General features: G+C 66.5%; 51 protein-coding genes (1 of these 51 cut by a window edge). 34 read left to right on the top strand and 17 right to left on the bottom strand.

Annotation, left to right across the window (positions count from 1 at the left end; genetic code table 11):
- Both HF203_RS12925 and HF203_RS12920 read left to right on the top strand, forming a co-directional pair.
- On the top strand, positions 1-206 hold the 3' portion of the coding sequence (locus HF203_RS12925; RefSeq protein WP_168670353.1) for an HDOD domain-containing protein. Its footprint begins 706 nt before the window's first position; 206 of the gene's 912 nt are visible here — the last part of the coding sequence; its start codon lies beyond the left edge, outside the window; it ends in the stop codon at positions 204-206.
- 92 nt (positions 207-298) lie between these two features.
- The gene (locus HF203_RS12920; protein WP_168670351.1) at positions 299-1,042 is read left to right on the top strand and encodes an MBL fold metallo-hydrolase; all 744 of its coding nucleotides are present in this window, start codon (positions 299-301) and stop codon (positions 1,040-1,042) included.
- Here the strand turns inward: HF203_RS12920 and mutM are convergent.
- From mutM to HF203_RS12895, 5 genes are read right to left on the bottom strand one after another with little or no spacing between them, the layout of a single operon-like run.
- On the bottom strand, positions 1,033-1,860 hold the full coding sequence (mutM, locus tag HF203_RS12915) for a bifunctional DNA-formamidopyrimidine glycosylase/DNA-(apurinic or apyrimidinic site) lyase (protein WP_168670349.1): 828 nt from the start codon (positions 1,858-1,860) through the stop codon (positions 1,033-1,035). The genes HF203_RS12920 and mutM overlap by 10 nt on opposite strands.
- 43 nt (positions 1,861-1,903) lie before the next feature.
- On the bottom strand, positions 1,904-2,893 hold the full coding sequence (locus HF203_RS12910) for a hypothetical protein (protein ID WP_168670347.1): 990 nt from the start codon (positions 2,891-2,893) through the stop codon (positions 1,904-1,906).
- Entirely contained in the window at positions 2,890-4,263 is a 1,374-nt protein-coding gene (locus tag HF203_RS12905; protein WP_168670345.1) for a GldG family protein, read from the bottom strand. The genes HF203_RS12910 and HF203_RS12905 overlap by 4 nt, the downstream gene beginning before the upstream one ends.
- Positions 4,263-5,000 carry an ABC transporter permease gene (locus HF203_RS12900; RefSeq protein ID WP_168670343.1) on the bottom strand — a complete coding sequence of 246 codons (738 nt, stop codon included), beginning with the start codon at positions 4,998-5,000 and terminating at the stop codon, positions 4,263-4,265. Before HF203_RS12900 ends, HF203_RS12905 begins: the two co-directional genes overlap by 1 nt.
- The gene (locus HF203_RS12895; RefSeq protein ID WP_343043923.1) at positions 4,997-5,902 is read right to left on the bottom strand and encodes an ABC transporter ATP-binding protein; all 906 of its coding nucleotides are present in this window, start codon (positions 5,900-5,902) and stop codon (positions 4,997-4,999) included. The genes HF203_RS12900 and HF203_RS12895 overlap by 4 nt, the downstream gene beginning before the upstream one ends.
- Positions 5,903-6,310: 408 nt before the next feature.
- On the opposite strand from HF203_RS12895, the gene HF203_RS12890 reads away from it, so the two are divergent.
- Together HF203_RS12890 and HF203_RS12885 are read left to right on the top strand one after the other, a co-directional pair.
- Positions 6,311-8,056, top strand: a complete 1,746-nt coding sequence (locus HF203_RS12890) for a chloride channel protein (RefSeq protein ID WP_246221775.1) — start codon at positions 6,311-6,313, stop codon at positions 8,054-8,056.
- A gap of 400 nt (positions 8,057-8,456) precedes the next feature.
- Positions 8,457-9,308, top strand: a complete 852-nt coding sequence (locus HF203_RS12885; protein ID WP_168670338.1) for a DUF6544 family protein — start codon at positions 8,457-8,459, stop codon at positions 9,306-9,308.
- Positions 9,309-9,367: 59 nt separating this feature from the next.
- On the opposite strand, the gene gatB is transcribed toward HF203_RS12885, so the two are convergent.
- The 5 genes from gatB to dnaA all read right to left on the bottom strand — a co-directional run bounded on the left by gatB (position 9,368) and on the right by dnaA (position 17,548).
- Positions 9,368-10,810, bottom strand: coding sequence for an Asp-tRNA(Asn)/Glu-tRNA(Gln) amidotransferase subunit GatB (gatB, locus tag HF203_RS12880; protein WP_168670336.1), 1,443 nt, complete (start codon positions 10,808-10,810; stop codon positions 9,368-9,370).
- A 120-nt stretch (positions 10,811-10,930) separates the two neighbouring features.
- The gene (gene gyrB / locus HF203_RS12875; protein ID WP_168670334.1) at positions 10,931-13,336 is read right to left on the bottom strand and encodes a DNA topoisomerase (ATP-hydrolyzing) subunit B; all 2,406 of its coding nucleotides are present in this window, start codon (positions 13,334-13,336) and stop codon (positions 10,931-10,933) included.
- 546 nt (positions 13,337-13,882) lie between these two features.
- Entirely contained in the window at positions 13,883-14,983 is a 1,101-nt protein-coding gene (gene recF, locus HF203_RS12870; protein ID WP_168670332.1) for a DNA replication/repair protein RecF, read from the bottom strand.
- A 16-nt stretch (positions 14,984-14,999) separates the two neighbouring features.
- Positions 15,000-16,100, bottom strand: coding sequence for a DNA polymerase III subunit beta (gene dnaN / locus HF203_RS12865; RefSeq protein ID WP_168670331.1), 1,101 nt, complete (start codon positions 16,098-16,100; stop codon positions 15,000-15,002).
- 92 nt (positions 16,101-16,192) lie between these two features.
- Positions 16,193-17,548 (bottom strand): chromosomal replication initiator protein DnaA, encoded by a 1,356-nt coding sequence (gene dnaA, locus HF203_RS12860; RefSeq protein WP_343043922.1) that lies wholly within the window; start codon positions 17,546-17,548, stop codon positions 16,193-16,195.
- Positions 17,549-17,811: 263 nt separating this feature from the next.
- Between dnaA and rpmH the strand changes: the two genes are divergently transcribed.
- From rpmH to HF203_RS12760, 20 genes are all read left to right on the top strand, one after another.
- Positions 17,812-17,946 carry a 50S ribosomal protein L34 gene (gene rpmH / locus HF203_RS12855; RefSeq protein WP_005222248.1) on the top strand — a complete coding sequence of 45 codons (135 nt, stop codon included), beginning with the start codon at positions 17,812-17,814 and terminating at the stop codon, positions 17,944-17,946.
- Entirely contained in the window at positions 17,943-18,332 is a 390-nt protein-coding gene (gene rnpA / locus HF203_RS12850) for a ribonuclease P protein component (RefSeq protein WP_168670367.1), read from the top strand. Before rpmH ends, rnpA begins: the two co-directional genes overlap by 4 nt.
- Entirely contained in the window at positions 18,317-18,553 is a 237-nt protein-coding gene (yidD, locus tag HF203_RS12845; protein ID WP_168670329.1) for a membrane protein insertion efficiency factor YidD, read from the top strand. Before rnpA ends, yidD begins: the two co-directional genes overlap by 16 nt.
- Positions 18,546-20,219, top strand: coding sequence for a membrane protein insertase YidC (gene yidC / locus HF203_RS12840; RefSeq protein ID WP_168670327.1), 1,674 nt, complete (start codon positions 18,546-18,548; stop codon positions 20,217-20,219). Before yidD ends, yidC begins: the two co-directional genes overlap by 8 nt.
- A 4-nt stretch (positions 20,220-20,223) precedes the next feature.
- Complete coding sequence (gene mnmE / locus HF203_RS12835; RefSeq protein ID WP_168670325.1) at positions 20,224-21,561, top strand: tRNA uridine-5-carboxymethylaminomethyl(34) synthesis GTPase MnmE; 1,338 nt, start codon at positions 20,224-20,226, stop codon at positions 21,559-21,561.
- 213 nt (positions 21,562-21,774) lie between these two features.
- Positions 21,775-23,082, top strand: coding sequence for a tyrosine-type recombinase/integrase (locus tag HF203_RS12830; RefSeq protein ID WP_168670323.1), 1,308 nt, complete (start codon positions 21,775-21,777; stop codon positions 23,080-23,082).
- A 110-nt stretch (positions 23,083-23,192) separates the two neighbouring features.
- Positions 23,193-24,065 (top strand): hypothetical protein, encoded by an 873-nt coding sequence (locus HF203_RS12825; protein ID WP_168670321.1) that lies wholly within the window; start codon positions 23,193-23,195, stop codon positions 24,063-24,065.
- Between the two features lie 125 nt (positions 24,066-24,190).
- Positions 24,191-24,433, top strand: a complete 243-nt coding sequence (locus HF203_RS12820; RefSeq protein ID WP_168670319.1) for an AlpA family phage regulatory protein — start codon at positions 24,191-24,193, stop codon at positions 24,431-24,433.
- Positions 24,434-24,717: 284 nt separating this feature from the next.
- A complete protein-coding gene (locus tag HF203_RS12815; RefSeq protein ID WP_168670317.1) occupies positions 24,718-27,897 on the top strand; it encodes a DUF927 domain-containing protein in 3,180 nt (1,059 codons plus the stop codon).
- Between the two features lie 50 nt (positions 27,898-27,947).
- Positions 27,948-28,424 carry a TubC N-terminal docking domain-related protein gene (locus HF203_RS12810; RefSeq protein WP_168670315.1) on the top strand — a complete coding sequence of 159 codons (477 nt, stop codon included), beginning with the start codon at positions 27,948-27,950 and terminating at the stop codon, positions 28,422-28,424.
- A 127-nt stretch (positions 28,425-28,551) separates the two neighbouring features.
- Positions 28,552-29,190, top strand: a complete 639-nt coding sequence (locus tag HF203_RS12805; protein ID WP_168670313.1) for a hypothetical protein — start codon at positions 28,552-28,554, stop codon at positions 29,188-29,190.
- A 1,207-nt stretch (positions 29,191-30,397) separates the two neighbouring features.
- Complete coding sequence (gene hisB, locus HF203_RS12800) at positions 30,398-31,003, top strand: imidazoleglycerol-phosphate dehydratase HisB (RefSeq protein ID WP_168670311.1); 606 nt, start codon at positions 30,398-30,400, stop codon at positions 31,001-31,003.
- A 55-nt stretch (positions 31,004-31,058) separates the two neighbouring features.
- Positions 31,059-31,805 (top strand): 1-(5-phosphoribosyl)-5-[(5-phosphoribosylamino)methylideneamino]imidazole-4-carboxamide isomerase, encoded by a 747-nt coding sequence (hisA, locus tag HF203_RS12795; protein WP_168670309.1) that lies wholly within the window; start codon positions 31,059-31,061, stop codon positions 31,803-31,805.
- Positions 31,802-32,215, top strand: coding sequence for a phosphoribosyl-AMP cyclohydrolase (hisI, locus tag HF203_RS12790; RefSeq protein WP_168670306.1), 414 nt, complete (start codon positions 31,802-31,804; stop codon positions 32,213-32,215). The genes hisA and hisI overlap by 4 nt, the downstream gene beginning before the upstream one ends.
- Positions 32,216-32,247: 32 nt before the next feature.
- Positions 32,248-32,565, top strand: coding sequence for a phosphoribosyl-ATP diphosphatase (locus HF203_RS12785; RefSeq protein WP_168670304.1), 318 nt, complete (start codon positions 32,248-32,250; stop codon positions 32,563-32,565).
- Positions 32,566-32,838: 273 nt separating this feature from the next.
- On the top strand, positions 32,839-33,096 hold the full coding sequence (gene tatA, locus HF203_RS12780) for a twin-arginine translocase TatA/TatE family subunit (RefSeq protein WP_168670302.1): 258 nt from the start codon (positions 32,839-32,841) through the stop codon (positions 33,094-33,096).
- Between the two features lie 26 nt (positions 33,097-33,122).
- Positions 33,123-33,428 carry a Sec-independent protein translocase protein TatB gene (tatB, locus tag HF203_RS12775; protein WP_168670300.1) on the top strand — a complete coding sequence of 102 codons (306 nt, stop codon included), beginning with the start codon at positions 33,123-33,125 and terminating at the stop codon, positions 33,426-33,428.
- Between the two features lie 70 nt (positions 33,429-33,498).
- Positions 33,499-34,623: a twin-arginine translocase subunit TatC gene (gene tatC, locus HF203_RS12770; RefSeq protein WP_210424770.1), complete on the top strand. Its 1,125-nt coding sequence runs from the start codon at positions 33,499-33,501 to the stop codon at positions 34,621-34,623.
- A 129-nt stretch (positions 34,624-34,752) separates the two neighbouring features.
- Complete coding sequence (locus HF203_RS12765; protein ID WP_168670298.1) at positions 34,753-35,730, top strand: LysR family transcriptional regulator; 978 nt, start codon at positions 34,753-34,755, stop codon at positions 35,728-35,730.
- A gap of 187 nt (positions 35,731-35,917) precedes the next feature.
- A complete protein-coding gene (locus tag HF203_RS12760; RefSeq protein ID WP_168670296.1) occupies positions 35,918-36,319 on the top strand; it encodes a helix-turn-helix domain-containing protein in 402 nt (133 codons plus the stop codon).
- Between the two features lie 181 nt (positions 36,320-36,500).
- Here the strand turns inward: HF203_RS12760 and HF203_RS12755 are convergent, their stop codons facing one another.
- Complete coding sequence (locus tag HF203_RS12755) at positions 36,501-36,959, bottom strand: cache domain-containing protein (protein ID WP_168670294.1); 459 nt, start codon at positions 36,957-36,959, stop codon at positions 36,501-36,503.
- A 184-nt stretch (positions 36,960-37,143) separates the two neighbouring features.
- On the opposite strand from HF203_RS12755, the gene HF203_RS12750 reads away from it, so the two are divergent.
- On the top strand, positions 37,144-38,382 hold the full coding sequence (locus HF203_RS12750) for a phosphatase PAP2 family protein (RefSeq protein ID WP_246221773.1): 1,239 nt from the start codon (positions 37,144-37,146) through the stop codon (positions 38,380-38,382).
- Here HF203_RS12750 and hypE read toward each other — a convergent pair.
- Genes hypE through HF203_RS12730 form a run of 4 tightly spaced genes read right to left on the bottom strand, consistent with a single transcriptional unit; the run spans position 38,379 to position 41,991 of the window.
- Positions 38,379-39,425, bottom strand: coding sequence for a hydrogenase expression/formation protein HypE (gene hypE, locus HF203_RS12745; RefSeq protein ID WP_168670292.1), 1,047 nt, complete (start codon positions 39,423-39,425; stop codon positions 38,379-38,381). The two genes, HF203_RS12750 and hypE, sit on opposite strands and share 4 nt — an antisense overlap.
- A gap of 51 nt (positions 39,426-39,476) precedes the next feature.
- Positions 39,477-40,592, bottom strand: a complete 1,116-nt coding sequence (hypD, locus tag HF203_RS12740) for a hydrogenase formation protein HypD (RefSeq protein WP_168670290.1) — start codon at positions 40,590-40,592, stop codon at positions 39,477-39,479.
- Positions 40,589-40,831 carry a HypC/HybG/HupF family hydrogenase formation chaperone gene (locus tag HF203_RS12735; RefSeq protein WP_168670288.1) on the bottom strand — a complete coding sequence of 81 codons (243 nt, stop codon included), beginning with the start codon at positions 40,829-40,831 and terminating at the stop codon, positions 40,589-40,591. The genes hypD and HF203_RS12735 overlap by 4 nt, the downstream gene beginning before the upstream one ends.
- Entirely contained in the window at positions 40,822-41,991 is a 1,170-nt protein-coding gene (locus HF203_RS12730) for a Ni,Fe-hydrogenase I large subunit (RefSeq protein ID WP_168670286.1), read from the bottom strand. The genes HF203_RS12735 and HF203_RS12730 overlap by 10 nt, the downstream gene beginning before the upstream one ends.
- 147 nt (positions 41,992-42,138) lie before the next feature.
- Between HF203_RS12730 and HF203_RS12725 the strand changes: the two genes are divergently transcribed.
- Positions 42,139-42,726, top strand: a complete 588-nt coding sequence (locus HF203_RS12725) for a class I SAM-dependent methyltransferase (RefSeq protein ID WP_168670284.1) — start codon at positions 42,139-42,141, stop codon at positions 42,724-42,726.
- Between the two features lie 3 nt (positions 42,727-42,729).
- Here the strand turns inward: HF203_RS12725 and HF203_RS12720 are convergent, their stop codons facing one another.
- Positions 42,730-43,269 (bottom strand): tetratricopeptide repeat protein, encoded by a 540-nt coding sequence (locus HF203_RS12720; protein ID WP_168670282.1) that lies wholly within the window; start codon positions 43,267-43,269, stop codon positions 42,730-42,732.
- Between the two features lie 708 nt (positions 43,270-43,977).
- Here HF203_RS12720 and HF203_RS12715 point away from each other — a divergent pair.
- The 8 genes from HF203_RS12715 (at position 43,978) to HF203_RS12680 (ending at position 55,674) form a co-directional block, all read left to right on the top strand.
- Positions 43,978-46,362: a hybrid sensor histidine kinase/response regulator gene (locus HF203_RS12715; protein WP_168670280.1), complete on the top strand. Its 2,385-nt coding sequence runs from the start codon at positions 43,978-43,980 to the stop codon at positions 46,360-46,362.
- Positions 46,362-47,243: a response regulator gene (locus tag HF203_RS12710; RefSeq protein ID WP_168670361.1), complete on the top strand. Its 882-nt coding sequence runs from the start codon at positions 46,362-46,364 to the stop codon at positions 47,241-47,243. The genes HF203_RS12715 and HF203_RS12710 overlap by 1 nt, the downstream gene beginning before the upstream one ends.
- A gap of 12 nt (positions 47,244-47,255) precedes the next feature.
- A complete protein-coding gene (locus HF203_RS12705) occupies positions 47,256-47,588 on the top strand; it encodes an ArsR/SmtB family transcription factor (protein WP_168670278.1) in 333 nt (110 codons plus the stop codon).
- A 67-nt stretch (positions 47,589-47,655) separates the two neighbouring features.
- Positions 47,656-48,516 carry a polyamine aminopropyltransferase gene (speE, locus tag HF203_RS12700; RefSeq protein WP_168670277.1) on the top strand — a complete coding sequence of 287 codons (861 nt, stop codon included), beginning with the start codon at positions 47,656-47,658 and terminating at the stop codon, positions 48,514-48,516.
- 426 nt (positions 48,517-48,942) lie between these two features.
- Positions 48,943-51,033, top strand: a complete 2,091-nt coding sequence (locus tag HF203_RS12695) for a TonB-dependent receptor (RefSeq protein ID WP_168670276.1) — start codon at positions 48,943-48,945, stop codon at positions 51,031-51,033.
- Between the two features lie 69 nt (positions 51,034-51,102).
- On the top strand, positions 51,103-52,929 hold the full coding sequence (locus tag HF203_RS12690; protein WP_168670275.1) for an ABC transporter ATP-binding protein: 1,827 nt from the start codon (positions 51,103-51,105) through the stop codon (positions 52,927-52,929).
- The gene (locus HF203_RS12685) at positions 52,926-54,737 is read left to right on the top strand and encodes an ABC transporter ATP-binding protein (protein WP_168670274.1); all 1,812 of its coding nucleotides are present in this window, start codon (positions 52,926-52,928) and stop codon (positions 54,735-54,737) included. The genes HF203_RS12690 and HF203_RS12685 overlap by 4 nt, the downstream gene beginning before the upstream one ends.
- Before the next feature lie 118 nt (positions 54,738-54,855).
- Entirely contained in the window at positions 54,856-55,674 is an 819-nt protein-coding gene (locus tag HF203_RS12680) for a class I SAM-dependent methyltransferase (protein ID WP_168670273.1), read from the top strand.
- Between the two features lie 79 nt (positions 55,675-55,753).
- Here HF203_RS12680 and HF203_RS12675 read toward each other — a convergent pair whose 3' ends face one another.
- Positions 55,754-57,007, bottom strand: a complete 1,254-nt coding sequence (locus tag HF203_RS12675) for an ammonium transporter family protein (protein WP_168670272.1) — start codon at positions 57,005-57,007, stop codon at positions 55,754-55,756.
- Positions 57,008-57,115 lie beyond the last annotated feature (108 nt).

The raw sequence follows: 57,115 nt of genomic DNA, 5'->3' as shown, positions 1-57,115 counted from the left end.
TCGCCGATGCGCGGGTGCGCACCCTGATCGCGGTGGCCAAACTCGCCTACTATCTGCGCGCCCTGGCCCAGAGCAATCAGGATGCCCCTGAGATGCTCGCCTATCTCGACGATGCCCGTCAGGAACTCGAGTTCAACGACGAGGTGTTGGCCGCGCTCAGCGACGAGGCGATGCAGGGTTGCTGGACACAGGACGACGCCCACTGACGGGGGCCGCGCGGCTCGGGTTGCGCTTTTTCATCGCCTGCGGATGCCGTCGGCATCGAGACTCGAGCCATACCTAGCTTGAGGAGATGCCGGTGATCCCATCCGACCTGACCATCCTGTTCGACAATCATGATCCCGCAGGCGGACCACGCACGCTGTGGGGGTTCGCCGCACTGGTGCGGGTCAATGGGCAGCGGCTACTGTTCGATACCGGTAGCAATGGCCCGGCGTTGTTGCGGCGTATGCGTGCCCAAGGCATCGATCCTGCGACCCTGGACCAGGTCTTCCTGTCGCACCAGCACTGGGATCACATCGGTGGTCTGGACGTGGTGCTCGACGCCAACCCGCAGCTGACCTGTGTCGTCCATGACGGGTTCTCGGCGCACCTGGTCGAGGACCTCGCCGGCCTTTGTGGCGAGCTGGTCGTGGTTGGGGCCGAGCCGCACCCGCTGGCACCCGGGATCCATTCGACTGGTCGTTTGGAGGGGCCGCCCGACGAGCAGGCGTTGGTGATCGACACCGGCTTCGGTATCGCCCTGATCAGTGGCTGTGCCCACCCCGGTATCGAGGCCTTGGTGAGCCGAGCCCGCATGCTGACCGGTGCCCCGGTGCGCTGGGTGATCGGCGGGTTGCACCTGATGCGTGCCGCGCCCGCAGAGATTAGTGCGACGGTGACGGCCTTGCAGGATCTCGGGGTCGAGTGGGTATTGCCGACCCATTGCACCGGTACGGCCGGGGTGGCCGCCTGTCAGCGTGTCTATGGCGGCCGTGCGCTCAGTGGCGGGATCGGCGCCGAGGTCGACTTCGCCGCCCTGGCGCGCGTTACTCAGCGCTGACAGCGCGGGCAGTAGACGGTCGAGCGCTGGGCGATGCGCAGTTCGCGCAATGGCGTCGCGCAGGTGCGACAAGGTGCCCCGGCGCGGCCATAGACCTGGAGCGACTGGGCAAAGTACCCGGGTTGTCCGTCGTCACGGAGAAAATCGCGCAGGGTGGTGCCACCTTGTGCGATCGCCGCCGCCAGTACCGCGCGGATGGTCTCGGCCAGCCGCTGATAACGTGCCCGCGAGATGCGGTTGCAGGGGCGTGCCGGATGGATTCCGGCGAGGAACAGCGACTCGTTGGCGTAGATGTTACCGACCCCGACTACCACCCGTGCGTCCATGATCAGCGTCTTGACGGCAATGCGTCGGCTGCGGGCGATGCGATGGAGAAAATCACCGTCGAACTCTGCGGTCAGTGGCTCGGGGCCGAGGTGGCGCAGCAGTGGGTGCGAGCGACGGGCCTCGGTCGGTGTCTGCGGCGTCCACTGGAACAGCCCGAAGCGACGTGGGTCGTGTAGTCGCAGGCAGGGGCCGTCGGTACAGATCAGATCGATGTGGTCGTGCCGGCGCGGCGGTGTGGTCGGATCGAGGATGCGCAGGCTCCCTGACATCCCGAGATGGATCAGCAGGCTGCCGTGCCCGAGTCCGAGCAGCAGGTATTTGCTGCGTCGCTCGAGGGTCTCGATGCGCGTTCCGGTGATGCGCTCGGCGGTATCGGGGGCGACAGGTTGGCGCAGCCGCGGCTCGCGTACCAGTAATCGGGCGATCCGCCGCCCCTCGAGATGGGGGCGGATGCCACGTAGGGTGGTCTCGACTTCGGGGAGTTCGGGCATCGCTTGGTGTCGGTCTTGGGCGCGCTCACCGAGCGCGCCGTGATCAAGGTGGATCCGGGGCGAAGGGATCTTGACCGAAGCCCTGAGGCGGCCGCTTGTAAGGCTCGGCACCGAATCCGGCATCGGGATGGGGGCGCTCCGGCCCGAGTCTGACCTCGGGAGGGGGGCCGAGCAAGACATCGCTCGGCAGCACTGGTTCGTGGGGGCTGGTGACCGGGGCGAAGGGGTCGCTCGTGATCGGTGACGGAAGGGGCGTTGGCTCGGGCAGGATGGCGAGCGATGGATCGGTGACGAGCTGCGGGGCCTCGCTCAGGAGATAACGCAGCGGTTGATCGAGCCGGCGCCATGTTTGCCGATCCTCGGAGAGGCGAAAGCGCAGTATCCGGCCATCCTCGGCACGTAGGCTCAGGGCCGCCCCCTGGGGTGGTTCGGGGGCGTGCTCGACCTGGGTGGCGGTGAGCGTGGTGAGCGCGGTGAGCGTCTCTGGGGTCAGCCCCATCCCTTCGAGCGTGCCCTGGACCGGGACGAAACCCGCGGGTAACGGCTGCGTGGAGAGATAGTCGCGGGTCGGTGCGATCAAGAGGTGATAGAGGCGGTCGTCGATCAGGTGGACCAATGCCCCGGCAGCGACATAACGGTACTGCTGGAGTGGATCGGTGGCGCCGAACGTGAACGTGCGGGCGTCGACGTGGAGACGCACCCGTGGCGGCGCCAGTCCCAGGGGCGCGAGTTCGAGCCCGGCGGCCGGGAAGCTCTGCTGCACCGGGATCTCGAGTACCCCGAGTAGGCGTTCGATGCGCGCGGCGTCGGCTGGGGCGCGAAACGGTGCCTGCAGCTCCCACCCCGAGGCGCCCCGCATGAACTCGAGCGTTGGTTCGCCGACGCGTTCGAGGGCGATGCGTTGGACCTGCGTGGGGTCGATCGCGGCCAACATCGAGCGTTGGTGACGATGTCTCAGCTCGCCGTGGATCGCCACCAGCATGCCGATCAGGAGCAGCGCCAATACCAGATTGATCCGCCAGCGCATGCTCATGCCGCCCTCCTGCCTCGACGCCATTGGATCAACAGCCAGGCGCCGAGCAGCAGCCCCGGGATCACTCCCAGACTGCCGGCACCGAGCAACAGCCGTCGCCCGTCATCGAGTTCGAGTGCCGCCGGCGCTGGCGCCTGCGGTGGCAATGGGTGCATGCGCGCACCGCTGAGCCAATCGATGAGGGCGAAGGCGAGCGCTCGATTGCCCGCGCGGTTGATCCAGGCGTTGCTCATGAAGTCGCCATCGCCGATCACCGCTACGCGCTGTTCGTGCTCGCCGGTGGTGTCCGATCGAGTCAGTGCGAGCAGCAGTGGTAAGGGGCCGGCCTGCTCCCCGACCACCTCGTCGCGATAGCTCTCGGCCTCGATCCGGCCGACCTCGTTCCAGCTACGTGGTCCGCTAACGAGTGGTGTGGCAAGCGCCCAGTCGGCGTGGTGCTCGGCGGCGAAGGCGCGGGCACCGTGAAACAGCGCCGGCTGTGTCAGTGCGGTGGTGAGGGGGTGGTCCGTGGGGCTGGCGTGGACCTGCGCCAGGGTTGGAGTGATGGCGCCCTGTTCGAGGCTCTCCGGATCGAACAGTACCCCGGGCAACGGCTTGAGTCCGAGTTGTTCGGCTAGTGGTTCGAGACCGTTGAGCGGCCCGGGATCGAGCAGCCAGAGCAGGTTACCGCCACGGTCGAGATAGTCGATCAGGCGCTCGACCTCGCCGGGGAAGAGCGCGATCTCGGGTTGGCTGAGGACCACCAAGTGGGTGTTGATCGGGACGTCGCTGACCAGCGCGAGGTCGAGGGGGCGGGCAAGGAAGCCCTGGGCCTCGAGTTCGTGGCCGAGCCGCCCGAGCTCACCGGGGGCGTCGCCGTCGATGTTGCGCTCGCCGTGCCCCTCGATGACCGCTACCCAGGGACGGCGATCCTCGAGCAGCCGGGCGATGGCGGCGCTGAGACTGTGCTCGTCGAGTCGCGCCAGGGTCTCGCGACGGTCGTGGTACTCGATCAGCAGCTGGCCGTCGACCCGGACCTGGGCGTCGCGAGCGCGTTCAGGGAAACGGCGCGGGTCGACGAACTCGAGTTCCAGTCCTGGATGGGCCTGGACATAACGAGCGAGAAAGCGCTCGATCGATCTACCGAGTGCGCCCTCGGGGGCGGCGAAGATGGTGATGCGCAGTGGTTGGTCGAGTTGAGCGAGCAGCTGTCGGCTCTCGACCGAGAGGCTGTTGCTGTTGCCCGAGGTCCAGTCCCAGTAGTGATCATGACGGGCGCTGAGCCAGCCGGTGGCGATCGCCAGTGCCACCAGCAGTACCAGGAAGACGCCATCGGCCAGGGGGCGGTCGAAGCGCTTGAGCAGGGCGTGGAGGCGAGGCAGGGACGACATCAGGCAAGCCGGCGGTTATCGAGTCGGCGCTGCGCGAGCGCGAGGAAGACGGCGCTGAACAGGGCGAAATAGGCCAAGTCGCTGAATCGTACCGCGCCGAACAGGAACCAGAGCAGGTGCTCGTTCCAGGTCAGCCAGCCGAGCAGCGACAGCGAACCGTCGATGAGTTGTTCGGCGCGCCCGACGATCGAGAGTAGCAGCAGGACGGCGAAGGCGCTCAGGGTTGCGCTCGTCGGCTGTGCGCTCAGCGTCGAGGCGTAGATGGAGACGGCCGCGAACAGCCCGGCGCTACACCACAGCCCGAGGGTGGCCGCAGCGATCTGTCCGGCGTCGAGAGGGGTGGCGCCGGCGAGTAGCAACAGATTGAGTGCTGGTAGCAGACACAACGGGGTGAGCAGGCCCCAGAGTCCGAGGTACTTGCCCAGCACGATCTCGCCGCTGCCGATCGGGGCACTGGCGAGCAGCGTGAATCGACCGTCGCGCAGCTCGGCGCTGAGCATCCGGGCGCCAATCAATGGTGCGGCGAACAAGAGTATCACCGCCGTGAAACCGAACAGGTTGAGGGTCAGCTCCAGGGTCAGTGGATGCTGGCGGCTCGCGGTGTCGAGGCCGGCAAAGGACTCGATGACCTGGAGGAAGATCCAGGCGAGGACGATCTGGGCGCCACCGAGCAGGACCCAGGGTAACGGGGTGACCATGCCGCCGAGGAGTTCGCGGGTGAACAGGGTACGGATCATGCCGACTCCTCCGCGCCGGTGAGGTCGAAGAAGACGCGTTCGAGATCGCTGCGCTCGGGCTGGAGTTCGTGCAGGTCGACCCCGACGGTGACCAACTCGCGCGCCAGGTCGGCGGCGCTGGCACCATCCTTGAGCACCACGCGATAGCGGTCCTCGGTGAGCGCACTTACTTGATCAAGGCAGTCGGCTGCGCGGAGTCGTTCACCCTGTTCGGGGGCGCCGAGCCGGATCCGCCACAGGTGTGGGCTGTGATCGGCCGCAGGGTAACCGTCGTAGCGCACGCGTCCTCGGTGCAGGATCATCACCCGGTCGCACACCGCCTGGACCTCGGGGAGGATGTGACTCGAGAGGATGATGCCACAGTCGTGAGCGAGGTCGCGGATCAGTGCCCGCAGCGCGCGGATCTGGTAGGGGTCGAGCCCCTCGGTCGGCTCGTCGAGGATGAGAACCCGGGGGCGATGGATGATCGCCTGGGCGATCCCCAGGCGTTGCTGGTAACCCTTGGAGAGGGTGTCGATCCTTTGGTGTCCGACCCGGTCGAGTCCACAGCGATGCTTGGCAGCGTCGACGCTGCTGGCCAGACGTTCGCGTGGGATGCCGCGCAGTCGCGCACAGAAGCGAAGATACTCGTTGACCCGCAGCTCGGGGTGGAGCGGGGGACGTTCGGGCAGATAGCCGAGTTGACGCTTGGCCAGTCGCGGTTGACGGGCGAGGTCGATCCCGAGGATCTGGACCCGCCCGCTGCTCGGCGCGAGTACACCGGCGAGCAGCCGTAGACAGGTGCTCTTGCCGGCCCCATTGGGACCGAGCAGACCGAGTACCTGACCGGTATCGAGTGTCAGTTCCACGTCGGCGAGCGCTGGATGGCGTCCGAAGTGGCGACTCAGAGCGGTTGCGCGCACGAGGGTGTCCATGTCAGCGGCAAGATACCCGCTCCTCGGGGGATTGCCAAACACTTCCAGTCGCCAGGATTGAACCGCAAGGCCGCAAAGCCGCAAAGGGCGCGAAGGGATTCAAGCTGCCAGCCATCAGCGGCCAGCCGCCAGTGGAGGGACGCCCTCGACGATAGCGCGCTTCATTCACTGTCGGCCACCGGTTGGCGTGCATTTCCGACCAACACTCGAAGACAGACAGCCACTGGCAGCTGGAGGCTGATCGCTGGAAGCTCTCTCCTTCTTCGCGCCCTTCGCGCCTTTGCGGTTCAATCCGCTGGTCGCTGGTCGCTGGTCGCTGGTCGCTGGTCGCTGGTCGCTGGTCGGCTGGCGGCTGATACCTTGCCATGCCCGGCGGTGGCGGCAAGAATGCTGCTCATGCGTCGTCCTAGTCCGTTACCGACCTGGTTCCATCCCTCGCTGGAGTGGCTCCGGCTGCGTCTGTCGCGCCCGGAGGCATTGTTTTGGCATGCCGGTATCGGGCTGTTGACCGGGTTGCTGGCCGGCGCGGTGATCGTCGGGTTCCGACTCGCGGTGGAAGGGACCCAGGCGGCCTGGTTGCCCGAACACGGCGAGAATTATGAGGCACTCGCCAGCTGGGTGCGGTTGCTGCTGCCGCTCGCCGGGGCGCTGATCATCGGGCTGATCTTCCTGCGTTTTGCTCAGGGCATCCAGGTGCTCGGTGTGGCGCGGGTGATGGAGCGCATGGAATACCATCAAGGGCATCTGACCCTGCGTGGGTTCGTGCTGCAGTTCGTCGGTGCCGCCATCGCCATCATCAGTGGCCATTCGGTGGGGCGCGAGGGGCCGCACGTCCATCTCGGCGCGGCTAGTGGGAGTCTGCTCGGCCAGCTCTTCACCTTGCCCAACAACAGTATCCGGACCATGGCCGCCTGCGGTACCGCCGCCGGGATCGCCGCTTCGTTCAATACCCCGTTGGCCGGGGTGATCTTCGCCCTGGAGGTGTTGGCGCTGCCCTACAGCATCGGTGGTTTCATCCCCGTCACCCTGGCGGCGGTGAGCGCCAATGCCGTGGCCGTTGCCGTCTTCGGTAGTGCGCCGGTGCTGTTGCTCCCGCCCTTCGTGCTCAGCTCGCTCGCCGACCTGTTGCCGGTGCTGTTGCTCGGGGTGCTCGCCGGTGCGGTTGCGGCCACCTATATCCAGTCGCTGCAGGGGGCGGCGCGGCTTGCCGGGCGTCTCGGTGGGTTGCGTCGTTACCTGGTCGCGGGGCTCGCCGCCGGCCTCATCGGTGTCCTGGTCCCCGAGGTGATGGGGCTCGGTTACGACACCCAGCAGACGTTGCTCACCAGCCAGGCGGCCTGGGGCTTTCTGGTGGTGCTGCTCGTCGCCAAGCTTGCTGCCACGGCGCTCAGCGTCGGGCTCGGGATCCCTGGGGGCAACATCGGTCCGGCGCTGTTCATGGGGGCGATCGTCGGTAACCTCACCGCGGTGATCAGCGCGCTCTTCGTCCCCCTCGATCCCGCCCATGTCACCTTCTACACCCTGCTCGGCATGGGCGCGATGATGGGTGCGAGCCTGCAGGCGCCGTTGGCTGCGCTGACCGCGATCGTCGAGCTCAGTCACAGCCCGGGTGTGATGATGCCAGGGATGCTGGCGATCGTGATCGCCGCCCTGACCTGTCGTCGGGTGTTTGGCAAGGACTCGATGTTCCTGACCCTGCTGCGTGCCAAGGGGCTCGACTATCGCGCCAATCCGGTGATCGCGATGCTGCGCAGGAGTGGTGTGGCGAGCGCGATGAATACCGGTTTCGTGCGTCAGCAGCGACGGCTCGATCGTGTTGCCGCCGAGCGCCTGGTTGCCGATGCGCCGGATTGGATCATCGTCGACGCGCACGGGGTGCCCTGCGCGCTGATGCCCGGGTTGGCGGTCGCCAGTGAGCTTGCGCGCAGCCCGGAGGCGACCGAGATCGACCTGTTGGAGATCCCCGCGGATCGACTCGAACTGGCCCCCATCCATCTCCAAGCGACCCTCCAGGAGGCACTCGAGCAGCTCAACGCCCGCGGGGTCGAGGCGCTCTATGTTCAGCGCCCCCTGGCCCCGGGGATCGACCACGTCTACGGGGTCCTCACCCGTGGCCGTATCGAGTCGGCGTATCGGTATTGAGTACCTGCCCGCGATCGAACCGCCAAGACACAAAGGACGCGAAGGATTTGACGAATTGCGCCCTGTAGACTCTCTGCCGCGAGTGGCCGAAGGCTGAGCTTTGGTGACTGGTATTTGCAATCTCGTTCATTCGACGGCGCGACGAGTGGCTCGCCTTGAGATCACAGGGAGGCGTGCAAAAACGCCACTGGCTGCTGGAGGCTAGCGGCTCTTTCCCTCTTCGCGCCCTTCGCGTCTTCGTGGTTCAGTATCCTGGCGGTTGGCGCTATGGGTGCGCGATCATGTATCGCGACCTGGATGGTCGGTTCGTGAGTCGCGTGCCGGATCGTGGTCCCGGGGAGGGTCTCCGGGCGCGGGTGTGCGGCGTTCCTCTTATCTGCAATCGGGAACGGACATGTTGTTGAATACCCTCTTTTTCGTGCTGTTTGCGCTGATCATGGTGCCGGCGGTGGTGGTCCTGCTCGGGGTCACGCGTTGGCAGAGCGTGACCGTGGCCTTGGTCGAGCGACTCGAAGGGGCCAGGCGCGCGGTCGCGCCACGCACCTTCGAACGTGGCGAGTTACTGCCCCTGCCGGCGCCGGTCCAGGCCTACTTCCGCGCCGTGCTCAGTCCGGGACAACCCTTGGTGGCCGCCGCCGAGATCGCCCAGGAGGGAGCGCTCGATCTCGGTCGTGCGCAGAGCCGCTGGGTCCAGTTTCACGGACGTCAGCGGGTCTTCGTCTCCCGCCCCGGATGGCTGTGGGATGCGCGGGTGCGGTGGTGGCCTGGGCTCAGGTTGTTTGCGCATCAGGGGCTGTTCTCCGGGGTGGTCGTCGCGCGCTACAAGCTGTTCGGTTTGATCCCGGTCGTCCGTTCGCGTGAGGAGGCGGCTGGCGCGGCGAGCGAACTCACCCGTTTTCTCGCTGAGGCAGTGTGGTATCCGACCCGATTGTTACCGAGTCAAGGGGTGCACTGGGAGGAGATCGACGATCAGCATGCACGTGCGACCATCTCTGACGACGGGGTCAGTGTTGGGGTGGTGTTCGTCTTCGATGATGCCGGGCTGGTGCGTTCGGTGCGGGCACAGGCGCGTGAACGCCGCGTCGGTGGTACCCGGATCGAGACCCCTTGGGAGATGCGCTTCTGGGAATATCGCGAGCGCGGTGGGATGATGATCCCTGCGCAGTACGAGATGGCGTGGGTGTTGCCGCAGGGGCGGCAGGTCTACGCCCAAGGGCGGGTGAACGAGGCGCTCTATAAGTTCACACCTTGAATGGTGTCTGACCCGCATCCCGCCCGCGGCCGAGCAGGATGCGAGGTCGCGACCGCGGGTCAGGGCCGCAGCTTGTCCTTGAGGATGGCGTTGACCTGTTGCGGGTTGGCCTTGCCGGCGCTGGCCTTCATCACCTGACCGACGAAGAACCCGAACACCTTCTCCTTGCCGGCGCGGTACTGTTCGACCTGGACCGGATTGGCCGCGATGATCTCGTCGATCATCGACTCGATGGCGCCGCTGTCGGTGATCTGCTTGAGTCCCTTCTGCTCGATCACCTGATCGGCGTCACCTTCACCCAACCACATCGCCTCGAACACCTGCTTGGCGATCTTGCCCGAGATGGTGCCGTCCTTGATCCGGGCGATCAGCCCGGCGAGTCCCTCGGCGTCCACCGGGGAGGCTTCGATCTCCAGTCCGGCCTTGTTGAGCGCGGCCATCAGCTCGCCGCTGACCCAGTTGGCGGCGAGCTTGGGCTCGCCACTGGCGCGGGCCACGGCCTCGAAGTAGTCGGCCAGCACGCGGCTGCTCGAGAGCAGGTTGGCGTCGTACTCGGAGAGCCCGAAGTCGTCGCGGAAGCGAGCGCGCTTGGCGTCCGGGAGTTCCGGCAGATCGGCGGTGACGCGCTCGATGAAGGCGGCGTCGATCTCGACCGGTAGCAGGTCGGGATCGGGGAAATAGCGGTAGTCGTTGGCCTCCTCCTTGGTGCGCATCGAGCGGGTCTCGTCGTTGGCCGCGTCGTAGAGCCGGGTCTCCTGGATCACGCGGCCGCCGTCCTCGAGCAGATCGATCTGGCGCTCGACCTCGAAGGCGATGGCGCGCTCGAGGAAGCGGAAGGAGTTGACGTTCTTGATCTCGGTGCGGGTGCCGAAGGTGTCACTGCCGAGCGGACGCACCGAGACGTTGGCGTCGACGCGGAATGAGCCCTCCTGCATGTTGCCGTCGCTGATACCGATGTAGCGCACCAGCTGGTGGATCTTGCGGGCGTAGGCGACCGCCTCCTCGGGCGAGCGCATGTCGGGCTCGGAGACGATCTCCAGCAATGGGGTGCCGGCGCGGTTGAGGTCGACGCCAGTGTGGCCGCCACCGAGCAGACTATCGTCGTGGAGCGATTTGCCGGCGTCTTCCTCGAGGTGGGCGCGGGTCACGCCGATGGTCTTGACGGTGCCGTCGTCGAGCACGATCTCGACCTGGCCGCGGCCGACGATCGGCAGCTCGTACTGGCTGATCTGATAGCCCTTGGGGAGGTCGGGATAGAAGTAGTTCTTACGGGCGAACACCGAGCGCGGTGCGATCTCGGCGTCGATCGCGGTGCCGAAGCGCACCGCCAGACGGACCACCTCGGCGTTGAGTACGGGGAGCACCCCGGGCAGCCCGAGGTCGATGGCACACGCCTGGGTATTGGGTTCGGCGCCGAATGCCGTCGGTGCCGCGGAGAAGATCTTGGATTGGGTCGCGAGCTGGGTGTGGATCTCGAGACCGATGACGGTTTCCCATTGCATGGTTGGGCCTGCCTGATTCTCTTGTCGATGCGTCAACTCGGCACTCGCGGTGCCAAGGTGTGGGGCGATGCTAGCGCATCGGGCGCGCCTCCCTTGGGGCGCGCGCCCGTTGACCGGGGGTTAGATGTCGAGGTTTTCGACGTTGAGCGCGTTGTGCTCGATGAATTGGCGACGTGGTTCGACCTGATCCCCCATCAGGGTGGTGAAGATACGGTCGGCGGCGACCGCGTCCTCGATCGAGACCTGGAGCAACCGCCGGCCCTCCGGGTTCATGGTGGTCTCCCACAGTTGCTCGGGGTTCATCTCGCCGAGACCCTTGTAGCGTTGGATGCTGTAGCCACGCTGACCCTCGGCGAGTAGCCAACGGACCCCTTCGCCGAGCGAGCTGATCTCGCGGCGGCGTTCGCCGCGGGCCATATAGGCGCCCGGTTCGAGCAGGCCGTCGACCTTGGCTCCATAGTCGACCAGGCGCTTGTAGTCGGCGGTCTGGAAGAACTCCAGGGGCACGAAGCGGGTGTCGGGGATGCCGTGGATCAGGCGCACCACCTCGATGCCGGGGGCGCGCTCGCCGTCGGCGGTGATGTGCTTGATGCGATAGTGCAGCGAGGCCGACTGTTCACGGTTGAGGCCGGACTCGAGGCGTGCCTGCCACGGTGCGAAGGCGTCGGGGTCGGCGAAGGTGGCGGCATCGAGTGCCGGTAACCGGGTGAGTTCCTCAAGGAAGGCCGCGTCATAGCGGGCGGCGAGTCGTTTGATGATGCCGACGAAGACCTGATAGTCGCGTGCCAGTGCCTCCAGTGCGGTACTGGCGAGGGCCATGGCCGTGGGCGCGACGTGCAGCTCGGCGCCGTCGAGGGCGGTCTGCAGCATGGCGTTGTTGAGCGCCGATTCGTCGAGCAGGTACTCCTCCTGCTTGCCCTTCTTGATCTTGAACAGTGGCGGCTGGGCGATATAGATGTAGCCGCGCTCGACCAGTTCCGGCATCTGTCGGTAGAAGAAGGTCAACAGCAGGGTGCGGATGTGGGCGCCGTCGACGTCGGCATCGGTCATGATGATGATGCGGTGATAGCGCAGGTTGTCGGGGTTGTATTCCTCGCGTCCGATGCCGCAGCCGAGCGCGGTGATCAGGGTGCCGACCTCGGCCGAGGAGAGCATCTTGTCGAAGCGGGCCTTCTCGACATTGAGGATCTTGCCCTTGAGCGGGAGGATCGCCTGGAAGCTGCGATCACGTCCCTGCTTGGCCGAGCCGCCGGCCGAGTCACCCTCGACCAGATAGAGCTCGGAGAGTGCCGGGTCCTTCTCCTGGCAGTCGGCGAGCTTGCCGGGGAGCCCGGCGATGTCGAGGACGCCCTTGCGCCGGGTCATCTCACGCGCCTTGCGCGCGGCATCGCGCGCCCGCGCCGCCTCGAGCATCTTGCTGGCGATCGCCTTGGCCTCGTTCGGGGTCTCGTCGAGGAAGAAACCGAGGTGTTCGGCCACGAGCGATTCGACCACCGACTTGACCTCGGAGGAGACTAGCTTGTCCTTGGTCTGGGACGAGAACTTGGGGTCCGGCACCTTCACCGAGAGCACCGCGGTGAGGCCCTCGCGGGCGTCATCACCGATGGCACGCACCTTCTGGCTGCGGTCCAATCCCTCATGCTCGATGTAGTTGTTGAGGGTGCGGGTGAGTGCAGCGCGTAGCCCGGCGAGATGGGTGCCGCCGTCGCGCTGCGGGATGGTGTTGGTGTAACAGAAGATGGTCTCCTGATACCCGCTGTTCCACTGGATCGCCAGCTCGACCGTGATGTCCTGGCGCTCGGCGGTGAAGTGCATCACCGTCGGATGGATCGGTTCCTTGTTGCCGTTGAGGTGTTCGACGAAGGCGCGGATGCCGCCCTGGTATTCGAAGTGATCGCTGCGCCCGGTCGCCTCCTCGCTGAGGATGATGCGCACCCCCGAGTTGAGGAAGGAAAGCTCACGCAGCCGGCGGGCCATGATGTCGTAGTGGAAGTCGAGGCTGGTGAAGATCTCGGGCGAGGGTTGGAAACGGATCTCGGTGCCGGTCTGTGCGGTCTCACCGATCCGTTTGAGCGGATACACCGGTTCGCCCATGCGGTATTCCTGCTCATAGACGTGACCGCCACGCTGGATGCGCAGCTTGAGCCACTCGGAGAGCGCATTGACCACCGAGACGCCGACCCCGTGCAGCCCACCGGAGACCTTGTAGGAGTTGTCATCGAACTTACCGCCGGCATGTAGCACGGTGAGGATGACCTCGGCGGCCGAGCGTTGCTCCTCTTCGTGGATATCGACCGGGATGCCGCGGCCGTCGTCGACCACCGAGACCGAACCATCGGCGTGCAGGGTCACGCTGATGCTCGAGCAATAGCCAGCCAGGGCCTCGTCGATGGAGTTGTCGACCACCTCGAACACCATGTGGTGGAGACCGGTGCCGTCGTCGGTGTCGCCGATGTACATACCCGGACGCTTGCGGACAGCGTCCAATCCGCGGAGTACCTTGATGTTGGAGGAATCGTACGTCATGTGATCTGCTTCGAGCGATGAGTGAGATCCTGTCGTTCGATGCCCGGCGGGCAAAGGGCAACGGATCGGGGGATACGCGGTTCGGTGTCCGAGCCGAGCGTCGTGTTCTGGGGCGTCGTGCTGAAACGCACAGGGCGTTCTCCGTGCAGACCTCCGGGTGTCATGACCAGGCTTGGCCCCGAAGGGCGCGGGCCTGCACGGGACGGGGGGCGTGCCCCGCGTCGACGGTGAGCGGCCGATGCCGATACGCAGCGCGCGATGCGAGGGTCCTGGGCGGTCGTCTCATTCCAGTGATTATACGGGATGGCGCCCTGCTTGGGCGCTGTCGCGCGATCTTCGGGCGGTGGCTGAGGGGGCTGTTCCACGTGGAACAGGGCGGTGTCGCCTGCGGCGTTCTCCTGCCGAGGTGGCGCAGACATCGTCAGCCGCCGTGTCTGCGCCGGTTGCCGATGTTCCACGTGAAACAGGGGCGCGGTGTCCCCGGCGCGTGGCGTTGGGCCGCCTTGTCCTGCGGGGCGTGTTCCACGTGGAACATCGCGTCCAGGGTCAGGTCGAGGCGTCGTCGACCACTGCGCCCTGTTCCACGTGGAACACCAGGCGCGTGTCGGGGTGGGTGTAGGGACCGGGGTCGGCAGCGGTGGCCACTCGGGTGAGGAGGCACTGCCCCTCGCGCTGGCCGATGACCTCCCAGAGTCGTGCCAGGGTCCGGGCATCGAGTTCGGCCTCGAGGTCATCGAGCAACCACAGCGCCGGGGCCAGGCCTTGGTCGCGATGGACCTGCTCGGCGGCGAGCTGCAACAGACAGACCACGACCTTGGCCTGGCCGCGCGAGAGCGCGAGTCGGGCACCATCGCGTGTCAATTGGACGTCAGCCCGTCCGGGACCGACCAGGGTGTGGCCACGGGCGAGTTCGCCAGGACGGGCCGCAGCGATCGCCTCGGCCAGGGACTGTGTCATCGGCCAGCCCCGGGCGAGGCGCAGTTCGCAGTCATCAAGGAAGGGAAAGGCCGCGGTGAGTTGCTGGAAGCGTGCGTGCCAGTGTGCGAAGAAGGCCTGGCGTAGATCGTCGATGCGCTCGCCGAGCGCACCCAACGCCTGGTCCCAGACCGTGAGTTCCCGCCCACCCCCTCGGCGCAGCGCGGCGTTGCGCTGTTGCTGGACACGGGAGAGTTCACGTCTGAGGGCGCCGAGTCGAGGTTCCACGTGGAACAGGTTCCAGTCGAGGAAGGTCCGGCGCAAGGCTGGATCACCCTCGAGCAATGACTGGGCGTTCTCACCGATGAGCTTGATGCGTAGTGGCCGCACGCTGCCTGGTGGAGGCCAGGGACGACCGTCGAGGCTGTGCTCGCGACCATGATGATCACGGCGATAGCGCAACAGGTGTCCGTCCGGTGCATCGGCGTCGCAACGGGCCTCGACCAAGGTGCCACGTTCGCCACGGGTGGTCATCGGGCCGGCCTTGCGCCCGCGGAAGCTGCGCCCTCGGGCGAGTAGGTAGACCGCCTCGAGTAATGTGGTCTTGCCCGCGCCATTGCCGCCGGTGAGCACCACCACGGGCGCGGCGGTTGCGATCGCGACCTCTCGACAACGGCGCAGGTGGACTACCCGCAGCGTGCGCAGCGGGCAAGCGGGGGCGGGATCGGGCATCTCGGTCGGGGTGCGACTAGAGGCGCATCGGCATTACCACGTAGGTCTCGGCCTCGGCCCCCCTCCCCCGCCATACCGAGCTGCTGTTTCCGTCCTGGAAGCTGACCTCGACCTCGCTGCTGTCGAGCACGCCGAGCAGATCGGTGAGGTAGGAGACATTGAAGCCGATCGCGGTGAACTCGCCCTGGTACTCGATCTCGATCTCCTCCTCGGCCTCTTCCTGCTCGGGGTTGTGGGCCTGGAGCTTGAGTAGGCCAGCGTCGAAGGCCAGGCGCACGCCACGATACTTCTCGTTGGAGAGGATGGCGGTGCGTGAGAGCGCGCGCTTGAGCTGGTCCCTGTCGATCAGCGCCGACTTGGCGAGTTGGTGGGGAATGACCCGTTCGTAGTCCGGGTAGCGGCCGTCGACGAGCTTGGAGGTCATCACCATGTCGCCGATGACCAGGCGAATGCTCTTCTCGCCTAGGGTGACCGAGACCGGGTCGGTGGAGTTGCCGAGCTGGCGGCGCAGCTCGAGCACCGTCTTGCTCGGCAGGATGACCTGACGGCCGTCGACTGCGGCGACCCCGAGATCGGTGTTGAACTTGGCCAGACGATGACCGTCGGTGGCCACCGCAGTCAGCCCCTTGGCATCGAACTCGATCAACAGACCGTTGAGGTAATAGCGCACGTCCTGCTGGGCCATGGCGAAGGCGGTCTTCTCCAACACCCGCTTGAAACCGGCCTCGTCGAGCCCGAACTCGACCCCACCCTGCTCCTGCTCCATCACCGGGAAGTCGGCCGCCGGCAGCACCCCGAGCGAAAAGCGTCCGCGCCCGGCGGTGACCACGCAGCGCTCGTCGCTGACGCGGAAGCGGATATCGGTGCCCTCGCCGAGGTTGCGGCAGATGTCGACCAGCTTACGCGCCGGCACCGTGGTCTCGCCGACCTCCTGGACCGCCGCCTCGCAGCGGGTCTGAACCTCGACCTCGAGGTCGGTGCCGAGGATGGTGATCTCGCCCTCGGCGGCGACCAGTCGGAAATTGCCGAGGATTGGCAGCGTCTGGCGGCGCTCGACGACGCCGATCACCTTCCCCAGCGCTGGTAGCAAGATCTCGCGGTTAACGACGAATTCCATGAATATCTCCTAAAAATCGTGAAAAGGCGGTTGCGGCGTCATGCGCCCTGTGCACGACCGCCGAATGGCGCGATCCTGGATCCGTGGGTGTCTCAGGAGGTCAGGATCCGCAGCAGATTCCTGTAGTCTTCCTCGACCCCGGCGTCGCTCTCGCGCAGGCTCTTGATCTTGCGCGTGGCGTGCAACACCGTGGTGTGATCACGCCCGCCGAAGGCATTGCCGATCTCGGGCAGGCTGTGTTTGGTCAGATCCTTGGATAAGGCCATGGCGATCTGACGCGGGCGGGCGATCGAGCGGCTGCGCTTGGCTGAGAGCATGTCCGAGGCGCGCAGCTTGAAGTATTCGGCGACGGTCTTCTGGATGTTTTCGATGCTGACCTGTTTGTCCTGCGCCGCGAGCATGTCGCGCAGCGCGTGTTTGGCGAAGTCGAGGGTGATCGGCTTGCCGGTGAACTGGGCATTGGCCACCAGCCGGCGCAGTGCGCCCTCAAGTTCGCGGATGTTCGAGCGGATGCGGCGACCGACGAAGAAGGCGACGTCCTCTGGCAGGTCGACGCCGAGCAGACTGGCCTTGCTGTGGAGGATAGCGACACTGGTCTCGAGGTCCGGTGGCTCGATCGAGACCGTCAGCCCCCAGCCGAAACGCGAACGCAGCCGCTCCTCGAGTCCGACTACCTCCTTGGGGAAACGATCGCTCGATAACACGATTTGTTGGCGCGACTCGAACAACGCGTTGAAGGTGTGGAAGAACTCCTCCTGCGAGCGTTCCTTGCCGGCGAAGAACTGCACGTCGTCGATCAGCAGCGCGTTGACCGAGCGATAGGTGCGTTTGAATTCGTCGATACGGTTGTGCTGTAGCGCCTTGATCATCTCGGCGACGAAGCGCTCGGAGTGCAGGTAGGCGACCCGCGCATTGGGGTTGGAGGCGAGCACCATGTTGCCCACCGCGTGCATCAGGTGGGTCTTGCCTAGTCCGACCCCACCGTAGATGAAGAGGGGGTTGTAAGCGGTACCAGGGTTCTGCCCGACCTGGAAGGAAGCGGCGCGGGCGAGCTGGTTGGACTTGCCCTCGACGAAGCTGTCGAAGGTGAAATCGGGATTGAGGTTGGCGCTGAGTTGGCGATCGCGGTCGTCACCCATGGCGGTCGCGATCGCCGGGGCGCTGGCACGAGGGCGGCTTGGCGCCGGCTCGGGTTCGGCGACCGTCTGATCGATACCGCCGACGCTGAAGGTGATGCGTGAGACCTGCCCCTCACTGTGTAACGCACACAGTTCGAGTAATCGCGGCTCGTAGTGCTGGCGGGTCCAGTCGAGCACAAAGCGGTTGGGTGCGAACAGGCGCAGCACATCGGCGTCGATGCGTGCCTGGAGCGGTAGGATCCAGGTGTTGTATTCGGCGGAGGTCAGTTCCCCCTTCAGCTGCTTGACGCATTTTTCCCACACACCCACGGTTGATTCCGATCCTCGTCGTCTCGTTGCCCGCAATCGCACCGCCTTGGGCGGTCTCTGTTTCGTCGCGGAGTGGGTTGACGAGGCTCACCTCGAACCGCTCCGGTGGGCTCGGAGTCTAGCGTTCTCGGCGCGACTTATCCACAGGTGTGGATCATTTAGGCGTTGACTTTTGCTCATGAATTGCTTAAATTTTCGCGCCTTTTATAAAGGGGCGCCATGCGCCCTGTGCTGCCAATTCCAAACTCCCTGGAGTACCGACCATGAAGCGCACCTTTCAACCGAGCCGCCTGAAGCGTGCTCGTACCCACGGCTTTCGTGCGCGTAGCGCCACGCGCAACGGCCGCAAGGTCCTCGCTGCCCGTCGCGCCAAGGGCCGCGCGCGCCTCGCGCTCTGAACCCCGAACGCTCCGCCGGTCGCGCCGAGCGAGCCTTTCCGCGAGAGCGGAGACTGACGTGCGCCACGCAGTATCGGCACGTCTTCAGCGATCCCACCCGTGCAGGAAAGCAGGGCTTCGTCGTCCTGTTCCGTGCCAACGGGAACGGGTACGCGCGACTCGGGCTGGCAATCTCCAAGAAGTGCGCGCGACGCGCGGTTGACCGCAACCGGCTCAAGCGTCTCGTCCGCGAAAGCTTCCGGAACCACCATCACACCCTCCCCGGGGTGGATGTCGTGGTTATGTGCGCGCGTGGCGCGCCGACGCTGCCCAACCGGCGACTGTTCGATCATCTCGAGCGTGCTTGGGCAACCATCAGGAAGAAACAACCATGCGCCGAATCCTGACCGCTCTGATTCGCGTATATCAGTACGTGCTGAGCCCCCTCCTCGGGCCGCGTTGTCGCTTCTATCCGACCTGTTCCCAATACGCCATCGAGGCCATCGAGTGTCACGGCCCGGCCTACGGCAGCTATCTCGCCGTACGCCGTGTGTTGCGTTGTCACCCTTGGCACCCCGGCGGCGTCGATCCCGTTCCCCCAGCTAGGCAGACCTCGACTCATGGATAATGTGCGCCTGATCCTGTTTCTCGCCCTCGCCGCGGTCTCGTTCCTGATCTACGAGGCCTGGATGCAAGACTACGGGCGGCCACAGTCGCCGCAGGTCGCGATGACCGAGTCGACGGGGGCGATCCCGGACGCGGGCGACTCCACCGCCGCCGATGTGCCCAGTGTCGCGGTGACCCCGGACCTGGCGACCCCCGGTGCGATGAGTGCCGAGATGCGTGCCGCCAGCGCCGCCCCGGTGGTGGTCGAGACCGACGTCATGCGCCTCGAGATCTCGCCCCAGGGCGGTACTATCGCCAGCGCTTGGCTGCTCGACTATGCCGTGGTGCCCGAGCGCCCCGAGGACAAGTTCCGGCTGATGAAGCCGGTGCCGCCGAATATGTTCATCGCCCAGTCGGGTCTGATCGGTCAGCAGGCCGGTGCGCTACCGACGCATGAGGCGCGCTTCACCGCCGAGCAGGCCGAGTACCGGCTTGAGGATGGGCAGGAGCAGCTCGAGGTGGTGCTGCGTTGGCAGGGCGAGAACGGTGTCGCCGTCGAACGTATCTATACCTTCACGCGTGGCAGCTATGTGATCGGCACCGAGCAGCGGGTGACCAACGCCTCCGATGCCGCGTTGGTGGCGCGTGAGTACAACCAGCTCCAGCGCACCGACTTCTACGATCCCAACGAGCCGAGTTTCGTCCACACCTTTACCGGCGGCGTCTATTACAGCCCGGAAGAGAAGTACACCAAGGTGTCCTTCGACGATATGCGCGACGACAAGCTCGATCGCAGCGTGAGCGATGGCTGGATCGCGATGATCCAGCACTACTTCATGGCCGCTTGGATCCCGCCGCGTCAGGTTCAGGAGACCTTCTACACCAAGGTCCTCGACGACTCGCGTTACATCATCGGCAAGTACTCGCCGGCGGTGAGCATCCCCGCGGGCGCCACCCACAGCTTCGCCAACCAGTTGTTCGTCGGTCCCAAGCTCCAGGACGACCTCGCCGCCATCGCCCCCGGTCTCGAGCTGGCGGTCGACTACGGCTGGCTGACGGTGATCGCGCAGCCGATCTTCTGGGTGCTGGAGAAGATCCACGCGCTGGTCGGTAACTGGGGATGGGCGATCATCGTACTGACCATCCTGATCAAGCTGGCCTTCTTCAAGCTCTCCGAGACCAGCTATCGTTCGATGGCCAACATGCGCAAGCTCACCCCGCGCCTGCAGGCCATCAAGGATCGCTACGGCGATGACAAGCAGCGCCTCAACCAGGCGATGATGGAGCTCTACAAGACCGAGAAGATCAACCCGCTCGGCGGCTGTCTGCCGATCCTGGTGCAGATCCCGGTGTTTATCTCGCTCTATTGGGTACTGCTCGAGAGCGTCGAGATGCGTCACGCGCCCTTCATCCTCTGGCTCGACAACCTCTCGGCGCCTGACCCCTACTTCGTCCTGCCCTTGATCATGGGTGTGTCGATGTTCGTGCAGCAGAAGCTCAACCCGCCGCCGCCGGACCCGATGCAGGCCAAGATCATGATGGCGCTGCCGTTCGTCTTCACCGTGTTCTTCGCCTTCTTCCCGGCGGGTCTGGTGCTCTACTGGACGGTCAACAACATCATCTCGATCGCCCAGCAGTGGCATATCACGCGCCAGATCGAGCAGGCTCCAGCCAAGCAGAAGCGCTAACCCGATGAGCACCGACACCATCGCCGCCGTCGCCACCCCGCCCGGCGTCGGGGGTGTCGGCATCGTCCGGGTCAGCGGCGCGGGCGTCGCCGCGATCGCCCGCGCCCTGCTCGGCGCCCTGCCCGCCCCCCGTCAGGTCCATTTCGGCGTCTTCCGCGACGCCGCAGGTGGCTTCATCGACGCCGGTATCGCACTGCGCTTCGTCGCCCCCGCCTCCTTCACCGGCGAGGACGTGCTCGAACTCCAGGGGCACGGCGGCCCGGTGGTGATGGACCTGTTGCTGCAGCGCTGTCTCGAACTCGGCGCCCGCCCCGCCCGCCCCGGCGAATTCACCGAGCGCGCCTTCCTCAACGGCAAGCTCGATCTCGCCCAAGCAGAGGCCGTCGCCGACCTCATCGAGAGCGCCTCCGCGCTCGCCGCCCGGCTCGCCGGCAACAGCCTGCAGGGTGCCTTCTCGCGGCGGATCGAGGCGTTGGTCGAACGGTTGGTGCGGCTGCGTACCTATCTCGAGGCCACACTCGATTTCAGCGATGAGGAGATCGACCCCGGCGACGCGTCCCGGGTCGCCGCCGATCTCGCCGAGTTGATCGCCATGACCCGTGCGGTGCTCGCCGAAGCGCACCAGGGCTGTCGTATCCGCGAGGGGCTCTCGGTGGTGATCGCCGGTGCCCCCAACGCCGGCAAGTCGAGCCTGCTCAATGCCCTCTCCGGGGCCGATACCGCCATCGTCACCGACATCCCCGGCACCACCCGTGACCTGCTGCACAGCGACATCCAGATCGACGGTCTGCCGCTGCGCATCATCGACACCGCCGGCATCCGCAACAGCGACGACCCGGTCGAGCGCGAGGGGGTGCGTCGTGCCCGCGAGCAGCTCGGTCGCGCCGATCTGGTGCTGTGGGTCTACGACGCCACCCAGGGGCCGGATCCCGAGACCGCCGCGAGCCTGCCCGAGGGGGTGCGCGTCACCCGGTTGCGCAACAAGATCGACCTGACCGGCGCCGAGCCGGGTTGCGACGAGCGTGAGGGCGCCACCGAGATCGCGCTGTCGCTGCGCGAGGGGCGCGGGCTCTCGTTGCTGCGCGAGCACCTCAAGGCGGTCGCCGGGATCGGTGTCCGTCCCGAAGGGGCCTTCACCGCCCGCCGTCGCCATCTCGACGCCCTGCGCCAGGGCCTGGCCGCGTTGGAGGCGGCCGCCCGCGCCCAGGCCGCGGGCGTCGGCGCCGAGCTGGTCGCCGAGGAACTGCAGCTGGCCCAACGCGCGCTCGGCGAGATCACCGGGCGCTTCACCAGTGAGGACCTGCTCGGGCGCATCTTCTCCAGCTTCTGTATCGGAAAATAGCGAGCCTTCCTGAGCATTCCGCACTCTTCCGAAAGATCCCCCTAAGCCCGCCTAGATGCGGGCTTTTTCGTCTGTGGCGTGCTTGCATGTTCCGGGGTAATCCGCTAAAAATCGTTCCTCCCGGCGTTCCTTTTTAGGATGGCGGCGCCAGACGGAAGGAACGGCGCCCCTCACCCGCCGGAACATTCATGCGGCGCAAGCGGAGGCCAACAGATGGCATTGTCAGATACCCGGCTGAGGACGATGAAGCCCGAGAAGCGGGCCTATAGCAGATCGGACGGCGGCGGGCTGTTTATCCAGGTCTCGAAGAGTGGCGTCAAAAGCTGGGGGCTGCGCTACTGGCTGAATGGCAAGCAAGAGCGGGTAGGACTGGGTACCTATCCGTCCTTTTCGCTCGCCGATGCCCGCGCCTGGCGGGACGACTGCAAGGCGCTTTCGGCGCGTGGCCTGTCGCCAATGAAGCTCAAGCGCGGCGATCCAGTCCCCCAGGACGCGACCCCAGCGGCGCGGGAGCTGGCGCATGCTTTCATCCGTAACTGGTGCCTGAAGACGCATCAACGCAATGCAGCGCAAGAGCGGGCGGCAGTGGGGACACTGGAGGCCTTCGCTTGGCGTTGGTATGCCGAGATTGTGGAGCCGAGCAACAGCAACCCCAGGAATATCAAGCGCGTGCTCGACAAGGACGTGATTCCCGCCATTGGGAATAAGCTGCTTGCCGAGGTCACCCTAGATGACGTGTTGGCCATCACGGATGCCATCAAAGCACGCGGCGCCGATCAGATGGCCTTGCGGACCCGCAACATCCTCAAGCGACTGTTCGCCTACGCCATTGGTCGCGGCCTAGTCACCTCCAACCCTGCGGCGGCGGTCGAGGCGAAGTACATCGCCACAGCCAAGAGTCGTGACGTTGCACTGTCCCAGGATGAACTCGGGCTGCTGCTGCGGGGTATCTACCAATCCTCGATGAAACGCTCGCACAAGCTGGCGCTGCACCTGCTGATTCTGTGCATGGTCCGCAAGGGCGAGCTGATCGGGGCGCGCTGGGACGAGATCGACCTAGATCGGGCTGAGTGGTCGATTCCCGCCGAGCGCATGAAGAAGGACAAGGCACACCTAGTGCCCTTGTCGCGGCAAGCGGTCGCCATGTTTGAGGAACTAAAGAGCCTGGCGGGCGGCTCCGAGTGGGTCTTCCCAAGCCGCAACACCCTCAAGAAGCCCATCGCTAGCAGTACGCTCAACGTCGCCGTCCGCACCCTGGATCTCGACGTTCAGGACTTCGTGATCCACGACTTCCGGCGTACCGCGTCCACCCATCTACACGAGGCCGGGTTTAACTCCGATTGGATCGAGAAGGCGCTTGCCCATGAAACCAGGGGCATTCGGGGCGTCTACAACCGGGCGCAGTACGCCGAGCAGCGGCGCGAGATGCTGCAGTGGTGGGCGGATTTCGTGGATAGCCAGATCGAGGAAGGCCGCAAGGTCATCATCGGGAGATTTGGGAAAGCCTATCAAGCGGGCTGATGCCCAACCGAGTTACGCCGCGCCTAGGCCGACGGGCCGAACGCCGGGGCACCCTTACCCGGCTGGCGCGGCGCCTTCTTTAAGGGCAGCGCAGAGGGGGGAGGGTAAAAATGGACCAACAAGAACAAGACAGCCTCAACAAAGAGGATTTTTTGGCTTTCTGCGAGATCGCGTACCGTCTAAGCGCTCTTCCTGATTTCGGTGTTTGGTGTCTAACGATTCCTGAGGCGGCGGAATTGCTGGTGTTGGATATGTGGTATTCCGGGGAGCTTCCAGGTATTGAAGAGCCAGAAGATTGGGGCGGTAATGAAGGCGATCCCAGGTTAAAAGAACTTCTAACGCCTGCCACAAAAGATTTTGAATCGCGATTGATAGCTGCTGTTGAAAAGGGGGCGCTGGAGTCAGTGCGCAAGCAGCGAGACTTTGATGAGTGCTTGGTTTCAGATCAAACTGTAATTGATTACTCACAACTTTGTTTATGGTTGGAGGAAAGAGGTTATACGGCTGGAGATGCTTTTGATGACTGGTCAAACGATCAAACAACGCTGCACGATTTACTGGCTCAGGAGGCGGCATACCTTCGTTTCGAGCTGAAGCGAGGAGCGCGATTGATTCGTCGCCTCGAAATAGAACGAGGAATTTTTCAGTTTTTGCGTGGAGGCGAACCGCTCACAGCAGAAGATGCTATAGCTGCTTACAAAGCGATGGTTTTAGAAAACCAGCGATTGAAAGAGCAGTTGAGACATCGCGAAGAGCAGCCATCTTTTCCTGTGGGTCGCCCTTTTTCAAAAAAAGAAAGGGATACCCGTCATGTCATTATCGAAGCGCTTTGCTGCGAGCTAGGAATCAATACGCAGAAGCGAGGGGCGTCTCAACGTATTCGAGAAATCACCGAGCGATCTCCTGTTGCCGTCGATGACGGAACTATTAAGAAGATTCTCGATGAAATCCCAGAATCACTGCAGCGGCGTAAGAAAAAATAGGAACTAAATACCGAATTCGGTGTTTTTCTCGAATTCGGTGTTTTGTTCGGCCTACCCGAAAGAAGAGCGGTCTAGTGTGTTCACCCATGCCGGTATGCTCCGGCGTTAACCATGGAAGCTGACCCGTGACCGCGACACCAAACACCCGGCCCAAGACCATCATCCGCCGTACCGAGCTGGAGAAGAAGTTGGGTCTAAGCCGATCCACCATCTACGGCAAGCTCAAGCTGAATCCGAAGCGCCCCGGAGAATACGACCCGACCTTTCCGAGGCCGATCCCCATCGGCGCCAAGGCTGTTGGCTGGATCTTGGAGGAAGTAGAGGCCTGGCTCGAAGCTCAGGCCGCCAAGAGGCGGGGGCTGTCATGAGCCGGGAATCGAGAAACTGGCGCCGCACTCGACAGGAGAAGCAGCGCCGCCGCATGTCGGAGGCGCAAATAGAAACGGCCCAGGCTGGAGAGCCTGAGCCGCTGAATGGTCGCGCCGCCCGCGCGTTGACCTGTAACCGTTCCGGGAGTGGTTGGCGCCACTCCCAGGACAAAGCCTGACCGCGTGAACGGTCCGGCACCGGCATCGCTATTGTATCTCAGAAGAGGTGCTTTCGCTGCCCTTGCCTGCCTGGAAGCGGTCAATCCACAACCTGAGATTGACCTATGAACCAAACGAAAACCACCAACCCTGACATCCTCGCCGCGAGCCTCGCCGTTCAAGCGCCTTTCGGCGCCTCGCTGCCCGGCGCCGATGTAGAGCGTATCCGCGACGCCTTGGGCGCCATCCCGCCTGACGATCGAGACGACTGGGTCAAGGCGGCTATGGCCATCAAGGACGAGATTGGTGATGCCGGGCGTGTGCTGTGGGACGCATGGTCCCAGGGCGCGGAGAACTACGACGCAAGAGACGCCGTGGATGTCTGGCGCAGCGTCTCACCAGGGGGCGGCATCACCATTGCCACGCTCTTCGATCTGGCCAAGCAACACGGCTGGTCACCGTCGCGCGACTACCAGGAGCCGACCGCCGAAGAGCAGGCCGAGCGCCAGCGCATCCGCCAGGGGCGCGAGGCTCAGGAGCGCGCGACCATCGAGCGCGAGCAGTCCAAGGCGCGCGAGCAGGCCTTGCGGATCCTCGACGAGGCCGTCGATGCCGAGCCCAGCCATCCCTACCTGGCGCGAAAGCAGGTCGCCCCGCCCGAAGAGGGGGCGCGGTTGCGCCAGATCCCAGCCGAGCGCGTACGGGAGCTGCTGGGCTATGCGCCCAAGGTCGGCGGCGAGGCGCTGGAAGGGGTGTTGCTGGCCGCACCTATCGAGCGTGACGGCGCCACGGTCTCGCTGGAGCTGATCGACGAGGCCGGGCGCAAGTCTGCCCTGCGTGGGCGCGGCACCAAGAGCGGCGCCTACTGGGCCACTCAGGGGTTGCCCAAGGACCAGGCCGGGCGCGTCATCATCGCCGAGGGTGTAGCAACCACGCTGTCGCTGGCCGCCGCGTTGGGCTGCCCGGCTATCGCTGCGCTGTCGGCGTCGAACATGAAGGCCATAGCCACCCTGGTGCACCAGCACAACCCAAAAGCCAAGATCATCATCGGCGCCGACCTGGAGAAGGCCACCGGTGCCGCCCACCCGGATGCTGTGAAAGCCGCCGAAGCTGCTGGCGGCATCGTGGTCGCGCCAGACTTCGGGCAGGACCGGCCCGAAGGCGCGTCCGACTGGAACGATGCCCACGTTCGACTCGGCCTTATCTCTGTTACTAACCAGATTGAAGAGCAGATCAGGGCGAGCAAGCCGGAAGAGACCCCAGGCCGTACCCCGCCCAAAGGCTGGAAGCTGACCCGAAGCATGGTCTACGAGATCAAGGAGAAGAGCGGGGACGCGCCAGACGAATACATCCCGACATGCGGCCCGCTGTGGATTGCCGGTCGCACAACCGGCGCCCATGGGCAATGGGGGCTGGTGCTGGGGTTTCTCGACCACGACGGCCACGAGCGACGCCTTGCCCTGCCCGCGTCTCGACTGCACGACGATCCGTCCGCCTTGGTCGGTGAGCTGGCCGAGCTGGGGTTAAAGACGATCCCAGGCCGGGAGAGAAAGACGCTGGCCTACCTTGGCGCATGGGACGTAGAGAAGCGCATCTTGTCTGCAAAGCGCCTGGGCTGGCTCGAAGACCCTACCGGCGCCCTGGCCTTTGTGATGCCCGACCGCGTCATCAGTGGCGACGGCACCCGCGAGCTGGTGTATCAGCCAGATCGTTACTCGCCCACCGTGAAGACCGTTCACGCCAGCGGCTCGCTTGAGCAGTGGTGCGCCGAGATCGCCCGTCCCGCTGGCGAACACCCGCCAATGCTGTTCGCGCTCTGTGCCGGGCTGGCGCCAGCGTTGCTGGCTTTCGCCGAGGGCGCCGATAGCTATGTCCTCCACTTCTGGGGTACCACGAGCCGAGGTAAAACGACGCTCGGGCAGTTGGCCGCCTCGCCCTGGGGTTGTGCTGCCGACCCTGCCGATGCGCCGTCTCTCGCCTTCATCCGCCGCTGGAACCTGACCGGTAACGGACTGGAAGGTCTCGCCGAGGCTCACTCGGATATGCCGCTTGTGCTCGATGAGCTGGGGGCTGCGACCGTGGGCGACGTTCGCCCCTTGGTCTACCAGTTGGCTGGTGGGCAAGGAAAGACCGCGATGAATTCCTCCCGAGAAATGCGCGAGCCTCGATCCTGGCGAACCATCGCAATCAGCACCGGCGAAATGAGTTTGCACGCGCGCATGGCTGACCCTGACCAAGACGGGAGACGCGCCCGAAGCGTCAAGGGCGGGCTCACCCACCGCGCGCTCGATGTCGAGGTGTCCGATATCGCCGCCAACGCGCCCCAGGAAGAGCGCGAGGCCCTGGTGTCCGGCATCAAGGCCGCCTGTGCTCGCCACTACGGCACCGCTGGCCCGGAGTTCATCGACAGGATTGCCGCCCAGTTCGGCACTATGTCGGAGGCCCGCGCCCACGTCCGCGCCCTGGTCGATGCCATCCTGGCAGAGATAGCGCCGCCCGAGCTGCGCGCCGAGACTCGCCGCGCGCTGCGCCGCTTCGCGCTGATCGCCGCCGCTGGTGAGCTGGCCAGCGACCTTGGCGTGCTGCCTGTTGCCTCCGGCCTGATCCGATCCGCCGCGCAGACGATGGCGCAATCCTGGCTGACGACATCGTCTGAAACTGACGAGGACCGCATCGTCGCCAGCGTCCGCGCCTTCATCCTGGCTCACGAGTCACGCTTCCAGCGCGTCAATGACCCCTACAGCCACCAGGACGAGCCGGTTCGGGATCGTGTGGGGTTCGTCGATAGCCAAACGGGCCATTGGTGGTTCACCGACGCTGGGCTTTCTGAGGCCGCCCCAGGCAACGACAAGACCACTATTGCGCGCACGCTTCGTGTTGCCGGATACCTGTTCACCAACGAAAACCACAAGCTAGTAGCCCGCGCATCGTTCGCGATAGATGGAAAGCGCCCCCGGCTGTACGCCGTCAAGACAGCCATTTTGGAAGAAAAAAGCGGCCAGACCCAAAAAACAGGGGGACAACGGGGACAAGGGGGACAAACCCAGCAACCACGCGGGCTAGAGCCTGTCCCCCTCACCGAAACCGGAGGGGGACGAGGGGGACGAGAATCGGGGACAAGGGACGATCAGAACAATCTCGTCCCCCTTGTCCCCATGGGAACAGGGGGTAAGGGGACAGCCAAAACCCAGCAACCACGCGGGTTTGTCCCCGCTGTCCCCGCTGTCCCCCTAAAAAACAGCGATCCCGAAAAAAATCTGACCGGGGACAAGGTGGACATAACCGACGATGTTGGTTGGTTTTGATGGGCGCTCGCTTCTTTTTGGACACGGATTGTGGCTTTTTGAGGCGAGACGTGGACGCCGCCGAGATCCTGCATACCCTGGCTGACCAAGGATTCAGCGTGGCCGTGGATGGCGAACGGCTGACCGTCGCGCCGGTGTCGAGACTCACCGACGATCTGCGCGCCGAGATCCGCGAGCACAGGGCCGAGGTCGTCGCGCTGCTCACCGCCGCTGGCAACGCCTATCTCGATGCCATAGGTGAGACCGACCCCGCTGCCAGGGCTGAGTGGCTGTCGAGCATGAGGCGCCCCACAGGCTTCTCGGCTGGCTTGGCCTCGATCCTCAAGGCGGCGGGAGGGGGCGAACCCGAGCCCGAGCCCGAGGGCGTCACCTGCTGCACCTGCCACCACTACCAGCGCAACCGCTTAAACCCTGCGGGAGGGCTGGGGCGCTGTCTGGTGGATGCGCCAGCGAGCGGTGGGCCGGGGTCTCTCTGGCCGTATCCTGACGCCTTCATCCGGTGCGCTGAGTGGCGGGGAGGGGGATAGCCAACCAGGAAGGGGGTAGTGGGCCAGCTGGTACGCATGCGGGTACGCAGTACGCGGCGCGTACCGGCTGGCGAACCCCGTCACTAACGCTTATTCTTTAATTGAGTTACTAACAAGGATAGGCGCCATGCCCGATGCTACCGACACTTCCGAACGCCGCCGCCCTGGCCCTAAGCCCAGCGGAAAAGCTCTCAGCAACGCCGAGCGCCAGCGCCGATACATTGCTCGGCTGAAAGCACGACAAACCGACGCCGCCGAGATTGAGCGACTGCACGACGAACTGAAACTGACCCGCGCCAAGCTGGCTGAAGCGGTAGAAGAGACCCGAACTCCGTCACTAACGCCGCCGGGGGCCGGCGAGCTGGAACGCTTGCGCGCCGAGGTTAAGGCGCAGAATCAGCGTCTCTTCGAGCAGGCACAGCGCGCGCAGGACCAGCACGAGGCCCTTATGTCCGAGGTTCGCAAGCGGGACCAGCGCATTCGAGAGCTGAAGGCCGAGCTGGAGCAGGTCCGCGCCGCCGTTAATCCGTCACTAACGCAATCCGAGTCGAAGATGCCCGGAGACGCCGAGACTGCCGCTGATCTGATTGCATGGCTGCGCGAGCATGGCGGGCTGAAGTCCAATCAAGCCGTGGCTCACGCCATCGGCAATGTCTGTGATCGCAGCCAGATAAGCCGCATCAGCCGAGGGCAACAACGCCCCAGTAAGCGGACTCACGAGGCGCTGGTGGCCTTGGTCGGGAGGATGCGGGGTCCCAGCGCCTGACCACCGCATGCGGCGGTGTGATCCGCCGCTGCATCCAGGGCGGCGGCCTTTTTTGTGGGTCGCCGACGGTCACCACGCCGGTTACTTCCTGGCAGCTTGGCCCATCTGGAAGTGGATTCCAAAAGGGCGAAATTCGTCTTTTTCGAGCGCCGTCGAGAAGTGGGGCAGACGTAGGGCAGACGTAGGGCAGACCAAGCGGGGCACACCGAAACCCAGTAATGACGCGGGCTCGCCAGAGACGCGGGGCAGACGTAGGGCAGACCCGGAGACGGGGAAGAGGGGCACGCATCCGGCGTCCGGTAATCCGGCGCGTCTTGCTGGGTGCGCGCTGGGTGCGCCTTGGGTGCGCCTTGGGTGCGCTCGACTCGCCGGATACCGCGTGGTTGCTGGCTTTGCTGGGTGCGTCTTGGGTGCGTCTTGGTTTTGGGCTGCTGGCGCCGACCAAGGAAGAACCCCAGACAACAGAAACAACCCTACGACCCAAGAAAACACGAGAATGTCGCGCTGCAACGAACCCGCGGGCTAAGGGGTTCCAGGGAGGACCCGCCCGCCGCTGGTGACCACAGCAAGCCGCAGATCCGCGATGAACGACGGAAGCCGCCCCGTCCTGTCCCCCTTGTCCCCATGGGGACAGGGGGTAAGGGGACAGCCAAAACCCAGCAACCACGCGGGTTTGTCCCCGCTGTCCCCGCTGTCCCCCTAAAAAACAGCGATCCCGAAAAAATCTGACCGGGGACAAGGTGGGCGAGGTGGACAAGAGCTGGGGACGGAAGCCGCCACGAGGGGCTGATAGGGGAAGGCTTGATGGGTGACCGGTTACTACAGAAAACTACACGAGGGGCTGACAGGCAGGGTCGAATTTTTGTGCCTGCTTTTGTTCCTTGCTCTATTTTTTCAGCTTTCTTTTCCCTTTTGAAACAAGGTACTTAGAACGTTTGCTCTATTCTGTATCGTAAGGCCGCCAGCCGCCAGGGTTGAACCGCAAAGCCGCGAAGCACGCAAAGTGAATGATGGATGTCGGCGTAAGGCCACAGGCGGCGCGGGTCCGCACCCACTGGCGGCTGGTTGCTGGCGGCTTATTGCCCTTGGCGCCTTCGCGGTTCAATCCCCTGGCAGCTGGTAGCTGGTAGGAGCCACGAACCCGGCACAGGCTGTTATCCTAGTAGTGAATTGATCCGTATACCAGGCGTCACCGAGCGATCATCCCATGTCTGCTGAGACCATACACCGCCGCGCGCAGGTCGCGCGCGATACCCTTGAGACCCAGGTTCGCGTCACGCTCGATCTCGATGGCAGCGGGCAGGGGCATTTCCGCACCGGCGTCCCCTTCCTCGAGCACATGCTCGACCAGATCGCGCGTCACGGTCTGATCGACCTGCAGGTCGAGGCCGAGGGCGATCTCCACATCGATGCGCACCACACCGTCGAGGACATCGGCATCACCTTCGGTCAGGCACTGATCCAGGCGCTCGGCGACAAGCGCGGCATTCGCCGCTACGGCCATGCCTATGTGCCGCTCGACGAGGCGCTGTCGCGCGTGGTGGTGGACCTCTCGGGGCGCCCCGGGTTGACCTATGACGTGCCCTTCACCCGCGCCCAGATCGGTGCCTTCGAGGTCGACCTGTTCCAGGAGTTCTTCCAGGGATTGGTCAATCACGGCGCGCTGACCCTGCACATCGACAACCTGCGTGGCACCAATGCCCATCACCAGGCCGAGACCGTGTTCAAGGCCTTCGGACGGGCACTGCGCATGGCCGTCGAGCCCGATCCGCGCATGGCCGGGATCACCCCCTCGACCAAGGGCGCGCTGTGAGCGCGCCCACGCCCCGATCACCGTTTTCCGAACCCCAGCAAGAGACCCTATTCCCGTGTTGCTGATCCCCGCAATCGATCTCAAGGACGGCCGCTGCGTGCGGCTGCGTCAAGGCCGGATGGACGACGAGACCGTGTTCTCCGACGACCCGGTCGAGGTCGCCGGCCGCTGGGTGGAGGCCGGCACCCGCCGCCTGCACCTCGTCGATCTCAACGGCGCCTTCGCCGGCGAGCCGGTCAACGGCGCGGCCATTCGCGCGATCGCCGCGCGTTACCCCGAGCTACCGATCCAGGTCGGTGGTGGTATCCGCGACGAGCGCACCATCGCCGCCTATCTCGACGCCGGGGTGAGCTACTGCATCATCGGCACCCAGGCGGTGAAGGAGCCCGAGTTCGTCGCCCGCGCCTGTCGCGCCTTCCCCGGTCACGTGATGGTCGGGCTCGACGCCAAGGACGGTCAGGTGGCGATCAACGGCTGGGCCGAGGTCACCGAGCACCGCGTCGAGGACCTGGCGCGCCGTTTCGAGGACGATGGCGTCTCGGTGATCGTCTACACCGACATCGGTCGCGACGGCATGCTCAGCGGTCCCAACGTCGAGGCTACCCGCGCCCTGGCCGAGGCGATCCGCATCCCGGTGATCGCCTCCGGCGGCATCACCACCCTCGATGACGTGCGGGTGCTGGCCGAGGCCGCCGCCAGTGGCATCAGCGGCGCGATCACCGGGCGGGCGATCTACGAGGGCACACTCGACTTCGCCGCTGGCCAGCAGCTGGCCGATCGTGTCGGGGTGCAGCAGGCATGAGCGGGACCGCGAGGTGTGAGGGCGACTGGCTCGATGCCGTCGCTTGGGATGCCAACGGCCTGGTTGCGGCGATCGCCCAGGAACGCGGTACCGGTACGGTGCTGATGATGGCGTGGATGAACCGCGAGGCGCTGCGCCTCACCCGCGAGACCGGGCACGCGGTCTACTGGTCGCGCTCGCGCGGGCGGCTGTGGCACAAGGGCGAGTCCTCGGGCCACCAGCAGGTGGTGCACGACATTCGTCTCGACTGCGACGGCGACGTGGTGCTGCTCGAGGTCGAGCAGCGCGGTGGTATCGCCTGCCACACCGGGCGTCACAGCTGTTTCTACCGTAGCCTCGACGAGAGCGCCGGGTGGCGTGCGGTCGAACCGGTGCTCAAGGACCCGGACGCCATCTATTCCAAGGGCTGAGCCCTACACTTGCAGAAGGTTTGTCACTCCCCATGAACGATGTACTCGATCGCCTGTCCGAGGTCCTCGAGGCGCGCAAGGCCGCCGACCCCGATAGTTCCTATGTCGCCAAGCTCCACGCCAAGGGGCTCGACGCCATCCTCAAGAAGGTCGGCGAGGAGGCCACCGAGACGGTGATGGCCGCCAAGGATGGAGTACCCGAGAAGGTCGTCTACGAGGTCGCCGATCTGTGGTTCCACACCCTGGTGTTGCTCTCGCATCAGGGGCTGGGGCCGAATCAGGTCCTCGCCGAGCTCGAACGTCGCTTCGGTCTCTCGGGGCTGGCGGAGAAGGCCGCGCGCAAGGGCTGAGCCGGTGTGCCAGGGGCTGCCGGGGAGGCCGTGATTGCGGTATGATTGCGCCTTCCCGGCGACCTCGGATATCCCGAGTGTGTGTCCTCGGTGCGGCCGTTCCGGCACGCTTCGGCCCCGATCGTGCTGAGGGCCGGTAGAGGCGATCGACCGACCGCTCGCACACGGGTCGCCCCGGGACACGAATTCTCGATGCGCGCCGACAGTCGTGGTCGGGCGCGTTTCCACTGAGGCTAGAGTCGACCGCCGCACAGGGGTGGTCCGGAGGAGAACATGGGCGCAGGCGGTATCAGTATCTGGCAGCTTCTGATCATCCTGGTGATCGTGTTGTTGCTGTTCGGCACCAAACGGCTGAAGAACCTCGGCTCCGATCTCGGCACCGCGATCAAGGGGTTCCGCAGCGCGATGTCCGATGCCGACAAGGATCGCGAGGCCGAGACAGCGGCGCCCGAGCAGCTGAGCGAAGCCGAGCGTACCGACGCCAAGGCCGCCAGCGGCGCCTCGGCAGAGACCCACAAGCGTCAGTCCTGAGCTGAGCGTCGGACCGGGGAGGCCTGATGGTCGACTGGGGATTCTGGGAGTTCATCCTGATCGCGGTGGTCGCGCTGGTCGTGATCGGCCCGGAGCGACTGCCGCGGGTCGCGCGTATGGCCGGGAAGTGGGTGGGCAAGGCCCGCCGTACCCTGGCCTCGGTCAAGCACGAGATCGATCGTGAGTTCCAGACCGAGGAGCTCAATCGCGTCCTCGAGGAGCAGCGCCGTGCGCGCCCGCTCGAGACCCTCCTCGACGAACCCGAGCGGCGCGCGCCGGACGGTGTCAAGACCTCCGGCGCCGAACGTGTCGATCCCCCGCCGCGGGACTAGCCGCTGCCGCCATCCCTGTGTTCCGGCGTAATCCGGGGCCGTGCACCCCTCGTCCGGATAGAGTCCTGTCATGTCACCTGCGATGCAACCCGATGATCCGGGCGCCGAACAGCCCTTCGTCTCCCACCTGATCGAGCTGCGCGATCGCTTGATCCGGATGGTAATCGCCATCCTGGTGGTATTCCTGGCGCTGTTCCCCTTCGCCAACGAGCTCTACGTCTATATCGCCGCGCCGCTGATGGCGCAGCTGCCCGACGGCAACACCATGATCGCCACCCAGGTGGCCGCGCCCTTCCTCACGCCCTTCAAGCTGGCGCTGGTGGCGGCGGTGTTCTTGTCGATGCCCTTCCTGTTCTATCAGCTGTGGGCCTTCGTCGCCCCCGGGCTCTATCAGCACGAGCGGCGCCTGGCGGTGCCGCTGCTGCTCTCCAGTGTGCTGCTGTTCTATCTCGGCATGCTGTTCGCCTACTACGTGGTGTTCCCGCTGGTGTTCGCCTTCCTCGCCGGCTCGACGCCCGAGGGCGTGGCGATGATGACCGACATCTCGGCCTATCTCGACTTCGTGCTGACCCTGTTCTTCGCCTTCGGTCTGGCCTTCGAGATCCCGATCGCCACCATCTTGCTGGTGGCGTTGCGTCTGACCACGCCGAACGCCCTCGCCGCCAAGCGCCCCTACGTGATCGTCGGGGTGTTCGTCGTCGGTATGTTGCTGACCCCGCCGGACGTGATCTCCCAGACCCTGCTGGCGATCCCGATGTGGCTGTTGTTCGAACTCGGCATCCTGTTCGCCCGCGTCCTGCTCAAGGGACGGTTCGACGAGGATGACGATGACGGAACTGACCCCGATGGTCCGGCGCGCCCGCCGGTGCCTGGTGGGCCCCGCCCCGGTACCACGGTCGGCGGTGAGCTCGATCCTGCGCTCGACGAGGCCTCGCGTTGGCAGCCGTTGAGCGAGGCCGAGATGGAGGCCGAACTCGATCGGATCGATACCGAGGAGGCTGGGTACGAGCCCCCGATCGTTGCGCCGGGACCCGGCGCGATCAACTCGGTAGAGGAAAAGCTCAAGCGTGCCAATCGGCTGCGGGAACTCGACAGCCTGGTTGCTGCCAGACACGTTTTGTACGAGGTGCTCGAGGAGGGAGACGAGGATGCGCGGCGTGTAGCACGCAATATCCTCGCCCAACTCGACGACTGAGCCGTGCACGGAATGTGCGTCAATCGTCAAAACATGAGACTTTTCTGGTGCATAACAGGGGTATTGCTTTTATCAATGGCGTTCATCGGCTAATATCGACCTTTGTCGTCGACTGAGGGATGGTTCGCCATGGGCTCCGGATCGCAGATCCACTACAAGCAGAACCGGCTCAAGCAGCTGCGCGCATTCTGTCATGCCGCCCGGACCGGCAGCGTCAGTGCCGCAGCGGAGAAGATCTTCCTGAGTCAGCCGACGGTCTCGCTGCAGATCCAGGCGCTCGAGCGCGAGTTCGGTACCGTCTTGTTCGAGCGCCGTGGCCCCAAGATCAAGCTCACCCCTGAAGGGGACCTGCTGTTCCAGATGGCCGAGCCGCTGGTCGAGGGTATGGACAAGCTCCACGAGACCTTCGCCACCCAATGCGGCCGGGTCGACCGTGGCACGCTCAACATCGCCGCCGGTGAGTCGACCATCCTCTATATCCTCCCTGATCCGGTACGTGAATTCGTCGACCAGTTCGCCGGGATCGAGCTCAAGTTGCACAACGTCACCGGTCGCGATGGTCTGGCGATGTTGCGTGCCGACGAGGTCGATCTCGCCGTGGGTTCGATGCTCGAGGTCCCGGACGACATCACCTATCGCCCGTTTGTCACCTATCGCCCGACACTGATCACCCCGTCCGATCACCCGCTGGCCGGGCGTGAGACGGTGACCCTGGAGGACATCGCCCCCTATGGTCTGATCCTGCCGCCGCGTCATCTCAGTACCTGGCGCATGGTTGACCTGGTGTTCAAACAGCACAATCTCGGGTATCGGGTGACGCTGGAGGCCGGTGGTTGGGAGGTGATCAAGAAGTATGTCGAACTCGGGCTCGGCATCTCCATCGTCACCGATGTCTGTCTGACCGGGGAGGAGCACCTCAACACCATCCCGCTCGATCACTACTTCCCGAAGCGCAGCTACGGCATCGTGCAGCGTCGCGGCAAGTTCCTCTCACCGCAGACCAAGTGCTTCATCAAGATCCTTGATTCAGCCTTTGCCGACCGGGTCGTGGAGCCCCAGCCCCAGACCGTCGGTGAAGCCGAATGGGAAGACGCCTTCCTGGGTTGATCGACCCAAGAAGGGACGCAATCGCTCCCTGATGCGCCGCCATGTGGCGGTGGTTCACGGGGTGACGGCGGTTCAGTTCCTCATACACCTTGGACGTGTGTCGGAACCGGCTCAAGGACGAACTTGACCGCCGGCCTTCGATCATTTTTTTCGTGCCACCAAACTGGTTAAAAGAATCATTATCACTATGGACCTGACCAAACGCATCGGCCAACGCCTTCGCGCCGCCCGGCAAGAGCAGAAGCTGAGCCTTTCCGACCTGTCCAGCCGGACCAATTCGCTGTCGAAGTCGCGTATCAGCAACTACGAGCAGGGGATTCGCCGTATGGGGCTCGAAGAGGCCCATGAGCTCTCGATGGCGCTGCGCACCGTGACCCCGACCTATCTGCTCTGCCTCGATGACAAGGGGCCGCTCAACACCGAGGAGATGCGTCTGGTGGAGTACTTCCGACTCAGCGACGAGCGTGGCCGTGCCACCATCATCGAGGTCGCTGAACGTCAATCGGAGTTCGGTGTCGCTGCCAAGGCCGCTGTCGCCGAGGAGCCGACCTCGACGCCGGTCGCCGAGGGCGAACTCTCCACCGCCTGAGACCGTTGCCTGACGGTCCCCGTGTCCCGATCCCTAGGATCCAGGTGACACGCCCCGCCGACGGACACGACAACCGCCTCCTGCGGTCGGAGTCCTGGCCCACACCCGCACTGGGTGTGTCCCGCCACCGCCGGCGTCGACAGGGGAAACGCTGATTCACTCAGCGTTTCCCGATTGTGATCTATCTGTAGGCCCCGACCCCGCAGAAGAAACCGTCCTCGTGACCGATCACATAGGTCGTTTTGTCGCGGATCTCGTCACTGCCCGGATGCGGCCAGCGATACTTGATCCAGCCCTCTCCCGCCTCCTTCACCTGCGCAATCATGTCCCGGAACAGGGCGTCACCGTATTGGTCGAACTCGATCAGGTTGCGACCGACCAAGTCGGGCTCGAGCGGGTGCACGAGCATCTCGCCCTCGAGATCCATGCAGAACACATAGAGATCACGGTCGCGATAGCTGCCATCGGCGTCGGCGAAGGCAGCGAAGGCGGTCTCGGCGCCTTGATCCTTGATGAGATCGTGGGCCTGCTCGGCGAGGGCCTTCGCCTCATCCGGGCTTGCCGTCTGCGGGGCGATGGCTGCGGCCGGTGGGGCGGCCAGGGTGAACGCGAGCATGGCCGCGAACAGGGTGCGAATCATGGGGTCGCCCTCCTCTCGTCGCTGTTGTTTGCGTGTACGGTGCTGTCGACCATAGCCGAGCCTACGAGGTCGATCCAGGGGGGAGGCTGGCCAAAATGGACGCGGCACAGGACAATGCCCGGCCGATCCCTTGCCGACACCCGTCATTGAAGGAGCCTGCCATGCCCTCAGTCCGTGCCGTTCCATGCCCTCCCCCGCCGAGTCGTTGATGGCCGCGCGCGATTGGCGGTCCCAGCTGATGGTGCTGGTGGGGGTGGCGGTGCTCGGCACCCTGCCGTTCTGGATCAGCGATCTCGACATCTGGCTGGTGTCGCTGTTCTATCACCCGGGGGCCGATGACCCCTGGTTCGAGGCCCAGGCGCCGCTGTGGTCGGCGCTCTATGTCGCCGCGCCGTTGCTCACCGGGCTGGTGATGCTCGGTGGACTGCTGGTGCTGGTCGCCGCCGCGCTGTGGCCGCGCTTCAGGCGACTGCGCATCCACGCAGTGTTCGTGATCGCCACTGCGCTGCTCGGCCCCGGGTTGATCGTCAATGGCGTGTTCAAGGAACAGTGGGACCGTCCCCGACCCCATCAGACCGAGGCCTTCGGCGGTACCCAGCCGTATCTGCCGCCGCTGCAGATCGGCGACTATGGCGAGGGTAAGTCCTTCCCCAGCGGTCACGCCTCGGTCGGCTTCATGCTCGGTGCCTTCTTCCTCATCTGGCATCGGCGGCGGCCGTGGCTGGCCTGGACCGCTCTTGCCGGCTCGGTGGCCTTCGGTGTGTTGCTCGGCATCGGTCGCATGGCCGCAGGCGATCACTTCGCCTCGGATGTGATCTGGGCCTGGGTGTTCGTCTATGGCACCGCGCTGTTGCTCTATCACGGGGTGCTGCAGGTGCCGCGCCGTGAGCGGGTCGCCGCCTCGGCATCGCCGCCACCGACCCGGCTGCGTCATCCGCGTCTGGCCGCGTTCGGCTATGCGTTGGCGGCACTGGTGATGATCGCGGTGGTGCTGGTGGCCACCCCGCTCAAGCGCATCGAGTACCAGCGCATCGCCGCCGATGAGTTTCAATCCGTGCCCGAGGTGTTACGGATCGAGGCCGATGATCTCGATGTCGCCCTGTTCTGGATCGGCGCGCACGATTGGCGTGCACAGTTGCGCCTGGTCGCGCGCGGCTTCGGCCTACCCTGGAGTCGGGTGGAGAGCCAGCTGGTCGCGCGCGACGGTGTATTGACCTACAGCGTTGCCCATCACGGGCTGTTCACCGAGCGCGACGCCAAGCTCGCGCTCGGTGTGGTCGCCAGTGAGTGGCAACGGGTCGAGGTGATCACCACCGAGGGTGATATCCGCCACTATTCGCCCCCGGCCTCGGTCGGGTTGCCCGAGCTACGACTCGAGACCCGCCACGGCCGGGTGGTCGAGGGCGAGCCCGAGGCCGGCTAACAGATCCGCGGCAGTTGCTCGCCGCTGAGCCAGTCGACCACCCGCGCGCCGCCGAAGCTGGTCTCCATCTGTACCAGCAGCAGCGCGTCCTCGACTACCTCGCCGATCTGGCTGGCGCCCGTCCCGAGTGGGTGGGCGTGCATGGCGGCGAGCAGATCGGTGACCCGGTCACGTGGACAGATCGCCACCAGCTTGCCCTCGTTGGCGATGTGCAGCGGGTCGAGCCCGAGCAGTTCGCAGGCGGCGGCGACCTCGGGGTGGACCGGGATCGCCGCCTCGCGGATCTGCATCCCCACCCCGGACTGGTGCGCCAGCTCGTTGAGACAGGCCGCCAGCCCGCCGCGGGTGGGGTCGCGCAGACAACGCAGCCCCGGTACCGCCGCGAGCATCGTGGCGACCAGTCCGTGCAGCGCGGCACTGTCCGAGTGCACGGTGGTGGCGAAGCCGAGGTGCTCGCGCTCGGCGAGGATGGCCACCCCGTGCTCGCCGATGCCGCCGCTGAGCACGATGGCATCGCCCGGGCGGGCGCGCTCGCCGGAGAGCTCGATGCCCTCGGGCACCACCCCGATCCCGGTGGTGGTGATGAATACCCCGTCGCCCTTGCCGCGCTCGACCACCTTGGTGTCTCCGGTCACTACCCTCACCCCGGCGGCCTCTGCCGCCTGCGCCATGCTGGCGACGATACGGTCGAGTTCGGCGAGCGCGAAACCCTCCTCGATGATGAACCCGGCGCTGAGGTGCAGTGGCCGTGCACCGCCCATGGCCAGATCGTTGATGGTGCCGTGGACCGCCAGCGCGCCGATGTCGCCACCGGGGAAGAACAAGGGCGAGACTACGTGGCCATCGGTGCTCATCGCCAGCCGACCGGACGGGACCGTGAAGCAGGCCTGGTCGTTGCCCTGGGCGAGCAGCGGGTTGTCGAGGTGGCGGCGGAAGATCCCGTCGATGAGTTGGGACATGGCGCGCCCACCGGCGCCGTGGGTCAGCTCCACCCGGCCGTGGCGGAGGTCGAGGGGGATGTGGGCAGTGGGTTGGTTGGTCATCGGATCGGCTCTCCTCGGTAGGCGCGATCGCGCCTGGGTTCCTTGGTCGGGTCAGCCGGTGGCGACCTGCGCGCGGGTCCGGCCATAGCTCCAATAGGCGGCACAGGCGCCCTCGGAGGAGACCATGCAGGCGCCGAGCGGGTGCGCCGGGGTGCAGCCGGTGCCGAACAGACGGCACTCGGTGGGGCGCTTCTCGCCGCGCAGGATCGCCGGGCACTCGCAGCCACGAGCCTCGCGCGTCGGCGCGCACGCGACCGGGAAGCGGCGCTCGGCGTCGAACGCGGCGAACTCGGGGGCCAGCTCCAGCGCGCTCTCCGGGATCTCGCCGAGCCCGCGCCAGGCGAAGCGCTCGCGTACCCGGAAGACCCGCGCCATCAGCGCCTGCGCCTTGCGGTTGCCGGTCTCGCTCACCGCGCGCCGGTACTGGTTCTCGACTCGCGCCGTGCCGGCGTTGATCTGGCGCACCAGCATCAGCGTCGACTGCATCACGTCGAGCGGCTCGAAACCGGCGATCACCAGCGGCAGCCGGTGTTGCTCGGGGACGAAGGCATAGGGGGCGGTGCCGATTAGGGTGCTGACGTGCGAGGGCCCGAGGATACCGTCGATGCGCGCACCCTCGGCGAGGATGGCGGCGAGTGCCGGTGGGGTGAGTACATGGTTGCAGAACACCGAGAAGTTGGCGAGCCCCTCGGTGCGCGCTTGCTCCAGCGCCACCGCGGTCGGCGGGGTGGTGGTCTCGAAGCCGATGGCGAAGAACACCACCTCGCGTCCCGGCTGCTCGCGGGCGATGCGCAGCGCATCCTGGGTCGAGTAGACCATGCGCACGTCGGCGCCCTCGGCGCGGGCCTGGAACAGGGTGCGACGGTCGCCGCCGGGTACCCGCATCAGGTCGCCGTAGGTGCACAGCGTCACCCCGTGGCGCTCGGTCAACGCGATCGCCTGATCGATCCGCGCCATCGGCAGCACGCACACCGGACAGCCGGGTCCGTGGACGAAGCGCAGTCGCGGCGGCATTAATTGCTGCACCCCGTAGCGGAAGATGGCGTGGGTGTGACCACCGCAGAACTCCATCAACCGGTAGTCGCGCCCGGGGTCGACCTCGGCGGCGATGGTTGCGGCGAGGCGCTGGGCGAGGTCGTGATCGCGGAACTCGTCGACGTATTTCATGGTGCATCCCCTGGGGCGGCCAGCAGTCCGGCCTCGCGTATCGTCTCCAGGGTGCGTTCGGCCTCCTCGGGATCAATGCGGTTGAGCGCATAGCCGACGTGGATCAGCACGTAGTCGCCGACCTCGGCGCTGTCGAGCAGGGCGAGCGAGACGCTGCGTGCGACCCCATCGAGTGTGACCTCGGCGGTGTCGCTGGCGTGGTCGATGGCGGTGATCCGGGCGGGGATGGCTAGGCACATGATGGAACCTCGCTGGGGCCGGCGGTCGAGAGGGTCAGGTCGAAGGCGACACAGGGGTCGAGGGCGGCGATCAGCAGCCCGGCGCGCCGGCGCAGTTCGGCCTCTGGGGCCGGGCCGAGGGCTTCGAGCGCCAGCGCCAGTGCCCCGCGCGGGTGGAAGTTCCACTCGGTGGGGGCGAGGATGCAATAGTCGGCGATGTGCCCTCGCGCGTCGAGCTGGACCAGATGGGTGAGCATGCCGCGCGCGGCGGCGGCGCGACCGACGCCGAGACCGTCGTCGAGTGCGCCGCTCGGTCGCGACGCGAGTAGCGGCGGGTCGGCGACCTCGACGAGCAGCGCGACCAGCCGCGCCAGCAGTCCGGTGCCGAGCGCGCGGACCAGCGGCTGGTGGTGCTGGCGGGTCACTGGCGTGGTCTCGCGCGGCGCACCGTCCCAGGTCGGGGCGGTGAGGAATCCGGGATCGGCGAGCCGGGGCAGCAGGTCGGCGAGCGCTCGGTCGTCGAGTGCCGGCAGCGGCGCGACGGTGCTGGCACCGAGCCCGGCGAGGTCCTCGACGATCACCCGCTGGAGCAGTCGCGCCGCCTGGCTGACGCCACTCGCCGCCCAGTCGGCGAGCCGCTCAGGGGTGTCGATACGTGTCAGCCAGTGTGCCGGGGGCATGCCGAAGAGGCGTGCCTCGAGCAGGGTGTCGAGGGCGTCGCGGGTCTCGGCGAGCACCCGCTGGTCGGTCGCTGTGGGCCGGGCGCCGGGGATGAAGAGGTCCGCGTCCGGGGCGAGCGCGGCGAGCAGCGTGCGGGTCAGACCGTGGACTCGGGCGAGCGTCAGGTGATCGGCCGGCTCGTCGAGCGCCGCCGGCCAGTCGATGAGGATGCGCCAGAGGTGCTCGCGCCGGGTCTCGCTGGCCACCGCCGCGGCGCGATCAGCGCGGATCTCGGTGGGCGCGGTGTGCCCTAGGGCGTGTTCGAGCGCGGTGGTGCAGGCACACGCCTGGGCCTGGCCACAGATGCTGTAGAGACGCGGCAACACCCGCGCCGTCTCCGCCGGCGTGCGCCCGATGAACACTTGGCTGGCGGTTACCGGCCGGGTCGAGTGGATCTCGCAGCGTCGCGCCTCGGGGGTGATCCGCAGCTCGATACCGAGTCTGCCGCCTGGCTCCTGCATGCTCAGCCTCCCTCCACGCTCGTCTGTCTGCTGGTCAAACGTGCGCCGGGATCGGACAATGCGCCGACCTTCGGCGATCCTCGCCGGGACGGCACCGCGCTCTGCGCGGTGACCGGTCGCATCCGTTCAGTTCACGACCCACGCACCATGCTCACTCCCGAACAGCTCGCCGGCCTGCGCCGCGACATCGTCTTCATCGCCGAGCCCGGCGGTGTTCCGCTCACCTTCCATACCACCTGGGGACTGTTCTCGCCGCGCGAGATCGACGAGGGTACCCGGCTGTTGCTGCAGTACGTCGAGGTCGCGCCCGACGCCGATTGTCTCGACATCGGTTGCGGCTACGGCCCGCTCGGGCTGTCGCTGGCCGCGCGCGCCCCTCAGGGTCAGACGCTGATGGTCGACAAGGACTTCGTCGCCGTCGACTACGCCAACGCTAACGCCGCGCGCAATGGGCTCGGCAACGCGCGCGCCCAGTTGAGCAATGGCCTGGCGCAGATCGACCCGGCCGCGCGCTTCGATCTGGTGGTGAGCAACATCCCCGCCAAGGTCGGCAAGGAGCTGCTCGCGCTCTTGCTGCACGACGCCCATGCCCGGCTGCGCCCCGGCGGACGGCTCTATGTGGTCACCATTAACGGCTTGCGCCAGTACATGAAGCGCAACCTCGGCGAGGTCTTCGGCAACTACGACAAGCTCAAGCAGGGGGCGCACTACACCGTGGCCATGGCCGAGCGCTGAGCCTCAGTCGCCGCTGGCCTGTTCGAGCAACCCGAGCAGCCGCACCGCCTCGCCACCGATGTCGTTGTCGGGGTCGAGGTCACGGGCGCGCTCCAGTGCGGCCGTGGCAGTGGCGGTATCACTGAGTTGGAGGTTGACGAAGCCGTAGGTCAGCCACATCCGCTGCAGCTCGGGGGCGAGTTCGAGCCCGGTGCGCAGCGCCTCGAGGGCGCCAGCGGTGTCGCCAGTGTAGAACAGCGACAGACCGAGGTCGTTGTAGGCCTCGGGATCGTCGGGTCTGAGTTCGAGGATGCGCTGGTAGTAGCGCACCGCCTCGCCATAACGCTGCGCCATGAATAGGCTATCGGCGCGCTGATGGAGCTGCTCCGGGTCGTTGCCGGTGACCGGCTCGGGCACGCCCTGATCCGGCGCCGCCACCGGGGCCTGGGCGACCTGGATCGGGTTGCGCAGATAGTAGTCGCGGGTGATCGCGAACACCGCGAAGCCGTAGAAGACGAGGAAGACGACGAGCAGCAGCCACTGCAGGGCGGAGAGTCGGGGCATGGTCTGGGATCGGCAAGATGGATGAACGCCTGATCCTAGGAAGGGGCGCGGGGGCTGTCAAACGATCTCCAGCCGCCAGCCGCCAGCCGCCAGCCGCCAGCCGCCAGCCGCCAGCCGCGAGGGAGTTTGAACCGCAAAGACGCCAAGCACACAAAGTGGATTTGATCGGGTGAGATCTCGGTGCCATCGTCGCTCCTGAATGGAGGGTGAAGGCTGGTCGCTCGAAAGGTTTCATCCCGCTGTCTTTATTGATCTCCTTTGAGCCCTTGGCGTCTTTGCGGTTCGAATCAGCTTCCAGCGATCAGCATCCAGCCTCCAGTCGGCGAGGCTGGTGTGCATGATCGGCGATTGACGGGCAAGACGATATCTTCGCGGTTCAAGCCGCTGGCGGCCGCCTGGTGGCGATGTTGGGTTGCCCGTCCTAGAGTCCCGAGGATTCGTCGATCGGTGGTGTATGGGCAACCCAACCTACGGGCTGGGGGCTGGTCGCTGAAGGCTTTTCTCCCCTTTGCGCCCTTCGTGTCTTCGCGGTTCAAACCAGCTTCCAGCCTCCAGTCGGGGAGGCTGGTGTTGCATGATCGTCGATTGACAGGCAAGACGGTATCTTGGCGGTTCATGTCTCACTTTCGCCCATGACTCGCATCCCGCGCGTCTTTGCGGTTCAATCCCTCGATTGGTTTCGACGGGCGGTCCGGCGGTGTCGGTGCGATGAAGCTCAGGCTCTATATCCTGCTGTTCCTGCTGGCGTTCGGGGTCACCCCCTTGATGCTAGCGGTGGCGATCAATCTGCCGCTGGTGCTCGATCGCACGGCGCTGTTCTATCAGCGCGCCTATCTGCAGAACCTGCGCGCCGACTTCCGCGACCTCGACCAGCACCTGGCCAGTCGACACGAGATGATCCGGTTGCTCGCGCGACTGCCCGAGCCGGGGCTGATCCTCGGCTTGCAGGGCGAGACCGAACAGGTGGCGCTGGCGCGTGCGCGCTATACCCGCTGGGTCAACCAGATCCTCGCCGATCAGCGCGATATCATCCAGATCCTCTTCGTCGACAACAGCGGGTCGCTGCGCTTCCAACTCGCCCGCGATGACCACGACCAGGGCTGGCGTGCCACCGAGCACCCGCCACAGCTTCCCGAACCGCGTTTTCTCGAGGCCGGGTTGTCGCTGCAGCCGGGGGCGGTCTTGGTCAGCCGTATCCGTATCGATCAGGAGGCCGGCGAACGTGACCAGCGCCAGTTGATGACCCTGAGCCTGATCAGCCGGCTCGGCGCCGAGGGCGGGGCGGTGGTGATGGCGATCGACGTCGGCGGGTTGGCGCAGTTCTATCGCGACACCCTGTGGGTCAATCATGACGGCAGTTATCTGCGCCCCGGTCGACCCGGTGGGACCGCCGGCGAGGCCTTCGCCGACTTCCCTGGGCTGGCCGAGATCCTTGCCGAGGGCAAGCTCGCGTTGTGGAAGGATCACGCTGGTCGCCAGCTGCTATGGGTGCCGATGTTCCTCACCGAGGACGGTGCGCCGCTGTGGGTCGGGCGCGCGGTCGATCCCTCGCCGCTCGACGCCTTCCGCGATGCACTGATGGTGCGGGTGCTCTCGATCATGCTCGCGCTGGTGGTGGTGGTGATGGTGGTGGCGCGGCTGATCGCGCGGCGGCTCGAGCGCTTCGGTCAGTCGCTCACCCACGGCCTGACCCAGGTGCTGCGTGAGGGGCGGGCGCTGCGCTTTCACTGGCGCGGCCCGCACGAGATCCGTGCACTCGGCGCCCAGCTCACCGCCTTGGCGCACACCCATGCCGAGCACCTGCGCGCCGAGCAGGCCCATACCCGCGAGCTGGAGCGCTCCAACCGCTATAAGTCGGAGTTCCTCGCCAACGTCAGTCACGAGTTGCGCACCCCGCTCAACTCGATCCTGCTGCTGTCGAAGATGCTCGCCGCCGAGAGCGGTGGGCTCGACCCGGCGCAGCGCCGGCAGGCCCAGGTGATCCACGCCGCTGGGAGCGATCTGCGGACGATGATCGACAACATCCTCGACATCTCGCGGATCGAGGCCGGCCAGGTCGAACTCGAACTCGGTTGGGTCGAGCTGCGTCCATTGCTGGCGGCATTGATGGCATTGATCGAGCCTCAACTCACCGAACGGGCGGTCACGCTGAGGTTGGAGATCGACCCGCAGGCCCCGGCGCTGATCCACAGCGATGGCGACACGCTGCGCCAGATCCTCAAGAACTTCCTCAGCAACGCGCTCAAGTTCACCGAGCGCGGTCATATCCTGCTCGGTTGCACGCCGAGCGACGACCCCGAGCTGCCGCTGGCGTTGTACGTCGCCGACACCGGCATCGGGATCGCCGAGGACAAGCAGGGGCTGATCTTCGAGGCCTTTCAGCAGGCCGACGGCTCGACCCGGCGCCGTTATGGCGGCACCGGGCTGGGGCTGTCGATCAGCCGCGAGCTGGCCGAGATGCTCGGCGGACGCATCGAGGTCGAGAGCGCGCCCGGTGCCGGCGCCCGTTTCACCCTATTGCTGCCGCTGGTGGAGTCCGGTGTCGGCGTGCCCGAGTCCAGGCCCTCGTCCGGACACCGCGAGCGGGCCGGGAGCGGTGAGGCCGTCAGCGAGGTCACCGCCTCGGCGGCGGTGGCCTCGGATGCGGCCGGCTGGGTGTTGGTGATCGCCCGTGAGGTGTCGTTGTTGGTGCGCTTGGCCGCGGCACTGAGGCGGCGTGGGCTGCGGGTGCAGACCGCCGCCGATCTCGAAGAGGCGGGCGAGACCCTGAGCGAGGAGGGTGAGGGCTGCATGCTGGTGCTGCTGGCGTTCACCGGGGCGCCCGCGGAGAGCTGTGATAGCATCCTCGGCCTGATCGCGCAGTGCCCGGCGCGCGCGCCGGCAGTGGTGCTGCTGGGCGAGGCCGAGGCGCCGCTGCCGGAGTGCTGTCGCGCGGCTGGCGTCTTCGCGCTGCTTGCCAAGTCCGTCGATGATGATCGGCTCGATCGCCTGCTCGCCGAGGTGCGTGGCCGGCGGACGTCATCGGCGCGGGACGCACACCAGGTCGATCGCGACGCCACGGGACCGGGCGGTGCGGTGCGAGGAGAGCAATGATGGGTCATCACGCCGGATTCAAGCTGCTGATCGTCGACGATCACGCGCACAACCTCTTCACCCTGCGCACCCTGATTGAGCGTCATCTCGACTGCGTGGTGCTCGAGGCCAGCTCCGGGCAGCAGGCGCTCGATCTCACCCACGAGCACGCCGACATCGACCTGATCATCCTCGACGTGCAGATGCCGGAGATGGACGGCTTCGAGACCGCCGCGATGCTCAAGCTGCGCAAGCGCACCCGCGACATCCCGATCATCTTCCTGACCGCCGCCTTCAAGTCCGAGGCCTTTCAGCAGCGCGGTTTCGCCGTCGGCGCGGTCGACTATTTGCTCAAGCCGATCGACGACGACCTGCTGATCAACAAGATCGGCACCTATTTCCGCCTGATCGAGAAGGAGCGCGGGCTCAACCGCCTGCTCGAGCAGCAGGTCGCCGAGCGTACCCGCGAGCTGGCCGAGGCGCGCCAGTACCTCGAGAACATCCTCACCTACATGGGCGAGGCGCTGCTGGTGCTCGCCCCCGACGGCACCATCAAGTTCACCAACCCGGCCGCACGCCACATGCTCGGTTACGAGGAGACGGCGCTGCGCGGGATGGCGATCGGCGATGTCTTCGAGGAGGAGGCCGACGAGCAGGCCGGGGCCTTCATGGGCACCTGGCTCGAGGCGCTGATCCGTACCGGCGCGCTCAGCAAGATCGAGGCGCGGTTCATCGCCAGCGACGGGCGGCGGGTACCGATCCTGTTCTCGCGTACCGCGGTGAGGGATACCCGGGGCGAGATCAGCGATATCATCTGCATTGCCAAGAACATGAGCGGCTATGTCCGGGTCGAAACGGACGAGGCCCTGCCCGCGCCGGGGCCGGCGCGGGAACACTCCTGAGGAGGATGCACGATGATCGATCCGGTTTCGCCCTCGGGCCCCGGTGACGAGGAAGACGCCACCCTCACCGCCAACGCCCTCAAGGCGATGGCCCATCCGCTGCGCTGGAAGATCCTGTGCTCGCTCGGCGGGCGCGAACTCTCGGTCGGCGAGATCGTCGAGCGCGTCGGCACCTCGCAGAGCAACATCTCGCAGCATCTCGAACAGCTGCGCAACAAGAACATCGTGGTCGCCCGCAAGGAGGCCAACCGGATCTATTACCGGATCCGCAACACCCAGCTGCTCGAACTGATCGGCATCATGCGCGAGGTGTTGTGCCCGGCCAACCTCGACGACCGGCCCTAGCCCTGCGCGCCGCCACTCGTCGTTGCGGGGATGTCGTCCCCCTGATCCTTATTACAGAGGAATGTCCATGCTCGACCCCAATCAGTGGTTCTCCGAGGTCGTCACCACCGACGGCTCCGCCTTCTCGCTGAAGATGCGCGCTCGGGTGCACGAGGAACAGACCCCCTATCAGCGCATCGAGATCTACGACACCGAGGGCTTCGGCCATCTGATGGTGATCGATGGCTGCACCATGCTCTCGACCCGGGACAACTTCCTCTATCACGAGATGATGTCGCACCCGGCGCTGTTCACCCATGCCGCGCCGCGGCGGGTGTGCATCATCGGTGGCGGCGACTGCGGCACCCTGCGCGAGGTGCTGCGTCACGACGGCGTCGAGTCGGCGGTGCAGATCGACATCGACGAGCGCGTCACCCGGCTCGCTGAGCGCTACTTCCCTGAGCTCACCGAGGCCAACGCCGATCCGCGCGCGCAGCTGCTGTTCGAGGACGGGGTGCGCTGGATCCGCGAGGCCGCGCCGGCGAGCCTCGATCTCATCATCGTCGACAGCACCGATCCGGTGGGTCCGGCCGAGGGGCTGTTCACCCGCGACTTCTTTGCCGACTGCGAGCGCGTGCTCGCCCCCGGCGGTATCCTCATCCAGCAGAGCGAATCGCCGCTCTATCACACCCAGTTGCTGCGCGACATGCACCGGGCGCTGCGCGAGGGCGGCTTCGACACCACCCAGACGCTGTGCTTCCCGCAGCCGATCTACCCCTCCGGCTGGTGGAGCGCGACCATGGCCGGCAAGGGCGTCGCGCTCGATCGCTTCCGCCTCGAGGACGCCCGCGCCAAGCCCTTCGAGACCCGCTACTACAACGCCGAGATCCACCAGGGCGCACTCGCCCAGCCCGAGTTCCTGCGTCGCGCCCTCGCCGCGACCGACTGATCCTCCCGCCGCCCGGGCGTCCGCCCGGGCCTTGCGCCGGTTGCCCGGCGCGCGTCCGTCTCGTCCGTCGTCTCTCGATACAGGGCCCTGTGGGGTGTGCCATGTCGCGTCCCGATTCGGGGGCTGCGCTCCCGATCGGGGCAGCGTGTGCACGCGTTAATGAGAATAATTGTCATGTACGCGAAATAAGGCGCTGATCGTCCATCTCACCTCGCCAGGATCGGCACGGGACAGGGGCCGAGGTCCGCCGGATGCGCATCCATCCGGAGGGTCTCGGTTCCGCGCCATGGGATCTAGACCGCAAGGTCCGTGTGCTCATGACCCCCTGAATCTCTCTGCCGATGTCCCTCGCCGGTCGCCCGAGGTCGTCATGCGCCGGGTCCTCGACCCGCCGGCTGCTCGCGGCGACCAACGGAGATGACTCGTATGCGGTACTCGAACCGGCGCCGTCGGATCGCGGGCGCGATCCTCGGTGTCTCGCTGCCCCTGCAGGGGCTGGCCGACGGCAGTGATGCGGTGCAGCTCGACACCCTGACGGTGACCTCGCGCCTGAGCGAGGAGTCGCTCGCCGAGATCCCCTTCAGCGTCGACGTGATCGACGCCGGCACGCTCGAGGAGCAGCGTCTGCTCGATCTCGAGGAGGTACTGCGCCAGACCCCCGGGGTCGACGTCAACTCCTGGGGCGGGGCGAACGACGCCAACATCCGTATCCGCGGTGTCGGCTCGCTCTACCAGGTCAGCGCCGAGGACACCTCGGTGGTGGTCAATCTCGACGGCGTGCCGATGTCGAGCCGCCATGCCGCGATGGCGACCCTGGACGTCGAGCGCATCGAGGTGCTCAAGGGGCCGCAGGGCACCCTGTTCGGTCGCAACAGCGAGGCCGGCGCGCTCAACGTCCGCAGCCGTCGCCCGACCCAAGAGGCCGAGGGCTATGTGCGCATCGAGGGTGGCGAGGACGGCCAGCAGCTCCAGGAGGCGGCCTTCAGCGGCGCGCTCTCCGAGCAGTGGATGGCGCGGGTGGCGCTCCGTCACGAGGGCGCCGACAACTGGATCGAGAACCAGCGCACCGGCGATCCGCTGACCTATCGGCGTGGTCTCGCCGCGCGCGCGAGCCTGCTCTGGGAGCCGAGCGCGGCGACCTCGCTGCTGCTGATCTCCGAGCGCCAGCAGCAGGACGGCTATGTCACCAGCATCCTGCTCAGACCCTATGGCGATCCGCCGGTGGTCGACCTCTCGCCCGACGCGGTCGACGACAACCGCAAGGTGGTCGGGCGTCACTCGCTGGAGTTCGGTCAGCGCCTCGGCTGGGGCCAGCTCACCGCGATCAGCTCGCTGACCAGCGCCGATATCGAGGTCGCCAAGGCCTACGGCACCCGGGTCAGCGAGAGGCTCTTCGGCATGCCGATCGAGTACGTCGCCACGGATGACGGCGACGAGCGGGTGTTCAACCAGGACCTGCGACTGTCCTCGCTGCCCGGTGCCGAGGTGTTCTGGGTGGCCGGACTCAATCTGTCGCGCTCGCGGCGGACCTGGGACTCGGCGAGCGCCCTGGAGCAGACGCACTACGCGCGTCGCTTCGACACCCATGGCGAGGCGATCTACGGTGAGCTGACCTATCCGCTCGCCGATGCCTGGAAGCTCACCGCCGGCTGGCGTCACACCTGGGAGGAGAAGCGCTACGGCGCCACCTATCAGCGTCCGACCTCGACGGTCAGCGAGCGGCGGCGTCTCAGTGACAGCTACGACACCGGTCGCCTGGCGCTCTCGCACACGCTCAGCGAGTCGACCAACCTCTATGCCGTCGCCGCGCGCGGCTACAAGTCGGGCGGCTTCAACGACTTCGCCACCCAGATCGCCGACAGCGAGCCCTATCGCGCGGCCACCGTCGACAGCCTCGAAATCGGCTTCAAGCACCATGCGCTCGACGGGCGCTTCGATCTCAGCGGCGCGCTCTTCTACAACCGTGTCGCGGATGACCATCTGCTCGGTTTCGACTACCTGACCATGGCCACCCAGGCGGTCAACGCCGACACCGAGAGCCAGGGCGCCGAGCTCGAGGGCAACTGGCGCATCGGCGCCGGGCTGAGCCTGACGGCGGGAGTGAGCTATACCGACGCGACCATCACCGAGGATGTCGTCGGGGTCCAGGGCGGACGGGTCGCCGCCGGAAACCGGGTGCCCGACGTGGCGCGCTGGAGCGGGCTGGTGTCGCTGTCCTGGCAGTACGCGCTCGAGTCCTTCCCCGGTGGCGCGGCGCCGTTGCTCAATGCCCGGCTCACCCATCGCTATGTCGGCGAGCGCCCGGCCGACCCCCAGAACCGCATCGATCTCGATGCCTATCACAAGCTCGATCTGCGGCTCGGGCTGATGTTCGGCGGCACCGAGTTCTATGTCTGGGGCGACAACCTGCTCGATGCCGACTACGAGCACTACGCCTACTGGTTCCCGCCCGATCTCTCCGTCGGTCTGCCGGCGCAGGGACGCGTCCTCGGGCTCGGGGTGAGTCACCTGTTCTGAACCCAGGGCCGTCCCCGGCGACGCGTGTCGCGGACGGCCAGTCCAGTCATCTATCTGCGGAGGTCATCGATGAACACCGACCCGGACCAGCCCGCGCGCGCCGCGCCCACCGGCACCAGCCCATGGGCGGTGATGCGTCCGGTCCGTGGCCAGATCGGCGTCGCCATGGCGCTGTCGGCCATCTCTACCCTCTCTACCCTGGTCGCTCTCGGGCTGCTCGCCTGGCTGGTGCACGGTCTGATCCAGGACCCCGGAACCATGCCCTGGGTGGCGCTGCTCGGCGCCGCCGGCTGTACCGCGCTCGCCTATGTGCTCAGGGTGCAGTCCTTTCTGCAGTCGCACGCGGCGGCCTTCCGCCTCGAGCAGGTGCTGCGTACCCGGCTCAGTCAGCACCTGGCGCGGATCTCGCTCGGCGAAGCCCAGCGCCTCGGCGCCGGCGCCCTGGCCAAGGTGATGCAGGACGACGTCAAGGAGCTGCACGTGTTCGTCGCCGACAGCACACCGCTCTATGCCCGCGCCTATGTCGCACCGCTGCTCACCCTGGTGGCGCTGCTGTGGCTCGACTGGCGTCTGGCGCTCGGCGCGCTCGCGGTGCTGGCGCTCGGTTTCGTGGCGATGAACCTGGCGATGCGCGACCGCGCCGAGATCAGTCGGCGCTATCACCTGGCGCGCGAGCAGGTTGGCGCGGCGGTGGTCGAGTTCGTCCAGGCGATGCCGGTGGTGCGGACCTTCGACAGCGGTCATGCCACCTTCGGGCGCTACCATCGCGCGCTGGAGCAGTATCTGGAGATCGTCACCCGCTGGTATCGCGAGGCCGGGCTGTCGGCGCGGCTCGGGCTGGCGGTGCTCAACCCCTTGCCGACCCTGGTGGTGCTGCTGTGGTGCGGCGCCCTGCTGATCTGGCAGGACGCGCTCGCCTTCTCCACCTGGCTGGCGGTGCTGCTGGTCGGCACCGGCATGGCCGAGGCGCTGATGCCGCTGATGTCGCTGCTGCACCTGATCGACAAGGCCAAGCTCAGCATCGGCCGCATCGAGCAGATCGAGCGGCTGCCGGCGCTGGCGGTGGCGCAGCGCGGCAAGGAGCCACTCCCGGGCGACACCAGCGTGGTCTTCGAGGAGGTCGAGTTCCGCTACGAGGGCAGCGAGTCGGCGGCGCTCGCCGGACTCGACTTCCGCGTCGAGCCCGGCACCGTCACCGCCCTGGTCGGACCCTCGGGCGCGGGCAAGACCACGGTGGCGCGACTGATCCCGCGCTTCTGGGATGTCACCGCCGGGCGCATCCTGGTCGGCGGGGTCGATGTCCGCGAGATGCGTCCCGAGACGCTGATGCAGCAGGTCGCCTTCGTCTTCCAGGACACCTTCCTGTTCGCCACCTCGATCGCCGACAACATCCGCCTCGGCATGCCCGGGACGGACATGGCGGCGGTGATCGCCGCCGCCCGCGCCGCCCAGGCCCATGACTTCATCATGGCGCTGCCGCAGGGCTACGACACCCAGGTCGGCGAGCGCGGCATCTTCCTCTCCGGCGGGCAGCGCCAGCGCATCACCATCGCCCGCGCCATCCTCCAGGACCGGCCGATCCTGGTGCTCGACGAGGCCACCGCCTTCGCCGACCCGGAGAACGAGGCGGCGCTGGTGCGCGCGCTCTCGCAGCTGATGCGCGGCAAGACGGTGATCCTGGTCGCCCATCGTCTCTCCACCATCCGCGACGCCGACCAGATCCTGGTGCTCGACCGCGGTCGGCTGGTCGAGCGCGGCCGTCACCAGGCGCTGCTCGAGCACGACGGTCGCTATGCCCGGCTGTGGCGCAGCTACACCCAGGCCCAGCAGTGGGCGCTGGGCGCGCACGCCGTCGAGGAGCAGGCCCCCACCGCCAGCGAGGAGACCCCCGCATGAACGCCGAGACCCTGAACCCGGACCAGACCGAGCGCCTCACCCTGGTGCCCTGGCGCGAGACCTATCGACGGTTGCTCACCACCGCCGGCGCGCACGCCCGCGGGCTGCGCGCGAGCCTGCTCGGGCTGGTGGTCGCCGCGGCGCTGCAGGGGTTGGCGCTGGCCTGCATCCTGCCGTTATTCGTCGCCTTGCTGCGCCCGGTGCCGCAGTGGTCGGCGGTGTTCGCCTGGCTGGCGGCGATGACCCTGTTGGCGGCGCTCACCACCGTGGCGCGTTGGCGTGCCCTGGGCTTCGACTTCGACGGTCGGATGTGCCGGGCGACCCACGCACTGCGGGTGCGGCTCGGCGAGCAGCTGCGGCGGATGCCGCTCGAGCGGTTGCAGGACAAGCGCACCGGTGAGCTCAGCGCGATGCTGCTCGGCAACGTCGACGAGAACCTCAACTATGCGCTGACGGTGTTCAACATGATCGCCGCGGCGGTGGTCGCCCCCCTGGTGGCGGCGCTGGTCACCCTGTGGCTGGACTGGCGGGTGGGGCTGATCCTGCTGTTGGTGTTCCCGGCGATCGTGCCGCTCTATCGCTGGCGCCGGCCGTTGCAGGATCGCGACAAGCGTCGTGTCGCCGCCGCCCACAGCCGCACCTATGCCGACATCCTCGAATACACCCAGGGGCTGCCGGTACTGCGCGCGGCCTGCTGCGAGGGCGAGAAGGCCGAGCGGCTGCAGCAGGGTTTCGCGCGGCTGCGCGCGGTCCAGGAGCAGGCCGAGCGCGCTGGTGCCAAGCCCGCGATTCTGATCGCCAGCGTGGTCGAGCTGGGGCTGCTCCTGGTGGTCGCCGCCGGTACCACCTGGGTGGTGCTGGGATCGCTCGACCTGGCGGTGCTGGCGGCGGTGATGGTGATGGTGGTGCGCTTCGCCGAGCCGCTGGCCAACTTCATCAACTTCACTACGGTGCTCGGCATCATCGAGGCGGCGCTCGCGCGCATCGAGGCGCTGCTGGCAATCGCGCCGCTGGCGCAGCAGGAGCCGCAACGCACCCCCGATCGCTACGACATCCGCTTCGAGGAGGTCTCTTTCCGCTATGCCCAGAGCGATGCGCCGGTGATCGATGGCATCGACGCCGAGCTGGCACCGTGCAGTCTCACCGCCCTGGTCGGCCCCTCCGGCTCGGGCAAGACCACGCTCACCCGGCTGTTGATGCGTCATGCCGACGTCCAGGCCGGGCGCATCGCCATCGGCGGGGTGGACGTGCGCGCGATCCCGCCGAAGACCCTCAACGGACTGATCTCGGCGGTGTTCCAGGAGGTCTATCTGTTCGACGACACGGTGCGCGCCAACATCCGCATGGCCCGCCCCACGGCCAGCGACGCCGAGGTCGAGGCCGCGGCGCGCGCCGCCCAGTGCCTGTCGTTCATCGAACGGCTGCCGCAGGGCTGGGACACCCGGCTCGGTGAGATCGGCGGGCGGCTCTCCGGTGGCGAGCGCCAGCGCATCTCGATCGCCCGCGCGCTGCTCAAGGATGCGCCGATCGTGATCCTCGACGAGCCCACCGCCGCGCTCGACACCGAGAGCGAGGTGGCGGTGCAGCGCGCCATCGATGCCCTAGTGCGCGACAAGACGGTGATCGTGATCGCCCACCGGCTCTCCACCATCGCCGGCGCCGACCGCATCCTGGTGATCGACGAGGGGCGGCTGGTCGAGCAGGGACGCCATCAGCAGCTGCTCGCCGCTGCCGGGCGCTATCGCGCGATGTGGGACGCCCAGCAGGCGACCAAGGACTGGCACCTCAAGGAGGCGCTGTCGGCCTGATCCGGCGCGCCGCTGTCGCCTCGCGGGCGTGCGCCGCTGGTGGCGCGCGCCCGTCTCCATTCGTCCGTTCCCGGCGGCGGGATCCGCATCCTGCCGCCGCCCCACCGAGTCCCCCACGATGACGACCTCACATGTCCCCAACCTCACCGGCGTCCCCGAGACCATGCTGTGGACGCTGCACAACCGCGCCAGCGAGGCCGCGCGCCCCGACGGGGTGATCCGCGATCCCCTGGCGCTGCGGATCCATCGCACGCTCGACTACGACTACGAGCGCGCCTTCGGACCCGCCGACTACTCCCACGGCGTGCGCTCGGCGATCTTCGATGCCGAACTGCGCGCCTTCCTCGACGCCCATCCCGACGGGGTCATCGTCAATCTCGGCGAGGGGCTCGAGACCCAGCGCTTCCGTCTCGACTCGGAGCGCTCGCTGTGGCTGAGCGTCGATCTGCCCGAGGCGATCGCCATCCGCGAGCGCTTCATCACCGCGGACGCGCGTCATCTGCACCTGGCGATGAGCGCGCTCGACACCCGCTGGTTCGACCGGGTGCCGCCCGGTCGATCCGTCTATGTCACCGCCCAGGGCCTGCTGATGTACTTCGACCCCGAGGCGGTGGCCGGGCTGTTGCGCGAGATGGCCGCGCGTCTGCCCGGTGCCTGGTTCGCCTTCGACCACATCCCCGGGTGGCTGTCGCGGCGCACCCTGCGCGGCTGGTGGAAGACGCCGCACTACCGCACCCCGGAGATGCCCTGGGGGATCGCCCGTCACCGCATTGCGCCGACGCTGTGTGGTTGGGTGCCGGACCTCGTCGAGGTCCGTGCGCTCGACTTCGTCGCCCCGCGCGGGGCGGCGCGCCCGCTGTCGTGGCTGGTGGCGCGACTGCCGCTGGTGTGGAGGCTGCTGCCGGGGATCACCCGGGTGCGTTTCGCGGGGAGGTGATACAGACAAAAAGAGGGCCCCGGTGAGGGACCCTGAGTGGCTCAACAACAGCGCTGTGAGCGGGGAGAGGCGAGGGCGATCAGCCGGCGCGACGCGTGGCGGTGAACTCGGGATAGGCCTCAAGCCCGCACTCGCCGAGGTCGACGCCGGCGTACTCCTCCTCCTCGCTGACACGCAGCCCCATCACCAGTCGGATCAGCAGCCACACCAGCAACGAGGTGCTGAACACCCAGCCGAGGATGGTGCCGAGCCCGATCGCCTGGGCGGCGAAGCTGGCGGCGGGGTTGGTGAGAGGGACGGCCATCAGCCCCCACATGCCGACCACGCCGTGCACCGAGATGGCTCCGACCGGGTCGTCGATACGCAACCGGTCGAGGGTGACGATGGCAAACACCACCAGTACCCCGCCGCCAGCCCCGATCAGGGTGGCGAACAGCGGCGAGGGGGTGAGCGGTTCGGCGGTGATCGCCACCAGTCCGGCCAGTGCGCCGTTGAGTGCCATGGTCAGATCGGCCTTGCCGAACAGCAGGCGGGCGGTGATCAGTCCGGCCAGGGTGCCGCCGGCGGCGGCCATGTTGGTGTTGACGAAGATCGCCGCCACCGCGTTGGTGTTGTCGAAGCCAGTGAGGGCGAGCTGGGAGCCACCGTTGAAGCCGAACCAGCCGAGCCAGAGCACGAAGGTGCCGAGGGTGGCCAGCGGCAGGTTGGCGCCGGGGATGGCGTTGATCGAGCCGTCCTTGCCGTACTTGCCGCGGCGCGCGCCGAGCAGCAGCACCCCGGCGAGCGCCGCTGCGGCACCGCACAGGTGCACCAGCCCGGAGCCGGCGAAGTCGTTGAAGCCGATCGCATCGAGCCAGCCGCCGCCCCACTTCCAATAGCCCTGGATGGGATAGATCACGGCGGTCATGACGGTGGCAAAGAGCAGGAAGGACCACAGCTTCATGCGCTCGGCCACCGCCCCGGAGACGATCGACATGGCAGTGGCGACGAACACCACCTGGAAGAAGAAGTCGGACATGCGGGCGTGGTTGAGCCCGTCGGCGGCGATGGTCGCGGCGTCGTGGTCACCGCCGAAGAGGAAGCCCCAGTCGAGACCGGGGACGAAGCCGTTGCCAGTCGCCGGGTACATGAGGTCGTAGCCGATGAGCATGTAGGTGGTGCTGGCGATGGCGAACAGGGCGATGTTCTTGGTGAGGATCTCGGCGGTGTTCTTGGCGCGCACCAGGCCCGCCTCGAGCATGGCGAAGCCGGCGGCCATCCACATCACCAGGGCGCCGGTGACGAGGAAGTAGAAGGTGTCCAGGGCATAGACGAGCTGCGTGGTGGATTCCACGGGTGGGACCTCCGAATCGGACTGGGGGGGGGGGGCCCGGGGGGCCGGCGGGGGGGGGGGGGGGGGGGGGGGGGGGGCCGGGGGGGGGGGGCCCCCCCCCCCCCCCCC

Source organism: Marichromatium bheemlicum, from assembly GCF_012276755.1.
Classification (GTDB): Bacteria; Pseudomonadota; Gammaproteobacteria; order Chromatiales; family Chromatiaceae; genus Marichromatium; species Marichromatium bheemlicum.
This window is presented reverse-complemented; position numbering and strand designations above follow the sequence as displayed.

Excerpts from the sequence above, each read along its gene's own strand:
- mutM (WP_168670349.1), bottom strand. The coding sequence starts at position 1,860 with ATGCCCGAACTCCCCGAAGTCGAGACCACCCTACGTGGCATCCGCCCC.
- HF203_RS12910 (WP_168670347.1), bottom strand. The coding sequence starts at position 2,893 with ATGAGCATGCGCTGGCGGATCAATCTGGTATTGGCGCTGCTCCTGATC.
- HF203_RS12905 (WP_168670345.1), bottom strand. The coding sequence starts at position 4,263 with ATGTCGTCCCTGCCTCGCCTCCACGCCCTGCTCAAGCGCTTCGACCGC.
- HF203_RS12900 (WP_168670343.1), bottom strand. The coding sequence starts at position 5,000 with ATGATCCGTACCCTGTTCACCCGCGAACTCCTCGGCGGCATGGTCACC.
- HF203_RS12890 (WP_246221775.1), top strand. The coding sequence starts at position 6,311 with ATGCGTCGTCCTAGTCCGTTACCGACCTGGTTCCATCCCTCGCTGGAG.
- gatB (WP_168670336.1), bottom strand. The coding sequence starts at position 10,810 with ATGCAATGGGAAACCGTCATCGGTCTCGAGATCCACACCCAGCTCGCG.
- gyrB (WP_168670334.1), bottom strand. The coding sequence starts at position 13,336 with ATGACGTACGATTCCTCCAACATCAAGGTACTCCGCGGATTGGACGCT.
- recF (WP_168670332.1), bottom strand. The coding sequence starts at position 14,983 with ATGCCCGATCCCGCCCCCGCTTGCCCGCTGCGCACGCTGCGGGTAGTC.
- dnaN (WP_168670331.1), bottom strand. The coding sequence starts at position 16,100 with ATGGAATTCGTCGTTAACCGCGAGATCTTGCTACCAGCGCTGGGGAAG.
- rpmH (WP_005222248.1), top strand. The coding sequence starts at position 17,812 with ATGAAGCGCACCTTTCAACCGAGCCGCCTGAAGCGTGCTCGTACCCAC.
- yidD (WP_168670329.1), top strand. The coding sequence starts at position 18,317 with ATGCGCCGAATCCTGACCGCTCTGATTCGCGTATATCAGTACGTGCTG.
- yidC (WP_168670327.1), top strand. The coding sequence starts at position 18,546 with ATGGATAATGTGCGCCTGATCCTGTTTCTCGCCCTCGCCGCGGTCTCG.
- mnmE (WP_168670325.1), top strand. The coding sequence starts at position 20,224 with ATGAGCACCGACACCATCGCCGCCGTCGCCACCCCGCCCGGCGTCGGG.
- HF203_RS12830 (WP_168670323.1), top strand. The coding sequence starts at position 21,775 with ATGGCATTGTCAGATACCCGGCTGAGGACGATGAAGCCCGAGAAGCGG.
- HF203_RS12825 (WP_168670321.1), top strand. The coding sequence starts at position 23,193 with ATGGACCAACAAGAACAAGACAGCCTCAACAAAGAGGATTTTTTGGCT.
- HF203_RS12815 (WP_168670317.1), top strand. The coding sequence starts at position 24,718 with ATGAACCAAACGAAAACCACCAACCCTGACATCCTCGCCGCGAGCCTC.
- HF203_RS12805 (WP_168670313.1), top strand. The coding sequence starts at position 28,552 with ATGCCCGATGCTACCGACACTTCCGAACGCCGCCGCCCTGGCCCTAAG.
- hisB (WP_168670311.1), top strand. The coding sequence starts at position 30,398 with ATGTCTGCTGAGACCATACACCGCCGCGCGCAGGTCGCGCGCGATACC.
- hisI (WP_168670306.1), top strand. The coding sequence starts at position 31,802 with ATGAGCGGGACCGCGAGGTGTGAGGGCGACTGGCTCGATGCCGTCGCT.
- HF203_RS12785 (WP_168670304.1), top strand. The coding sequence starts at position 32,248 with ATGAACGATGTACTCGATCGCCTGTCCGAGGTCCTCGAGGCGCGCAAG.
- tatA (WP_168670302.1), top strand. The coding sequence starts at position 32,839 with ATGGGCGCAGGCGGTATCAGTATCTGGCAGCTTCTGATCATCCTGGTG.
- tatB (WP_168670300.1), top strand. The coding sequence starts at position 33,123 with ATGGTCGACTGGGGATTCTGGGAGTTCATCCTGATCGCGGTGGTCGCG.
- tatC (WP_210424770.1), top strand. The coding sequence starts at position 33,499 with ATGTCACCTGCGATGCAACCCGATGATCCGGGCGCCGAACAGCCCTTC.
- HF203_RS12765 (WP_168670298.1), top strand. The coding sequence starts at position 34,753 with ATGGGCTCCGGATCGCAGATCCACTACAAGCAGAACCGGCTCAAGCAG.
- HF203_RS12760 (WP_168670296.1), top strand. The coding sequence starts at position 35,918 with ATGGACCTGACCAAACGCATCGGCCAACGCCTTCGCGCCGCCCGGCAA.
- HF203_RS12755 (WP_168670294.1), bottom strand. The coding sequence starts at position 36,959 with ATGATTCGCACCCTGTTCGCGGCCATGCTCGCGTTCACCCTGGCCGCC.
- HF203_RS12750 (WP_246221773.1), top strand. The coding sequence starts at position 37,144 with ATGCCCTCCCCCGCCGAGTCGTTGATGGCCGCGCGCGATTGGCGGTCC.
- hypE (WP_168670292.1), bottom strand. The coding sequence starts at position 39,425 with ATGACCAACCAACCCACTGCCCACATCCCCCTCGACCTCCGCCACGGC.
- hypD (WP_168670290.1), bottom strand. The coding sequence starts at position 40,592 with ATGAAATACGTCGACGAGTTCCGCGATCACGACCTCGCCCAGCGCCTC.
- HF203_RS12735 (WP_168670288.1), bottom strand. The coding sequence starts at position 40,831 with ATGTGCCTAGCCATCCCCGCCCGGATCACCGCCATCGACCACGCCAGC.
- HF203_RS12730 (WP_168670286.1), bottom strand. The coding sequence starts at position 41,991 with ATGCAGGAGCCAGGCGGCAGACTCGGTATCGAGCTGCGGATCACCCCC.
- HF203_RS12725 (WP_168670284.1), top strand. The coding sequence starts at position 42,139 with ATGCTCACTCCCGAACAGCTCGCCGGCCTGCGCCGCGACATCGTCTTC.
- HF203_RS12720 (WP_168670282.1), bottom strand. The coding sequence starts at position 43,269 with ATGCCCCGACTCTCCGCCCTGCAGTGGCTGCTGCTCGTCGTCTTCCTC.
- HF203_RS12715 (WP_168670280.1), top strand. The coding sequence starts at position 43,978 with ATGAAGCTCAGGCTCTATATCCTGCTGTTCCTGCTGGCGTTCGGGGTC.
- HF203_RS12710 (WP_168670361.1), top strand. The coding sequence starts at position 46,362 with ATGGGTCATCACGCCGGATTCAAGCTGCTGATCGTCGACGATCACGCG.
- HF203_RS12705 (WP_168670278.1), top strand. The coding sequence starts at position 47,256 with ATGATCGATCCGGTTTCGCCCTCGGGCCCCGGTGACGAGGAAGACGCC.
- speE (WP_168670277.1), top strand. The coding sequence starts at position 47,656 with ATGCTCGACCCCAATCAGTGGTTCTCCGAGGTCGTCACCACCGACGGC.
- HF203_RS12695 (WP_168670276.1), top strand. The coding sequence starts at position 48,943 with ATGCGGTACTCGAACCGGCGCCGTCGGATCGCGGGCGCGATCCTCGGT.
- HF203_RS12690 (WP_168670275.1), top strand. The coding sequence starts at position 51,103 with ATGAACACCGACCCGGACCAGCCCGCGCGCGCCGCGCCCACCGGCACC.
- HF203_RS12685 (WP_168670274.1), top strand. The coding sequence starts at position 52,926 with ATGAACGCCGAGACCCTGAACCCGGACCAGACCGAGCGCCTCACCCTG.
- HF203_RS12680 (WP_168670273.1), top strand. The coding sequence starts at position 54,856 with ATGACGACCTCACATGTCCCCAACCTCACCGGCGTCCCCGAGACCATG.